The 57,671-nt window shown below is 42.4% G+C and carries 53 protein-coding genes, 1 pseudogene and 1 riboswitch (1 of these 55 cut by a window edge); of the genes and pseudogenes, 13 read left to right on the forward strand and 41 right to left on the reverse strand.

Features of this window, described 5'->3' with window-relative positions:
* Positions 1-20 precede the first annotated feature (20 nt).
* The 12 genes from EIZ58_RS16175 to EIZ58_RS16230 form a co-directional block, all read right to left on the reverse strand.
* A complete protein-coding gene (locus EIZ58_RS16175; RefSeq protein WP_134701867.1) occupies positions 21-1,283 on the reverse strand; it encodes an MFS transporter in 1,263 nt (420 codons plus the stop codon).
* A gap of 145 nt (positions 1,284-1,428) precedes the next feature.
* A complete protein-coding gene (locus EIZ58_RS16180; protein WP_134701868.1) occupies positions 1,429-3,060 on the reverse strand; it encodes a peptide ABC transporter substrate-binding protein in 1,632 nt (543 codons plus the stop codon).
* 122 nt (positions 3,061-3,182) lie between these two features.
* Complete coding sequence (locus EIZ58_RS16185) at positions 3,183-3,518, reverse strand: EamA family transporter (RefSeq protein ID WP_134701869.1); 336 nt, start codon at positions 3,516-3,518, stop codon at positions 3,183-3,185.
* 26 nt (positions 3,519-3,544) lie between these two features.
* A complete protein-coding gene (locus EIZ58_RS16190; RefSeq protein ID WP_134701870.1) occupies positions 3,545-4,855 on the reverse strand; it encodes a voltage-gated chloride channel family protein in 1,311 nt (436 codons plus the stop codon).
* 132 nt (positions 4,856-4,987) lie between these two features.
* Entirely contained in the window at positions 4,988-5,374 is a 387-nt protein-coding gene (locus EIZ58_RS16195) for a DUF1987 domain-containing protein (RefSeq protein WP_134701871.1), read from the reverse strand.
* A gap of 25 nt (positions 5,375-5,399) precedes the next feature.
* Positions 5,400-5,948: a SiaB family protein kinase gene (locus EIZ58_RS16200; RefSeq protein ID WP_134701872.1), complete on the reverse strand. Its 549-nt coding sequence runs from the start codon at positions 5,946-5,948 to the stop codon at positions 5,400-5,402.
* Positions 5,949-5,964: 16 nt separating this feature from the next.
* Positions 5,965-7,755 carry a SpoIIE family protein phosphatase gene (locus EIZ58_RS16205; RefSeq protein ID WP_134701873.1) on the reverse strand — a complete coding sequence of 597 codons (1,791 nt, stop codon included), beginning with the start codon at positions 7,753-7,755 and terminating at the stop codon, positions 5,965-5,967.
* Positions 7,748-8,692, reverse strand: a complete 945-nt coding sequence (locus EIZ58_RS16210) for a sensor histidine kinase (RefSeq protein WP_134701874.1) — start codon at positions 8,690-8,692, stop codon at positions 7,748-7,750. Before EIZ58_RS16210 ends, EIZ58_RS16205 begins: the two co-directional genes overlap by 8 nt.
* Position 8,693: 1 nt before the next feature.
* Positions 8,694-9,389, reverse strand: a complete 696-nt coding sequence (locus tag EIZ58_RS16215) for a response regulator transcription factor (protein WP_134701875.1) — start codon at positions 9,387-9,389, stop codon at positions 8,694-8,696.
* Positions 9,390-9,508: 119 nt separating this feature from the next.
* Positions 9,509-10,363, reverse strand: a complete 855-nt coding sequence (locus EIZ58_RS16220) for a lysophospholipid acyltransferase family protein (protein ID WP_240689129.1) — start codon at positions 10,361-10,363, stop codon at positions 9,509-9,511.
* A 56-nt stretch (positions 10,364-10,419) separates the two neighbouring features.
* Positions 10,420-11,172, reverse strand: coding sequence for a GNAT family N-acetyltransferase (locus EIZ58_RS16225; RefSeq protein WP_134701877.1), 753 nt, complete (start codon positions 11,170-11,172; stop codon positions 10,420-10,422).
* Between the two features lie 111 nt (positions 11,173-11,283).
* On the reverse strand, positions 11,284-13,188 hold the full coding sequence (locus EIZ58_RS16230) for a GHKL domain-containing protein (RefSeq protein ID WP_134701878.1): 1,905 nt from the start codon (positions 13,186-13,188) through the stop codon (positions 11,284-11,286).
* Positions 13,189-13,400: 212 nt separating this feature from the next.
* On the opposite strand from EIZ58_RS16230, the gene EIZ58_RS16235 reads away from it, so the two are divergent.
* Complete coding sequence (locus tag EIZ58_RS16235) at positions 13,401-14,321, forward strand: NlpC/P60 family protein (protein ID WP_240689110.1); 921 nt, start codon at positions 13,401-13,403, stop codon at positions 14,319-14,321.
* 48 nt (positions 14,322-14,369) lie between these two features.
* Here the strand turns inward: EIZ58_RS16235 and EIZ58_RS16240 are convergent, their stop codons facing one another.
* Positions 14,370-14,792, reverse strand: coding sequence for a hypothetical protein (locus EIZ58_RS16240; RefSeq protein ID WP_134701880.1), 423 nt, complete (start codon positions 14,790-14,792; stop codon positions 14,370-14,372).
* Positions 14,793-14,914: 122 nt separating this feature from the next.
* Positions 14,915-17,092 carry a malate synthase G gene (locus EIZ58_RS16245; protein WP_134701881.1) on the reverse strand — a complete coding sequence of 726 codons (2,178 nt, stop codon included), beginning with the start codon at positions 17,090-17,092 and terminating at the stop codon, positions 14,915-14,917.
* A gap of 147 nt (positions 17,093-17,239) precedes the next feature.
* Between EIZ58_RS16245 and EIZ58_RS16250 the strand changes: the two genes are divergently transcribed.
* The 4 genes from EIZ58_RS16250 to EIZ58_RS16265 all read left to right on the forward strand — a co-directional run bounded on the left by EIZ58_RS16250 (position 17,240) and on the right by EIZ58_RS16265 (position 19,417).
* Positions 17,240-18,130: a LysR family transcriptional regulator gene (locus EIZ58_RS16250; RefSeq protein ID WP_134702016.1), complete on the forward strand. Its 891-nt coding sequence runs from the start codon at positions 17,240-17,242 to the stop codon at positions 18,128-18,130.
* 100 nt (positions 18,131-18,230) lie between these two features.
* Positions 18,231-18,782, forward strand: coding sequence for a choline uptake/conversion transcriptional regulator CudC (cudC, locus tag EIZ58_RS16255; RefSeq protein ID WP_134701882.1), 552 nt, complete (start codon positions 18,231-18,233; stop codon positions 18,780-18,782).
* A gap of 108 nt (positions 18,783-18,890) precedes the next feature.
* Positions 18,891-19,103: an ACT domain-containing protein gene (locus EIZ58_RS16260; protein WP_134701883.1), complete on the forward strand. Its 213-nt coding sequence runs from the start codon at positions 18,891-18,893 to the stop codon at positions 19,101-19,103.
* Between the two features lie 11 nt (positions 19,104-19,114).
* Entirely contained in the window at positions 19,115-19,417 is a 303-nt protein-coding gene (locus EIZ58_RS16265; protein WP_134701884.1) for a hypothetical protein, read from the forward strand.
* A gap of 37 nt (positions 19,418-19,454) precedes the next feature.
* Here EIZ58_RS16265 and EIZ58_RS16270 read toward each other — a convergent pair whose 3' ends face one another.
* The 4 genes from EIZ58_RS16270 to EIZ58_RS16285 form a co-directional block, all read right to left on the reverse strand.
* Positions 19,455-20,105: a PspA/IM30 family protein gene (locus EIZ58_RS16270; protein ID WP_134701885.1), complete on the reverse strand. Its 651-nt coding sequence runs from the start codon at positions 20,103-20,105 to the stop codon at positions 19,455-19,457.
* A gap of 19 nt (positions 20,106-20,124) precedes the next feature.
* Positions 20,125-20,376, reverse strand: coding sequence for a hypothetical protein (locus EIZ58_RS16275; RefSeq protein ID WP_134701886.1), 252 nt, complete (start codon positions 20,374-20,376; stop codon positions 20,125-20,127).
* A 151-nt stretch (positions 20,377-20,527) separates the two neighbouring features.
* Positions 20,528-21,493 (reverse strand): S-layer homology domain-containing protein, encoded by a 966-nt coding sequence (locus EIZ58_RS16280; RefSeq protein WP_134701887.1) that lies wholly within the window; start codon positions 21,491-21,493, stop codon positions 20,528-20,530.
* Between the two features lie 133 nt (positions 21,494-21,626).
* A complete protein-coding gene (locus EIZ58_RS16285) occupies positions 21,627-21,737 on the reverse strand; it encodes a sporulation protein YjcZ (RefSeq protein ID WP_134701888.1) in 111 nt (36 codons plus the stop codon).
* 160 nt (positions 21,738-21,897) lie between these two features.
* Between EIZ58_RS16285 and EIZ58_RS16290 the strand changes: the two genes are divergently transcribed.
* The gene (locus EIZ58_RS16290) at positions 21,898-23,157 is read left to right on the forward strand and encodes a SulP family inorganic anion transporter (protein ID WP_134701889.1); all 1,260 of its coding nucleotides are present in this window, start codon (positions 21,898-21,900) and stop codon (positions 23,155-23,157) included.
* On the opposite strand, the gene EIZ58_RS16295 is transcribed toward EIZ58_RS16290, so the two are convergent.
* Positions 23,147-24,688, reverse strand: a complete 1,542-nt coding sequence (locus EIZ58_RS16295; protein WP_134701890.1) for a glycine betaine uptake BCCT transporter — start codon at positions 24,686-24,688, stop codon at positions 23,147-23,149. The genes EIZ58_RS16290 and EIZ58_RS16295 overlap by 11 nt on opposite strands.
* 147 nt (positions 24,689-24,835) lie before the next feature.
* Here EIZ58_RS16295 and EIZ58_RS16300 point away from each other — a divergent pair, with 147 nt between their 5' ends.
* Positions 24,836-25,360, forward strand: coding sequence for a DUF2179 domain-containing protein (locus EIZ58_RS16300; protein ID WP_134701891.1), 525 nt, complete (start codon positions 24,836-24,838; stop codon positions 25,358-25,360).
* Between the two features lie 53 nt (positions 25,361-25,413).
* Here EIZ58_RS16300 and EIZ58_RS16305 read toward each other — a convergent pair whose 3' ends face one another.
* The 10 genes from EIZ58_RS16305 to EIZ58_RS16350 all read right to left on the reverse strand — a co-directional run bounded on the left by EIZ58_RS16305 (position 25,414) and on the right by EIZ58_RS16350 (position 34,834).
* Complete coding sequence (locus EIZ58_RS16305; RefSeq protein WP_134701892.1) at positions 25,414-26,325, reverse strand: DMT family transporter; 912 nt, start codon at positions 26,323-26,325, stop codon at positions 25,414-25,416.
* Between the two features lie 97 nt (positions 26,326-26,422).
* Positions 26,423-27,442 carry an ABC transporter substrate-binding protein gene (locus tag EIZ58_RS16310; RefSeq protein ID WP_134701893.1) on the reverse strand — a complete coding sequence of 340 codons (1,020 nt, stop codon included), beginning with the start codon at positions 27,440-27,442 and terminating at the stop codon, positions 26,423-26,425.
* Positions 27,442-28,194, reverse strand: a complete 753-nt coding sequence (locus EIZ58_RS16315; protein ID WP_134701894.1) for an ABC transporter permease — start codon at positions 28,192-28,194, stop codon at positions 27,442-27,444. The genes EIZ58_RS16310 and EIZ58_RS16315 overlap by 1 nt, the downstream gene beginning before the upstream one ends.
* Positions 28,191-28,961 carry an ABC transporter ATP-binding protein gene (locus EIZ58_RS16320; RefSeq protein WP_134701895.1) on the reverse strand — a complete coding sequence of 257 codons (771 nt, stop codon included), beginning with the start codon at positions 28,959-28,961 and terminating at the stop codon, positions 28,191-28,193. The genes EIZ58_RS16315 and EIZ58_RS16320 overlap by 4 nt, the downstream gene beginning before the upstream one ends.
* Positions 28,954-29,625: a thiaminase II gene (tenA, locus tag EIZ58_RS16325; protein WP_134701896.1), complete on the reverse strand. Its 672-nt coding sequence runs from the start codon at positions 29,623-29,625 to the stop codon at positions 28,954-28,956. The genes EIZ58_RS16320 and tenA overlap by 8 nt, the downstream gene beginning before the upstream one ends.
* A gap of 15 nt (positions 29,626-29,640) precedes the next feature.
* A complete protein-coding gene (locus EIZ58_RS16330; RefSeq protein WP_205672218.1) occupies positions 29,641-30,945 on the reverse strand; it encodes an acetylornithine deacetylase in 1,305 nt (434 codons plus the stop codon).
* A 54-nt stretch (positions 30,946-30,999) separates the two neighbouring features.
* Positions 31,000-31,102, reverse strand: a riboswitch (TPP riboswitch).
* Between the two features lie 66 nt (positions 31,103-31,168).
* Positions 31,169-32,359 carry a DUF418 domain-containing protein gene (locus tag EIZ58_RS16335; protein WP_134701897.1) on the reverse strand — a complete coding sequence of 397 codons (1,191 nt, stop codon included), beginning with the start codon at positions 32,357-32,359 and terminating at the stop codon, positions 31,169-31,171.
* A gap of 17 nt (positions 32,360-32,376) precedes the next feature.
* Positions 32,377-32,892, reverse strand: a complete 516-nt coding sequence (locus tag EIZ58_RS16340) for an ECF transporter S component (RefSeq protein WP_167577755.1) — start codon at positions 32,890-32,892, stop codon at positions 32,377-32,379.
* A gap of 2 nt (positions 32,893-32,894) precedes the next feature.
* Entirely contained in the window at positions 32,895-33,296 is a 402-nt protein-coding gene (locus EIZ58_RS16345; protein WP_167577756.1) for a DUF4430 domain-containing protein, read from the reverse strand.
* A 134-nt stretch (positions 33,297-33,430) separates the two neighbouring features.
* Entirely contained in the window at positions 33,431-34,834 is a 1,404-nt protein-coding gene (locus EIZ58_RS16350; RefSeq protein ID WP_134701899.1) for a Mur ligase family protein, read from the reverse strand.
* A gap of 174 nt (positions 34,835-35,008) precedes the next feature.
* Between EIZ58_RS16350 and EIZ58_RS16355 the strand changes: the two genes are divergently transcribed.
* Entirely contained in the window at positions 35,009-35,779 is a 771-nt protein-coding gene (locus EIZ58_RS16355; protein ID WP_134701900.1) for a cell wall hydrolase, read from the forward strand.
* Positions 35,780-35,841: 62 nt separating this feature from the next.
* On the opposite strand, the gene EIZ58_RS16360 is transcribed toward EIZ58_RS16355, so the two are convergent.
* The 3 genes from EIZ58_RS16360 to aspA all read right to left on the reverse strand — a co-directional run bounded on the left by EIZ58_RS16360 (position 35,842) and on the right by aspA (position 39,197).
* Positions 35,842-37,002, reverse strand: coding sequence for a toxic anion resistance protein (locus EIZ58_RS16360; protein ID WP_134701901.1), 1,161 nt, complete (start codon positions 37,000-37,002; stop codon positions 35,842-35,844).
* Complete coding sequence (locus EIZ58_RS16365) at positions 36,999-37,619, reverse strand: 5-bromo-4-chloroindolyl phosphate hydrolysis family protein (RefSeq protein ID WP_370297702.1); 621 nt, start codon at positions 37,617-37,619, stop codon at positions 36,999-37,001. The genes EIZ58_RS16360 and EIZ58_RS16365 overlap by 4 nt, the downstream gene beginning before the upstream one ends.
* 156 nt (positions 37,620-37,775) lie before the next feature.
* Entirely contained in the window at positions 37,776-39,197 is a 1,422-nt protein-coding gene (aspA, locus tag EIZ58_RS16370; RefSeq protein ID WP_134701903.1) for an aspartate ammonia-lyase, read from the reverse strand.
* Between the two features lie 177 nt (positions 39,198-39,374).
* Between aspA and EIZ58_RS16375 the strand changes: the two genes are divergently transcribed.
* The 4 genes from EIZ58_RS16375 (at position 39,375) to EIZ58_RS16390 (ending at position 44,614) form a co-directional block, all read left to right on the forward strand.
* Complete coding sequence (locus tag EIZ58_RS16375) at positions 39,375-40,088, forward strand: SIMPL domain-containing protein (protein ID WP_134701904.1); 714 nt, start codon at positions 39,375-39,377, stop codon at positions 40,086-40,088.
* 369 nt (positions 40,089-40,457) lie between these two features.
* Positions 40,458-41,348 carry a DMT family transporter gene (locus tag EIZ58_RS16380; RefSeq protein WP_134701905.1) on the forward strand — a complete coding sequence of 297 codons (891 nt, stop codon included), beginning with the start codon at positions 40,458-40,460 and terminating at the stop codon, positions 41,346-41,348.
* Between the two features lie 819 nt (positions 41,349-42,167).
* Positions 42,168-43,307 carry a glycosyltransferase family 4 protein gene (locus EIZ58_RS16385; RefSeq protein WP_134701906.1) on the forward strand — a complete coding sequence of 380 codons (1,140 nt, stop codon included), beginning with the start codon at positions 42,168-42,170 and terminating at the stop codon, positions 43,305-43,307.
* A complete protein-coding gene (locus EIZ58_RS16390) occupies positions 43,304-44,614 on the forward strand; it encodes a UDP-glucose dehydrogenase family protein (protein WP_134701907.1) in 1,311 nt (436 codons plus the stop codon). Before EIZ58_RS16385 ends, EIZ58_RS16390 begins: the two co-directional genes overlap by 4 nt.
* A gap of 101 nt (positions 44,615-44,715) precedes the next feature.
* Here EIZ58_RS16390 and EIZ58_RS35165 read toward each other — a convergent pair whose 3' ends face one another.
* From EIZ58_RS35165 to EIZ58_RS16420, 7 genes and pseudogenes are all read right to left on the reverse strand, one after another.
* Positions 44,716-45,276, reverse strand: coding sequence for a polyphosphate kinase (locus tag EIZ58_RS35165; protein WP_370297712.1), 561 nt, complete (start codon positions 45,274-45,276; stop codon positions 44,716-44,718).
* A 36-nt stretch (positions 45,277-45,312) separates the two neighbouring features.
* Positions 45,313-46,794: pseudogene (gene ppk1 / locus EIZ58_RS16395) on the reverse strand (polyphosphate kinase 1); the annotation flags it as partial.
* A gap of 136 nt (positions 46,795-46,930) precedes the next feature.
* Entirely contained in the window at positions 46,931-47,449 is a 519-nt protein-coding gene (locus tag EIZ58_RS16400; RefSeq protein ID WP_134701908.1) for a phosphatase PAP2 family protein, read from the reverse strand.
* A 111-nt stretch (positions 47,450-47,560) separates the two neighbouring features.
* The gene (locus EIZ58_RS16405; protein ID WP_134701909.1) at positions 47,561-48,523 is read right to left on the reverse strand and encodes a metal-dependent hydrolase; all 963 of its coding nucleotides are present in this window, start codon (positions 48,521-48,523) and stop codon (positions 47,561-47,563) included.
* A 304-nt stretch (positions 48,524-48,827) separates the two neighbouring features.
* Positions 48,828-49,058, reverse strand: a complete 231-nt coding sequence (locus EIZ58_RS16410) for a hypothetical protein (RefSeq protein ID WP_134701910.1) — start codon at positions 49,056-49,058, stop codon at positions 48,828-48,830.
* 13 nt (positions 49,059-49,071) lie between these two features.
* Positions 49,072-49,320, reverse strand: coding sequence for a DUF5132 domain-containing protein (locus EIZ58_RS16415; protein ID WP_134701911.1), 249 nt, complete (start codon positions 49,318-49,320; stop codon positions 49,072-49,074).
* Positions 49,321-49,336: 16 nt separating this feature from the next.
* Complete coding sequence (locus EIZ58_RS16420; protein WP_134701912.1) at positions 49,337-53,845, reverse strand: cation-translocating P-type ATPase; 4,509 nt, start codon at positions 53,843-53,845, stop codon at positions 49,337-49,339.
* Positions 53,846-53,986: 141 nt separating this feature from the next.
* Between EIZ58_RS16420 and EIZ58_RS16425 the strand changes: the two genes are divergently transcribed.
* Positions 53,987-54,343: a hypothetical protein gene (locus EIZ58_RS16425; protein WP_134701913.1), complete on the forward strand. Its 357-nt coding sequence runs from the start codon at positions 53,987-53,989 to the stop codon at positions 54,341-54,343.
* Between the two features lie 540 nt (positions 54,344-54,883).
* Here the strand turns inward: EIZ58_RS16425 and EIZ58_RS16430 are convergent.
* Together EIZ58_RS16430 and EIZ58_RS16435 are read right to left on the reverse strand one after the other, a co-directional pair.
* Positions 54,884-56,377: a hypothetical protein gene (locus tag EIZ58_RS16430; RefSeq protein WP_134701914.1), complete on the reverse strand. Its 1,494-nt coding sequence runs from the start codon at positions 56,375-56,377 to the stop codon at positions 54,884-54,886.
* An 807-nt stretch (positions 56,378-57,184) separates the two neighbouring features.
* A protein-coding gene (locus EIZ58_RS16435; protein WP_134701915.1) for a replication initiation protein crosses the window boundary here: on the reverse strand, positions 57,185-57,671 show its final stretch. 701 nt of this gene lie beyond the right edge of the window; 487 of the gene's 1,188 nt are visible here — the last part of the coding sequence; the start codon falls outside the window, past its right edge; the stop codon is at positions 57,185-57,187.

A 57,671-nucleotide genomic window follows, 5' to 3' on the forward strand; every position in this document is an offset into this window, starting at 1 on the left:
ATGTATAAAAAATCACAGGGCTATGCACTAATGGCTTCCTTGGAGGAAGCTGGCCTTTTCTTCGCACTCAACACAAATAGCGTGGCGATGATACATAGGATTCCGGCAGAAATAAACGTCATCGTGTAGCTATGGTAGGTCTCATAAAAGTAGCCACCAAGGAAAGCTGCCACTCCAGAACCTACTTGGTGAGCAGCAAATACCCAGCCATAAATAATCGCTCCCCGCTCCTTTCCAAAAAAATCAGAAGCTAATCGAACAGTAGGCGGAACCGTCGCAATCCAATCCAAGCCATAGAATACGGCAAAGGCAATCAGCATGGCATAGGACTTCTGTTCGAATGCATAGGGGAGAACAAGCAATGATAACCCACGCAAACCATAATACCAAAATAATAACCAGCGATTGTCATAGCGATCAGACAGCCAACCCGAGGCCATCGTACCAATAATGTTAAATACCCCCATAAAGGCAAATAAACTTGCCGCATGAACCTCTGGGATACCATGGTGTGTGGAAGCAGGAATAAAATGGGTACCCATTAAACCAGCTGTAGACAACCCGCAGATGAAAAAGCTAAGGGCTAAAAGCCAAAAAGGACCCGATCTAATCCCAATCCATAGCACTTCAAAGGCTGACGAGATTGGATTTTTCTGGTCCTCCTTAGCATCTAACTGCTTGGCATCTTTCTCTATCGCTCCATATGGCGCAAGCCCCTTCTCTTTGGGACTATCCTTCATCCAAATCACAATAATGGGGATCATGATGATGGCTAAAATAATAAAGACGGACATGGAAATTCGCCATGTATATGTCTCAGTAAGATAGGATAAAAAGGGAAGAAAAATCATTTGTCCTGCTGCCGTGCTCGCCATAAGCAACCCGAGCACAAAACCCTTCCTCTTCTCAAACCAATTGTTTGCAATGGTGGCTGACAGAACGGTTAGAAAAACTCCGCAACCCATTCCAATAACAATGCCCCATATAATATGAAGCTGCCAGATTTGGGTCATAAACAAGCTGGCGATCATCCCTAACACTAGAAGCCCCATAGCGTACACCATCATCCTGCGTATCCCTATCCGCTCCATACCTGCTGCAATAAAAGGCCCAGAGAAACCATACAAGGTCAGGTTAATCGCAAAGGCAAGGGAAATCGCCGAACGACTCCATTCAAACTCATGCTCCATCGGAACCATAATTATACCTGTAATGGATCGAATCCCTGCTGCTATAAGAATCGCAAAAAACGTTAGCCATACAACTACCCAACCATAATGCAAGAAGAGCTCACCCCCGACTTTTTTCTGCAATATACTGTATCCATCATACTATGCTTAGAATTCATTTGAAAGAGGTCAATTCTTCTTCCTTTTGATGCAGAAAAAAACCGTCCCTTCACGCAAAGGGGACGGCTTCCTATTAGGTTTACTCCACGTAAGACCACTTAAGGTCAATGCTTCCCAAACCATCCATATAAACATCCTTAACATTATCAGCCTTCATGTAATTATAAGTGTAGAAATAAATGGGCATAAACGGCATTTCATCCATTAGGATTTTCTCCGCTTTCTTGAAATTCTCCATTCGTGCCGCATTATCCTTCATGGAATAGGTATCATTGATAAGCTTAGTATATTCCTCATTCGTCCAGTAAGTACGGTTGTTTCCTTCAACAGACACGAATAGTTCTAAGAAGTTTACCGGATCATTGATATCTCCCAGCCACGCTCCCCGAGACATGATATATTGCCCGCTCTTCTCTTCTTCTAATTGAACCTTTCTTTCCTTATTCACTAGGGTAACATCAACACCTAGGTTCTTTTTCCATTGGTCTTGAATAGCCTGAGCAAGCTTAGCATTTAGTTCTTGCGTGTTATACAAAAGCTCTACTGGCGGTAGCTTATCCACTCCAAGCTCTTTCATTCCTTCTTCTAGGAGCTTCTTGGCCTCTTCAACGTTGTTGTCAGCAAATAATCCCTTTTCATTTTCAGGAATCATGGTTGGTGGAACGAAGGCCATGGCAGGCATTTGTCCGCCTTGTGCTACATTTTCCAATAAGTCTTGACGATCAATAGCATAAGAAAATGCCTTACGTATTTTAGCATTGGTAAACGGCTCAACCGTTGTGTTAAAACGATAGAGATAAGTCCCAGCAATTGGCTTACTTGTGACTTTCCCTTGATCCAATAACGGTACAAGCGCATCCGGTGGTATCTCTGACAGAGGAGAGCCTGCCCAATCCAACTCACCGCTCTCAAACATGCTAACTTCTGTATTCTGATCTTCAATAATCATCAGCTTAATCATGTCGCCTTTGACTGAGGAAGCGTCCCAATAATCCGCATTTTTCTTGAGATTCAACTCTGTTCCGTGCTGCCACTCCTCAAGTTTGTATGGTCCATTGCCTACAAATGTATTCGCTTCTGTATGCCAGTTAGGATTTGCTTCTACTACTTTTTTGTTGATTGGGTAATAAACGGAGAACGCGGTAAGTTCCATAAAATATGGAGTAGGATTGATTAGCTTGACTTCAAGCGTTTTCTCGTCTAACGCCTTAACCCCTACTTCATCAAGGGAAACTTCTCCCTTTTTCGCTTTTTCTGCATTTTCAATTAAATATAACATATTAGCATAGGGTGCCTCATTTTTAGGGTCTAGAACCCATTTCCACGCAAATTCATAATCATGTGCCGTAACAGGGTCCCCATTCGTCCACTTATGATCACGGATTGTAAACGTAAAAGTCTTCAAGTCATCGGAAATTTCAACCTTTTCCGCCCCTGCTTCATGCGGTTTACCGTCCATTCCTATTCTTGTTAGACCTTCCATTGTAGTTCGCATAACCGAGATCGATTGAACATCTGTTGCGATTCCAGGATGTAGGGAAGGCGGCTCTGCTTGAAGGTTCATTCGGAGAACGCTTTCTTTCTTCTCTGTCTTCTGATCAGAGTTCGTATTTGAATCGGTACTTGTTGGTTGGGTGCTGGAACTACAGCCCGTAATAGCTAAACTAGCAATCACTGCAGTACTTATCACGCTGTTAAACTTTTTCTTCATAAAGAAGATTACCCCCAGTATATTTTTATACATTCTATTAATCTATTATATCATTCCATGGTATGTTTTGTAAAAATAATAATATTAATGCATAATTACCTTACAATGGATCCTCGAATAGCCTATGTTAACCGAAGAACTACTATACCAATCAATGATAAAACCGCCCCGGTCCACTCCAAGCGAGACAGATTTTCTTTAAGTACCATTCGTGTGTATAGAAGAATAATGAGTACGTTTAAGGCCACAATGGCGGAAACTAATCCGGTTACACCCTCTTGAAAAGCAAGAACAAGCGTGATCATCCCTCCGACATTTGTTGTTCCAACCATCATTCCCCAAAGAAAGGTTTTCCCATTTGGCCAAAGTCCCTCATCACTTTTTTGTTTATCCAGGAGCCAAAATAAGCAAATAGAAGCGTACCCGTGGCAAACATATAAAATAACGTTGGAAACAATGCTGCACCTTTTCGTTGGGAAGGTAACTACTTTTGAGCTTTTCTCCTCTTGCTTAAGGCATCAATTGTTTCACCTTTAGGGAAATTGAGCATTCTGCTTTTAGGCTCATATATCCTTTGCGACGGCCATACCCCATTGGGCCCTGAGAAAATATAGCTAACGACGCAAGCGACAAAAAAGTAGACTAATGCCTTACCTTCAAACATTTCAAGACCAAGAAGAAAACAGGAAATAGGTGTATTGGCCGCTCCACAAAAAACAGAAATGAATCCTATCGCAGCAAGGAATGAGGTAGGCATATCGATAATACTTGAAAGAGTATTGCCCAGAGTTGCACCTACAAAAAACAGGGGGATAGCTTCCCCTCCAACAAAGCCAAATCCCATTGTGATGGCCGTGAATACCAGTTTAGCCAGGAAGGCAAACGGTGCCACTTCTCCCGTAAAAGCCTGTTCCACTATTTTTAAGCCCCTACCGGTATAGTCTCTTGTGTCTAAAAGGTGGGCTAGGGCTATTATCAGGATACCCCCGACAAAGCCTCTTAGCATAGGGGTGACTAGGTACTGCGTGGAGTACTTTTGTACCCCGTGTCTTAACTTACAATAAAAGACACTTACGAAACTAAAAGCGATTGACACTAGAATTACCTTTAGCATGGACAGCAGCGCGATCTCGGGAACCTCGGTTATCTTAAAGTGATCATGTGGAGCCCCCCATGCCGTTGTAACATAATGACCGACAAAGCTGGCTGTTATACAGGGAAGCAGACCTTCATAGCGCATTTTTCCTGCAGCTGCAACTTCCATTCCAAATATTGTTCCCGACAATGGTGTCCCAAAAGCCGATCCAAAACCGCCAGCAACACCAGCCATTAGCAGAATCCGCTGATCGATCTGATCGATGTTAAATAACCGATTAAACGCCTCCGCTATACTCCCTCCCATTTGAATAGCTGCACCCTCACGGCCTGTCGATCCTCCAAAAAGATGCGTCAAAAAAGTCCCAAGAAAAACAATGGGTCCCATGAATAGAGGAACCTTTCCCTTAGCATTAATGTTCTCGAAGACGATATTATTTCCTTTTTCAACATCTTTCCCGTATGATTTATACATATAGCCAATGAAAACACCGCCAATGGGAAGCAAATAAAGAAGGAACGGATGAGCTTCACGCTGGTCCGTTAAATATTTTATAGTCTTTAAAAGTACAGCTGAAGTTGTACCTACAATCAATCCAATTAGGCAACCGAGAACCACCCATTTAGCCAACTTCCCTATGAAGGCTCTGTAGCTAAGCTCCACTTTCTCCGAGGATTCTGCCGTCGTTTGCCTTTGCATCGCTGTACCTCCGGATATCATTTGGATTCGAGTTCCATTTCAACCTTTTTTTAGATTAACCGGATCAAAACATTTTACTCTCTAAAGCAAAAAAACGAACGCCGATGCGTTCGTTTTTATACCTAATAAGCCCTATTCTTCTCGTGGCACAATGTTAAAAGGCAAACTTAAATCCTCCTGAAATTCCTCTGCACATTCTAATTCGCTATCATTATCAGCTGTATAATACCAATTTAGTGTAACTTTTTTTCCACTAGTATAGGCTTCTTCTAGCTTCTCTAGCAACATCATAATACATTTCGAACTACTGGTATTAATATATGGAAGTGTAAAATCGATAAGAACAGTCGCCTCTTCATTTAGTTGCTCTAAATACTGGTCAATCCATTTAAAAAGCGGTTCGTAGAAGCCAAATGCATCCTCTGGATAAGATTGGCCCTTGATCGATAAAGTGTTATTCGCACTATCAAAGACGATCTCAGGTGTACTTCTAGTTGCATCAACTTTTAATATTTCCATCAAACTTCACCTACCTCCAAATATGTTATACCACCGCTTTTATTGTCAAAAAAGAATATTCCTGGTCTACTTCAGTAATAAAATATTCTAACGGACGACTAGCCTTTCGAGCCATCTCAATCAGGCCAAGGCCAGCTCCCTTGCTTCCTGGAGGGGTTTCTGCTCTTAATCTTTCTTTATACAACTTCTTTAATTCTGTTTTATCAAGGGATGAAACAGTTTCCAATTTTTTGATCAGGTCAGTAATATCCTCGGTAGCAATAAGGTTCCCTGAACAAATATAATTTCCATCCTCTAGCTTTCCAATCGTTACGATGCAGGAATTAGAAACTTTTCTATATCCTTCTGTATTTTCTTTACTCTCACAGTAATTTTTAATGTTTTGAGTTTGCTCAATAAAAATAGAGAAGATATGATGAATTTCGTTCATTGGACTTTGTTCCATTTCAAGATATTTCCGAACTGCTTCTCCCAGTTCTTCAATAATAGTTTGTGAAAACCTTCCAGAAAAACTGATCAGTAAGCCGTTTTCCCTAAGGCTGTTCTGTATGTCCAATAAAGTTGTACCAACCATAAGTTTAAACCTCCTTTTATATCTTAAATGCCAACAGAGTGATATCATCACGTTGGGATTCATCTCCCATATAACTCTGTAATTCCTTTAAAAATACTTCTTTTTGCTTGGCAAGGGGCAGTTCAGTGCTGAACTGAATGAGCTGCTCTAGTTGCTTTCGACCAAACGAAAAGTCTTTTTCTCCCCCGTTTTGGTCGGCATAACCATCTGTTAACAGGTAAAAGACTTGATTCGATTGAAGAGAGATCTCAACTTGATCAAATTCATAATCCAAACTTGTCCGACGATAGCCAACGCTTTTCTTGTTTCCTTTGTAAATTTGAAGCTGTCCATCTGCAGAGGCATACAACGAGGATTTTGCCCCTGCGTAGCTAATGGTTTCCTTGCCTTTCACCAAACAGATACCAATGTCCAATCCATCATCCGTTATGCCACAAGTGGAATCCTGACCTAATGTACGCTTAAGAAGCTCATTTAGACGTTTGATTATTCTCGCCGGTTCTCTAATTCCCTCCATTTCTACTACCTGATTCAACAGAGATATCGAGACCATAGTCATTAACGCACCTGGAACTCCATGTCCCGTGCAGTCTCCGACTGCAACGAAGGTTTGCTCGTCGAATGTTTTGAGCCAGTAGAAGTCCCCTCCCACAATGTCCCGCGGCATCCATATCAAACAAGATTCAATGAAGGTCTTCGATAATAAGGAGGAGGAAGGTAAGATGGCTTCCTGAATGCGCTTGGCATAGTTCATACTTGAGATCATCTTGTGATTAGCCTGTGACAGCTGCGCTGTCCGTTCTTCAACTAGACTTTCAAGCTGTACGTTCCACTGTTCGATTTCTCTTTTCGCTTCCTTTTCCTTCTCAGCAAAGCGTAAGAAAGAAATAAATGAAAAGGCCAGGTTGCCAATGGCCTTAAATAATCTATAAGAATGAGATGAGAATTCCTTTAAACTATGCTTGTCTATGTCGATAGAGATTGTTCCAAGAATTTCATTGTCCAAAATATACTCGATGAGCATGGAAGACTTCATTGGCTTGCTTGCTCGAAAAAAGGGTTCATATATATCATGGGGCATCGTGCTTAAATGGAGGTTATCATAGCTATGAATGATCCCAATATGCACAGGTCCATCGACCTCATGATCCTCTATTTGGTGTATATCAATGAGATACTCTTTTTTTAGAGGCAGTGATTGTAAGACTTCAGCATCATGCCCAACCGCATCCACAAAACGCCATTCGTCTCCTTCGACAATCGAAATGCTTCCATAGTCTGCCTCTGTAATTTGTGCTAGTGCGACCTTCAGCAATTCTTTTAAAAAGCCCATATCATTGCTCGTGGAAGCAGAAACCAATTTTGATGCAAGACCTGTTAATTCCTCAAACTTGCCAATGGTTCTCTGTTCTTCCTCTTTTTGTTTTTCTTTTTTCTCTAAAACTATATGGCCTGCTATCAAAGACAAGACTCCTTGAAGACGCTCTAGATCGGTTGGATCCATGCAGGTGTGAGTTCTCCATAAGCATAATCCAACGAGAGAGCGGTTTATTATCAAAGGAATAAGGACTGTTCCATTTATTATCGTTACTTGCTTTTGATTCACAGCATCCTTAAATTTTACCGGATCGTCCTCATACTCAACCGATTGGACATAGAGCTGTAGTTCATCGCCTTGAGCAAGATAAACAGCCGCACAAGTTAGTTTGTCAACTAGGTATTGGAATGGATTTCCTATCACATCCTGTGTCACATTCAGCAGTAGATCATCAATTAGCTGATTAACGACGCTTTCAAATCTAAGCATATTGATTCCTTCCTTGTATTGGTAGAGTAAAGAAGAACGTACTTCCTTCTCCTATGGTACTTTTAACGCCCATTTCACCCCTGTGCTTATGGACAATTTCTCTTGAAATAGAGAGTCCTAGACCCGTTCCTTCTTGATTGGTTTTCCCTTTCGTTTTAAAGAAACGGTCAAATATAAACGGAAGATTCTCATCCGAAATGCCTAGTCCGTCATCCGATACTCGAATCACAAGATCTTGGTTCTCGGAGGATACTGTAAGTTGAATATTTCCACCGACAGAAGTAAACTTCACTGCATTTTGGATTAAATTTGTTAATACTTGCTCAATCCGCATGGGGTCTATACACACATATTCCTCAAGAAGATCATCTGCAAGAGAGCACGTAAATGTAAATATCCGATCTCTGCTATGTACGTCTAATTGATACTTACTAAACAGCAATTCAAACAAATCTAGGATTTTAATATCCTGAAACTTGAGTTTGGTCTGACTGTACTCTATCTTTGACAGGTCGTATAGATCTTCAATCAAACGATTTACTAGCTGTACTTTATGGTAGATCAGCCGAATGTAGCTTTCATCAGTTTCTATCACTTCATCTATCATCGCTTTTAAATAGCCCTGGATCGACGTCATGGGAGTCCCAATTTCATGTGAAATATCAGAGATCAGTTTTCTTCGCGAGTCTTCGATCTTTTGAATATCATTATGGGCATGCTGAAGTTGAATCTCCCGATCAATAAGAGCTTTACTTTGGATGTCGCTAATCTTAAATACTTTACTTGATACTTTTAATAAGCGTTCGTAATGATCAATTAATTCCGCAAAGTGATCCATTAGCTCCACATGACCAAGCTTTGCTTCCTTTAACTTTTCTTTGGCTTCCTGAAGATAGGAGGATTCCTCCTTGAATAACAGATGTTTCTGGTCTTTCACGTTACTCTCCTCCCTCTGTTTTGAGAGGGGGTTCAAACTTATACCCTACACCTCTGATTGTCCTCACAAAGATAGGGTGATTCGGATCTTTTTCAATCTTCTTTCGCAGGTTACTAATATGCACCATCAAGGACCTGTAATCCCCCATACTGTCTTGATTCCAAATCTTTTTATAGATATCTTCAGGGGTAAATACCTTATTCGGGTTTTGGGCTAATAGGAGTAATATTTCTCTTTCTTTCTTTGCAAGTACGATCTCTTTGTCATCTAGTCGTACATCCAGATTTTCTAAATTGATTTCTAGACCGTTAAACGCTAGCAGCTCATTGTTCTTCTTATAACGAAGTCTTGCTTTGACCCTTACCATTAACTCCAACGGATCAAAGGGTTTCGGAAGATAGTCATCAGCTCCAAGCTCAATGCCATCGATAATCTCATCTACTTGTCCCTTGCAACTAATAAAAATAAAAGGTGTCTGAGAAACGTTGCGAATAGCCTTGCAAACATCATAGCCTGACATTTTGCCAGGAAGCTGAATGTCGGAAATAACTAGATTTGGTTTTTCGGATTCGAATAAATGAATGGCATCCTCTGCAGTTTCTGTTTGTACCACCTCATACCCATTCTTAACGAGGTAGATCCTAATCAATCCTGCTATATCCACATCATCTTCTACGAGAAGGATCTTACTTGGCATTCCTATTCACCACCACATCAGGAAATGATAGTCTTCATATAGTATAAAACAATTTTCGACTTTGAAGTAAATAAGATCTCCTAATTTAAGAAAAAAGTGCCCTAAAATCAAGGGCACGTTCAATCTTCATTCTCATTTTCCCACCGCTCGTTCACATTAAACCAATAAAACCATTGATCTGGCTTTGTTTTAACCATTTCCTCTAACCATTCATTCAGTTCATTTATTGCCTGTGAACGTTGAGAAGGAGACCACTTTTGATATAAATAAACTGGAGCATAAAACTGAATATCGTGCTTAAAACGTTTCTTACGGTAACCTAGCATAGGAATAATGGGTACCTTACCTTCCAGGGAGAGCATGGCGGAACCGGCGGGCGTTCGAGTAGATCGACCAAAAAATCTTGCTGGAGGAAAGTTGGGTCTCCAAAAATCACCAAGCAAGAAAACCACACCGTTATTTGCTAAATGTCTTTTCAGTTGTCTAACAATTTCTACGGCTGGCACTTCATCATAATCTAATGCTCGACAACCCATATTCTCAAATATCGAGTATAAAGGTCGAAGCTCTGAGCTCCCCATTGTAGCTACAGTTAGACAAGGATATCTTTGTGTTAAATACCAGTAGTAATAAAAGAAATTTCCTACATGAGGGGTAAAAATGATCACTCCTTTGCCTTGATCTAGTTCTTGTTTAATATAATTTTCACCCTTAACATCGAATTTATTGTTTTCTACTTTGTCTAGACTAGAAGATTCAATAAGAATCTCATAGAGTACAACTGTCATTTGGTAAAAATAGGAACGAGTCAAGCGATGGAGTTTTTTTGATGGCTTTTCCGTTAGCAGTTCCTTCATATTGGAGTACACCAACTTTCGCAAATCAGATGAAGCCCAATAGAGGATTTGACTGATGCAATAGCAAAAAAATAGTGCAAGGGGTTTGGGGATATAATGTAACCAGCGGTAAACCATTGGTCCCTTACCAGAGGTTACCTTTTGTATCCATTCGTACAATGGGTATACCTCCTTTATTCATGGGATCGGAGGAGCTTAGTAAACCTCCGCGTAGCCTTTTTCACATCTAGAATGATAAAAAAGTCAGTGGTTTGAAATAAGGGGTCAAAAGCAGGTTCCCCATCCATTTTTGCCCCAAGGGAGTAGTAACCCTTTATTAATGGGGGCAATTGCCGTATTAGTTCCTGTTCAGTGCAAGTAACAGAAAGGATCTCTAGACCTTTAATGCGATGAGTAGGCAAAGGCTGAATTCCAAACTCCTCTTTTAGTAGTCCATGGGTCTTTAGCATACTGTAGATGATGTTCGTCTGTTCGAGACCATTTGTTGTAAGACTTGCACACCCTACAATATAAGAAAAGTTGTTCTCCTGTAGATATTGTCCGATTCCCTTCCACAAAAGCTTTAAAACTTTCCCATCTCGATAGTCAGGAGCAATGCAGCTTCTTCCTAATTCGAGCATTTCATGTGCTTTTGAACGTAAGGGGGTTAAATCGAATTCTGTCTCCGAATAAAATCCCCCATGTTGCATCGCCTTATTACCAGGTAACAATCTATATGTTCCTACAACTCTTCCAGTAATAAGCTCCTTGACAATCAAATGATCACAATATAAATCATATGAATCTTTTTCAAGTTTATCCTTATTGAATAACCTATGATTACCCGCTTCTTCAACGAATACTTGATAGCGCAACCGAAATGCTTGTTCTAGTTCTGCGGGTGTATCCACTAGCTTAACTAGTAAATGGGCCTGCGTTTCAGCCATCTTCTCACACCCTTGTTAAGGAAGTTTGCGGTTCTATTACTATAGTATGTAAAAAGATAGAATGTGTTAGTAAAACAAAAAAACCTCCCTTTAAGAGGTTATAAAGGGAGGTTACTTGGGTGTATTCGGCAATAATATTTTAAAAGTAACGGAGTCCTCTTCGATACTGATATTTAAGTGACCTCGATACTTTTTTACTAGATCCTTAACAATGGCCAATCCCTGACCGTGACGACTCACTCGTTGAGAAGACTCAAGCTCTTTTGTAGTATATCCAGCTTCAAACCATCTTTCAAATTCTTTCGCACCAACAGAGCCAGGAATGATCGTATTTTCGACCTGATATTCATAATACTCAGCACTTTTACTTAGAGTAACGGTAATATTTCGCTTTTGTTCCGGTAATTTGCATGTGGCTTCCATTGCGTTATCCATCAGATTACCATAGATGCGAATAAGATCGGTTTCGGGATAATCCATGGTAAAATTCGGTTCCACTTTCATGACAAAATTAATTTTCTTATCAGCAGCTGCCGTTGATTTTGAGAAAAAAAGAACACTAAGCGTAGGGTGAGCAATCTGAATGGAATGATCCAGTCTTCTTACCTCTTGGGATAATTGTCTGAAGTATTCCTCTGCTCGTTCATACGATTTTAACTGGAGATGTCCCCATACAATCTGAAAATGGTTATTCATGTCATGTCGAAACGAGCGCAAAGAAGACACAAGGTTCTGGAATTCTTCCTGATAAGTCCGTTGAGTGATATGTAAATTCTGAGCTGCACTTGCATTCATCTCTTGTATTAACCTGTCCATCTTCACGGTCATATCATTAATTGATTCTGAAACCTGATCCAACTCTGCATTTCTTCCCGTTACTGGAATCCTTTCACTTAGGTTTCCGTCAGATACTTTTCTCAGATGCTCACGTATAGTAGACAAGGGTTTTAAGCTTTGTCTTGTCATGACATAAGACAAAATAAGCATGAGCAGAAGCATGGCTAAGTAGGCGCTAGAGATAATCACAAGAGCCATTTGAAAAAAAGTCTGCTCATCCTGTTCATTACGAGTCAGAAGCATGGCTCGTTGATTAGGCAATGGAATGTAGTGCTTCTCATACAGTACCCCTTTTTCAGAGAAGCGAACCGATTTAGCTTGAGAGCCTTGCTGTACCATTTCAACATACGAGCGATCTTCCGGTCTTGGTAAAAGATCGTGACCGAACAGGACCGTATCATCTCGCTCTGGTATAATTTCATTGGGTTTCAAAATACCGTCTAACCACGGATTAACATTGATGATTGCTATACTTTCAATTTGTTTATTCTCTTCAACAATATCAGAAATAAACTGTTGAGGGCTAAACATGCTTTTCACTTGTTGAATTTGTTCATCCTTTATATAAGGCGCAATAAGAAAAGGAATTTCCCCGTCCGTTGACCGGTAGTAAGCGTACTTATAGTAAGCATCCTCCCATGAGGATTTGGCAACTGGCCCCACCCAATAATTCGTGTTTTTATACCCTTCCCCTACATCCACCGTTCCAGAACGAATTAATTGACGAAGCGCAATCGTCCAAGTATTGTCTTCCCCCCAATCTTTAGAAGACACCCCAATCTCACCAGGATCAGAGGATTGAACAATCACAATATGGTTATCAATTTCTACACAGAGAGAGATCTGAGTCAAATGGTATTTCTCTCTTAAACTAATAAGTTCTTCAGCTGTAATTTGGTCTAGCCTTTTTCCATTCAAGTCTTCAGCTAAGTTTACAGCAGCATAATAGAGCAGTTTATCAATATCTTGTTCAACGGATTTGGCTGCTTGTTCAGATAGATTAAGGGACTGAATAATAATTTCAGTAGCAGATTGGACTTCCAACGATATATGTTCTTTAAAATGTTCTTTTGATAACCAATATAGAACTATAGTCAATAACAATCCCACCACCCCAATTATGAAAGCAAATTGGAGGGTTAACTGGGATAGAATGGATTTATTACGACGCCAGGACATAAACGAAACCTCTTTCACTCTAGAAATGCACCCTACTATTATAACCTAAAGCTAATGATAAGGCGTCAAAGTTTGCTATAAAAACATAAAAAGATCTAGTAAATTATGGCATCACATGATAAATATTGAACCCCTAACGTAACTTTGGTAGACTAATAAATAAATAGAATATGAGTAAAAAACTAGTAAATTTACAACACGGGGTGACATCTATGAAAAAAGCAAAAGTATTAGGTCTTCTGCTATGCGGGTGTTTGGTGTTCTCTTCCTTTACGTCAACTTATGCAGCCACATCGGATGAAATTGCAAATTCTGCCCAAAAGTACATAGGTCATTCACTACAAAATTATACCGCAGGAGATTTTATTCATTACACATTAAAAGGGGCTGGAATCTCCTCATCCACTAGCTTAGCAACCCTATACAAGCAAGGTACTCCTGTGTCTAGCTCTAATGCAAAAAGGGGAGACATTGCCTTCTTTGGTTCTAGCAGCTCCAACCTATTTGCATCAGGTGTCCACCTCGGAAATAACCAGATTGCTGTCGCCTATAAACCCTATGGAAGCGTTAAGGTACTATCCACAACAGACACCGTTGTAAAAAATAATCTGTTAGGAAATCGAAGTTTTGCAACCACTACAGAAAGCACCCCCCCTAGTCCAACGACTAGCCCGACTACCCCACCGGCCATTGATCATAAGGAAGCCTTAATTCAAGCCGGTTTAAAATATCTGGGCACACCTTATGAATACGGCTCAAGCCGTGCTAACACAGATACCTTTGACTGTTCAGATTTTGTACGCCAAGTCTATCTTGATGGTGTTGGCCTAGATTTAGGAAAAGGCGGATCTAGCTCTCAATATAATTACCTTATTAATACAGGAGCCCAAATCAAAACCGATTGGCGCCAATTGGAAAAAGGAGATATCATGATTTTCATGCCTTACCGCGGAACGGCTGAATCCAATTATACGACAAACCGCACCGCTATTGGTCACTCAGGTATATATATGGGGGATGGCAAAGTTCTTCATACCTATTCTAAAGATTCGGGCGGAGTTCGAGTGGACTCCATCGCCAATAGACACTGGGAATATCGTTTTATTGCAGGTGGTAGCCCTTTAACTAAATAAAAGAACAAGAGGCAGCCGGGCGAATTTTTCGTTTGGCTGCCTTTTTAGTTATTTACACAACTGGAAGGACTTTAGAATTTCAGGAAGATCCCGATTGATCATTCGTGATAAATACTTAAATTCTCGTAATCTTCGATTGTAATCGGTTTGGTCAGGCAATAAAAATTCATCAGGTGGTTCCCCCGGTGTTAAGGCCGCATAAACCACTTTCTTGCTAGAAGCTATAAACTGTAAGGGAGAGTCTTTATACCTTGCATCCCAATTCCGTTTACTCATGTTAAAAACGATTAAATCAAATATAGGAGTTGAAACAACACCATTGATGCTCTTTCGATAGCGGAGCTTAAATCGAATACAAGCGCGAGCATCTTTTAGACCACAAGCAGTCTCCTCTACAAAAACATGCTTCCTCCACCACTTTGGAATAGTGAGTCTAAACCTGTATGTTGAGTTGTGATACCATATGGGCACTGCACTCTCCTCCTTCTCTCCTTACAAGGATATTCGGAAGAGATGAATTCTGTTTACATAACATATGTTATGAATAGAACAAAAAACAAAGAAAAAAGAGCCACCCTGCGGTGGCCCTATGGTTATGCATTTTCTTGTAATACCTTCGCTTTGAACTCAATACGGCGTCGATGCAAGATTGGCTCGGTATAACCGCTTGGCTGATCGTATCCTTTAAATACGAGTTCGCATGCTGCTTGGAATGCAACGGAATGATCGAAATCCGGAGCCATTGGGCGGTAAGCCGCATCCCCAGCATTTTGTTCATCAACGACTTTAGCCATACGCTTTAACGTTTCTAGTATCTGTTCTTCGCTTGCAATCCCATGGTGCATCCAGTTCGCCATATGCTGGCTGGAGATTCGAAGAGTCGCGCGGTCCTCCATTAAACCTACATTGTTAATGTCCGGAACCTTAGAGCATCCGATGCCTTGCTCAACCCAGCGAACTACATAGCCTAAAATCCCTTGTGCATTATTGTCAAGCTCTTGCTGAATTTCTGTTGGCGTCCACTGTGGATTCTGCTCCACTGGAATTTGTAAAATGTCATCACGGTAATCACGAATCGTTTCTTTAAGCTGGTTCTGAATTTGGCGAACATCGGTTTGATGATAATGTAGAGCATGCAAGGTTGCCGCGGTAGGAGAAGGTACCCAAGCGGTATTCCCACCTGCTTGCAAATGTCCAATTTTTTGCTTGAGCATTTCGCTCATTAAGTCAGGCATTGCCCACATTCCTTTGCCGATTTGAGCGCGTCCCTGCAGACCACAGGCAAGACCGACAGCAACATTGGACTTTTCATAGCTTTGGAGCCATACGGAAGACTTCATATCATTCTTACGAATCATCGGACCTGCTTCCATAGACGTGTGCATTTCATCCCCAGTACGATCTAGAAAACCGGTATTAATAAAGACTACCCGATCTTTAACCTGACGAATGCATGCTTTCAAATTTAAGGATGTACGACGCTCCTCGTCCATTACGCCAATTTTAAGGGTATGACGGTTTAGACCTAGCATATCCTCCACGCGATTAAAGAGCTCATTAGCGAATGCTACTTCAAACGAGCCGTGCATCTTAGGCTTTACAATATACACCGAGCCCTTGGCTGAGTTTTTCTTGCCGCTCGTACGCAACAGGTCGTGCATTGCAATTAAGCTGGTAAACACAGTATCTAGGATTCCTTCAGGCACTTCATTGCCTTCTTGATCAAGAATTGCGTTAATCGTCATGAGGTGTCCTACATTACGAACAAAAAGAAGGGAACGCCCTTTTAAAGTAATCTCTCCTCCGGTTATGGAAGTGTAGATACGATCTGGATTCATCGTTCTTGTCATCGTCTTGCTTCCTTTAGGGAACGTAGCCGATAGATCACCCTTCATAAGGCCAAGCCAATTTCTATAAACCTGAACTTTATCCTCAGCATCCACTGCCGCAACAGAGTCTTCACAATCCATTATCGTAGAGAGTGCGGCTTCCATTAAAAGATCTTTCACACCTGCAGCATCGGTAGACCCAATCGGATGGTTACGGTCAATCTGAATTTCAAAGTGTAATCCATTATTTTTTAATAGAACAGCTGTTGGCGCCTCTGCCTGACCTTCGTAACCTACAAGCTGGGTGTTATCTTCAAGTGTAACGATTTGACCATTGCTCAAAGTAACAGCTAATTGACCATTTACAATAGCATAGCATGTAGCATCTTTATGGGTTGCTCCTGCTAATGTGGCAGATTGATCCAGGAAATTCTTCGCAAACTCGATAACTTTTTGTCCACGAACTGGATTATAACTACCAGTCAGTTCAGCACCGTCGTTCTGATCTATAGCATCCGTTCCATATAGTGCATCATAAAGGCTTCCCCAGCGTGCATTCGCTGCATTAATTGCGTAGCGAGCATTATTTACCGGTACAACTAATTGAGGTCCAGCCTGTAAGGAAATCTCATCGTCTACATTAAATGTTTCCACTTCAAAATCCTCAACTTCAGGCTCCAGGTAACCAATTTCTTGGAGGAAGGCTTTATACTTATCAAAGTTGAGAGGATTTTGCTTATGCCATTCATGAATTGCTGCTTGAATTTGGTCGCGTTTTGTCAGTAGAGCCTTGTTCCTAGGTGCTAGATCTTGAATTAAAGTCTGGAGATTCAACCAGAACTTCTCCTGTTCTACCCCCGTCCCAGGGAGAACCTCGGTATTAATAAACTCATATAACTCCGCAGCAACTTGAAGACTTCCAACTTTGATATACTCTGACATGATGGACTTCCTCCCTATTTAATGATGATCTGTCTGTTTTATTAATCTGATTGTATTATATAATAGACTTTGTTATAACTAAAATATATATTTCGAATGATTGGTATGCATTATTGTTATATTGTCCAGGAAAGTGGTGAAATGGAATTGGACATTCGTCATTTAGAATATTTCTCTGAGGTAGCCAAACATTTAAGCTTTACTAAGGCAGCTAGCGCCTTGCATATTTCCCAGCCTTCTTTAAGTAAAGCTATTAAGAGTATTGAAGATGAATTAGGTGTCCCCCTATTTTACCGTTCATCCAAGCAGCTTGAATTAACCGATGCAGGCAAAGCCGTTTTGGTTAATGCAAAAACGGTATTGGAAGCCTTTTATGGTCTTACTTCAGAACTCAGCGATATCATGGATTTAAAAAAGGGTGAGATCAGCATTGGCGTCCCTCCCATTGTTGGGGCAGCTTTTTTTTCGAAGCTAATCAGCCAGTTCAAAGAGCAATATCCTTCCATTCAAATTAAGTTAACGGAAGTTGGCACGAACAAGATTAAGCAAGAGGTTGAGGAAGGAATCCTAGATATCGGATTGATCTGCAATATTCCAGGTCATAGTGAACAATTCGAATTAATCAAGGTTTTAAATGATCCGCTCCTGCTCATAGTCCATAAGGAACACCCGCTGGCTCAAAAAGCAAAGGTCCATTTCTCGGAAATTGAAAACCAACCCTTTATCTTATATAGAAAAGATTTTTCGCTGCACGACCGTATACTGGAGGAATGCCATAAATTTGGCTTTTATCCGAATGTAGTCTGTGAAAGCTCGCAAAAAGACTTTATGATTGAACTAGTAGAAGCAAAATTAGGAGTAGCCTTACTGCCAAGCAGAATCTGCCAGAATCTCCATCATCAGGAGCTTGTCGCAATCCCACTAGACGGTTCAAAGATCAACCTCGAGTTAGGCATGATTTGGAAAAAGAACAAATACCTTTCCTTTGGAGTACGAGAATTTATCGCAGTATCCAAGGAGCATTTGTTCGTAAAGTAGCAAGGCTATACGCATAACGATTTGACAATCACTTGCCGTTTGCTATATTTATTTTATTAATAATAATACAAATCGATTTAACAAAAAGGTCGTGATATCCATGAGCTCCTCCCCATCTTATGAGGAAAGCTTAAGAGCAGCGGAAAATATGGTCATTGATGCCATCTCTGAAACGATGGATTTATACGGCGTTACTCCATCCATTGGCAGATTATATGGCATTTTATATTTTAAACAGGATCCGATGACACTAGATGACATGAGCGCGGAGCTAGGGATGAGCAAGCCTAGCATGAGCACCGGTATTCGCGCCCTTCAACAAATCCATTATGTTCATAAGGTATGGCAGAAGGGGGTAAGAAAAGACCTCTACTTAGCTGAAAAAGACTTTTTTAAAACCTTCACTTCTTTTTTCAGCAATATGTGGAACCGAGAAATTGCGGTAAACCAGGAAGCGGCAGAAAGAGCTACAGAAATTCTAACAGAGCTTATACAGGACCCGCAGGTACCGGTTTGGATCCATGAACAGGCGAAAGCGGATCTTGAGCAGCTCCGTCACTCCAGGCAATACTATGAATGGCTTCGGAAGGTGGTTCATCTTTTCGAGAGCAAGGAAATTAACAAGCTTATAGAAGAGCAAGGCCAAGATTAAATGATAGAAGCCAAGATGGCTTCTTTTTCTTTTTCTCCTTTATATCCCAAAAAACGACAGTGTCCTTCGAATTGATTAGTAAATTCAATTGGAAAGGATGAGGAACAGATGCAATTTTTCAAGCGTTTCTTCCAGCAAAGTCCAAATTCTTCAAACCAATGGTGTATGACGTATATGGATTCTAATTCCTTCCGTCGAGCGAGAGTAGCGGATATTCTAAAAAATGCAGGCATTGAAGTTATTCCTTCCACAGACCACATCCTGGTAAAAAAGGACCAGCACGTTCAAGCACTTGATGTCCTTAAGAGCCACGGATATTAAGGAGACAATTCATGATCATTACAGGAAGAGCGGAGTCATTTGAATCAGGAATGAAAGAGTTTAAAGATAATCTTCATGTACTAGCAAAACTACTTGGAGAAAAAGCTGACTGGAATGAAACCACTGTCATCACTCACCTTCTTCAGCGCGTTTTTGAAGAACGCAAGCAATACCAAAATGGGAAAGAAACTAGACAGTGTGAAATCATCGTTAAGCCAAATGTAGTTGAATATCATATGGCTGGTTTTTCTTTCGGATGGAGCATCATTGGCAATGGACAATATGAGTTCTACTTTGAGAGGACTACTTCATAAGCCAAATAGGCCCCCTTTTATCAGGGGGCTATTATAATCATACACTTTGTTTTTGCTTCAGTTGCTCAAGCTCTGCTTCAACGCGCTCGTTCGTTTTAACTTCCTCGGAATAAAAAGACTGTCGAACCTTTTCACTCACTTGTGCATCGATTTCCAGACCTAGTATTTTCTCCTCCATTCGCGCAAAGCCTCTTGCTGCCGACTCTAGGTTGACGGGAGACAGGGTATTCTCAATTCTTTTACTCGTCTTAGCAAGGTTCGCTCTGGCTACAAGACCTGCCTTTTTATTTTTCATCGAATAATATTTATCTTTCAGCTCCTGGAGCTTCTCTCTTATTTTTTGGGTATGTGCGACAAGGGTATCATGTTCTTGAACGTATTGTTCCAGCTTCTCTTCGGCTAATTGCTTGTCATATAGAGCCTGTCTGGCAATATGATCCTGCCCTTCCTCGACAGCTAACTGCGCTTGTCTTTGGCGTTTCACTATTCTTTCCTTTGTTTCATCTAGCAGCATTTTGGTCTTCTTCTCTAGCGACAGCTGGCTAGCGAGCGTAAGTTCCGCTTGTGCAATTTCCTTTTCCATATCACGAATGTACTGGTTTAACATCGCAATAGGATCTTCAAAATGGTCGAGCACCTCATGTACTGTTGCCTTTGTAATATCTTTTACTCGATTAATAATACTCATCCTTATTTCCTCCTTTATATTATCTCTTCGTAATATTTTTTTCCCACTCGTCTAGAGGATCCACTTGGGGGACTCCTGAGGGTGTGGTCACCGCTGGTTCATAGCTGCCTTCGCTTGACCCCTTAATCATATTCCATCCTTTATAAATAAAGAAGGAAGCAATGGCAAAGGGAATTAAAAAACCTAGATTCAGCAGCCCAAGCAGCATGATGCCACCTACACCCATTAAGACATATCCAAACTTACTTGTTCCTCGTTCGCGCTTTTTCATATTCTCACATCCTTGTTTCTTTATGATTCTATGATACCTTTTACCCGCTTCAACCATAACTGGCGGCGGATTGATTTATAGTCCGTCTCAAGTCGGAGAAGATGATCAGTCTACTACATGAAAAAACCCCCGCTGTCGGGGGGTTATAACGTTATTGATCGGCTTTTAGCAGCAGAACGGCTAATTCTGCCCGAGAGACCTTCCCTTGTGGTCGAAATGTTTGATCTGGATAGCCATTAATAATGCCACGTTCGAGAGCTGCGTTTACATATCCAATCGCTCCTGCTGGAATTTGGCTGCTATCCTTGAATGGAGGAAGCTTCGTCATTTGGCTATAGGCCTCTCCCTTCCATTCCCGAGATTTAACAAGTAAACTAGCAAGCCATACTCGGCTAGCGAAGTGCTCTGGGTAAAATGATTCTTCCGAGGTTTCAAACAGTCCATGGTGTAGAGCAGCGATTATGTATCCTTTAGCCCAGCTATATTTTTGCTCAATGATGCTTGCATCCTTAAAGTATAATGGTTCCTCTTTTAAAGCTTGAGCCACATCTTCAAGGCCCATGTACTTCACAACAGCAACGATCGCCTCTACTCTGCGTACGGAATGGTTGGGCTTAAAGGTTTCATCCTGATAACCATGCATGATGCCTCTTGAACGCAATATCTCAATCGATTCAGAAGCCCATCTTGCTTGCTCTACATCCTTAAAGGCCATTACTTGACTTGTATCCTCCCCCTTAGCATTGACGTACCGAACTTCCTGCTTAGAATTTAAAATGACTTCAACTCGATCAGTAAATCGAACATCTCGAAGTTCTACTTTCTTTTCATTTCTGTAGATTGCGGTTTGAGAATTAAGATTGAACTCCCACTTCCTAAGCCCATCAAAAACGATAATTCTCTGTTGCTCGTTATCTATAAGGACAGGCTGCCCTTCCACATTTCCCTCTTTATTATGAGATGCAACTATAGAGTTAGATGGAGCTTCTTGCGTTACATGGTCAAGGCTTTGATCCGATTCCTTTTTACGTGAATACTCAGCAAAGGAATCTATGGAGATCGATAAAATAAATGCAAATAACATCCCTACTGCGATATAGCCCATTTTTCTCTTCATGTTTATGTTTATACCCCCGTTATCCTATCTTAACTTTAACTATTCGGAGGCAACCATCAGATTATGGGGGGAGAAACGAAAAAACACTCCTAGCTTAGCTACGAGAGTGTTTTTTCGTCTGCTTACCCGGAAATTACCAGAGGAATCCAGGACGTGCAATGATAACAAGCAAGATGTAAAGAACAAGAATGAACGCTAGGCCAGTTCCTAGAACCCCAGCTCCACCAGCGAAAGGTACACCCATGTTGATTGCCCCCTTTCTAAGCGATTACTTTATATTATTATGGCTGGTAGAATTTGATTGGACGAACGCCCATAAAAACAAAAGTATTAGATAGCCTAACCTAGCATAAGTTTATGAAAGATGATTGTCCTAATTTTTATTAAACAAAAAGGGGTTAGTCATGAATTTTAACTATTCTCGAGCCGATTTCTACGGGGATCTAAAGGCAGGAATCATTGTTTCTGTTCTATTGATTCCCCAAGCCATGGCCTATGCCATGCTTGCCGGCTTGCCACCTGTTATGGGTTTGTATGCTGCTACTTTTCCTTTAATCGTTTATGCTTTCTTTGCCTCTTCTAAGCATCTGTCGGTCGGACCCGTAGCTATTGTATCCCTATTAGTTGCTTCGTCTGTGTCTACGATCGAGCATCCTGGAACAAACCAATATGTTGCAATCGTTATTCTGCTGTCCTTGTTGATCGGAATCTTGCAGGTCACACTGGGAATCTTTCGGTTTGGTCAAATCATTGAAGTTTTGCCCCATTCGGTGATAAGCGGGTTCATTACAGGTGCCGCTATTCTAATAGGTTGGAGCCAGTTCGAGAATCTACTCCAAATTAAAGTGGAGAGGAACCAGTCCCTGCTCTTACAATTCAAACAAGTCCTCTTAAACCTTGGTGATATCCATCTACAAACTTTATTATTAAGTATGGTCAGTATCGTTCTGCTCATTGTATGCAAAAGATATACCAAACTCCCTGGTCCACTCGTGATCCTTACATTGACGACAAGCGTCGTATGGTTATTTCGCCTAGATTTATCAGGAATTCATATTATCGGGGATGTACCAAAAAGTCTACCACACCTTTCCATCCCTGATCTACAACCCAACCTAATCCCGACTTTACTTCCAATGGCCTTGACCATTGCTATCATAGGATACATGGAATCCATTGCGGTCGCAAAGACCCTAGCTGCCAAATCCCGCTACTCCATCAGTGCAAACCGCGAATTGGTTGCCCTGGGACTGGCAAATATGTCGACCGCTTTTATTCACTCCTTCTCCATTGCGGGAGCGATTTCCCGCTCTGCTGTCAACTACGAGAGCGGAGCCAAAACAAAAATGGCAACCCTTGTGACAGCCCTGGTTGTCATTTTCGCTTTAGTGGTGTTTACACCTTTTTTCTATTACTTGCCCGTAGCCGTTCTTTCTTCTATTATTGTTGTGGCTGTTTTAACTCTTATTGATTTCAAATACGGTTTTAGGCTGCTAAAAACCAAAAAAAGCGATGGTTCAGTCTTCTTTCTTACCTTTTTTGGAACCCTGTCACTAGGCTTAGAAGAAGGGCTCATCCTTGGAATCTGCTTCTCCCTTCTTCTCTTTATTTCTCGAGTCATTTATCTGAATAGCAGTTGGAGCTCAAAAAGATTTAGGAATTAGCCTTTGAGAATTTTTCCAGCAGAGCATCTAATTTTTTCTGCTTATCCCTCTCAAGCTTCCGTTTCTGCTTATCTTCCTCCTCTAGTGCTTTTTTTACAGAAAAGCACATGAACACCATGATCACAGCAAAAGGAAGAGCAGCAATGATTGAAGCCGTTTGCAGCCCTTGCAACCCACCGCTTAACAAGAGGACAGCGGCAATGGAGGATTGAAGGAGCCCCCACGTGAGCTTCACCTTGGTTGGGGGATCCTGGTCTCCATTTGTAGAAAGCATTCCTAATACAAAGGTTGCAGAATCAGCAGACGTAACAAAAAAAGTGATGATCAACATGGTTGCAAGACCCGCTAGCAGGGTACCAAGCGGAAGCTGCTGCAACGTAATAAAAAGGGCAGAGGTGATGTCCTCCTGAACGGCTTCCCCTATCGGGACATCTTGAAACATCTCAAAATTTAATGCCGTTCCCCCAAATACAGAAAACCAAACAAAACTGAATAGACTAGGTACCAGTAATACTCCGAGAACAAACTCTTTGATCGTCCTGCCTTTTGAAACTCGTGCAATAAACATTCCCACAAAGGGTGCCCAGGCAATCCACCATGCCCAATAAAACAAAGTCCAGCTACCTACCCACGGGTTTTGGGTGAACGGGGTTAGCCTCAAGCTCATGGCGATCAAATTTTGGACATACCCTCCAACCGTTGATGTAAACGCATCGAAAATAAAAGTCGAAGGACCTGCTATCAATGTAATGAGCAATAGGATAACAGCCAAGAGCAAATTGATGTTGCTAAGGGTCTTAATTCCCTTTTCCAGTCCAGTTGTCGCAGATAGCATATAGAGAATCGTCACGACACCGATAATCATCAATTGCACAATCAAATGATTAGGGACCCCTAGTAAATGAGAGAAGCCCCCGTTAATTTGCAATGTTCCTAGCCCTAAAGAAGTCGCCACTCCAAACACGGTAGCTATGATCGCCAGCGTATCGATGGCTTTTCCAATCGGCCCGTTCACTCTTTCACCAATCAAGGGATAAAAGGTGGAGCTAATTAGCCCACTATATCCCTTCCTATAATTAAAATAGGCTAAAGAGAGGGCGATAATCGTGTACACTCCCCATGGATGCAGTCCCCAGTGAAAGAAGGAATAGCGCAAAGCTAACCGGGCAGCTTCAGGCGTTTGAGCCGCGGTTACATCAGGTGGAGGATTTAAATAATGGTACATCGGTTCCGCTACTCCCCAAAACACAAGTCCGATTCCCATTCCCGCACTAAATAGCATGGCTAACCATGTTACGTTGGAAAATTCCGGCTCATCATCATCAGTTCCTAAGCGGATATTTCCGTATTTACTAAAGGCTAAATAAATGGAAAAGACCAAAAAACCAAAGGTGGAAAACAAATAAAACCATCCAAACTGATTGATTGTCAGTTGCAGGAGCTGACTTGTTGTATCTGCCAGGTTTTCCGGGCTTATCACCCCCCACAAAACAAATAAAATAACAAAGACAATGGAAATGATAAAAACCAAAAGGTAATCCCCCTTACTCCCCAAAAATGTTGTATTGTTATATTTTGCCACAGCCGCATTTTTATTCTTCTTTCCTTTTATCCATAGATCAGGTATGTTACGATACGTAAGTATCACTGGCTAATCAAGCTACTTAGGAGGGGTTTCATGGACGGAATAAACATTATACTGATTATTATTGTCATTAACATTGTCTACGTATCACTGTTTACCTTGCGTATGATCTTTGTCATGAAGGGCCAAAAGATGCTAGCTTCTCTCATTAGTATGGTTGAAGTATTTACCTACCTGATTGGATTAAATATTGTACTAGCAAATATTGATAAGCCTATTAACCTTATTGCCTACTGTTTAGGCTGGGGAAGCGGCGTATACTTAGGAAGTAAAATTGAGGAATGGCTAGCTCTTGGCTATATTACCTTACAGATTGTAGTGGATCATTCAGAAATCAATCTCCCTATGGTGCTTCGAGAGAAAGGCTATGGGGTAACAAGCTGGCTTGCGGATGGGAGAGACGGCAAACGAGTGGTAATGCATGTTCTCGCCAAGCGAAGCAACGAAAAAAAGCTTCTAGCTACCATCGATCAGTTAGCTCCCAAGGCCTTCATAATTTCCTATGATCCACGTACCTTCAAGGGTGGGTTTTGGGTCAGACATCTGGAAAATCGCTAAAAGAAAAAGAACCTTATTTGTAACAGTCAAGTTACAAAATAAGGTTCTTTTCATTAAATGACTTCAGCTTGTTTCTCTACCTGTACAGCGTTTTGGGCTTTGGGCTGCATGCTCGTTAAGTATACGCCAATAAAAACGGAAACTCCTCCTGCTACTTGAACCAGGCTAATTTCCTCACCTAACAGGATACTAAATATAGCTGTAAACACGGTAATCAGGTTGAGGAATATGCCAGAACGGCTGGGACCAATATCTCTGACCGCCATGTTCCACAATAAAAAAGAGCCAACAGTTGGGAAAAAGCCCATATACACTATCCCCCAGATGGTTGAAGTACTTAGTCCGATCATGGGGTTCCAATTGGACCATGCAAAAGGAACCATGATCAGCAAGCCCAGTGCTACAGTAACAGCGGTAGCTGTTATAGGTGGAATATGGCTAATCTTTCTGCCTATGATGGAATAGAAAGTCCAAACCAGAATCGCTGCTACCATGATCAGATCACCTACATTGTATTTGATCTCGAACAAGTGCAGCAACTGACCTTGTGTAAGGATTAACAACACACCGATCAAGGATATACCGAAACCTAATAAATTTAATTTGCTTAGTCTTTCCTTCAAGAGTAAAACAGAAAAAACAACGATGACAGCCGGGTTTAGAGCGTTTACCAAGGAAGCATTTAAAGGGCTTGTAAATTGTAACGCCGAGTATAAAAGCATATTATAACCAATTACACCAAGTAACCCCATCGTTAACAAGACTCGCCACGATTTCCAAACCTCTCTCCACTTGGGTCTCTCGATAACCTGAGCCATTGGAACTAAAAAGCAAAACGCAATCAGCCATCGAATAAACGTGACTTGCAGCGGTGATATTTCAGTCACTACAAATTTGCCGAACACATAATTTCCTGCCCAGAACAAATTTGCCAGTACTAAAAACAAGATCGTCTTTCGTTTCATGCCCTCTCCTCTATGCCTAACTTTTATTATTCACTATAGCACAAAGCAAATTAAAGGGCATAGAACAGTTGTATAAGAAGGGAAGCCGTCTCCCCTACTACTCTATATTCGTAAATAGTTCCTCGACTTGTGGAGTACTTTTGATCAAACCGGCACTGGACATCCAGTCGCGCACTTCCGTCCAAGATTCTGCACTTTGGGATCCAAACGATTGACCGTCAGCTTCCATTTTCGGTAAAAGAATTTGGAGGCTCTGCTTTTCTACTTCTTCTACTAACGGAAAGTTGGACTGATCTTGGTTGTTCAAGAGAATATTCAAGGCTTCATCCGGGTTCTGCTTCATAAAATCAAACCCCTTCTTGGCTCCACGCCAAAAGGCCTGAATGGCTTCTTGATCCTTTTCCCAGGTTGCATCGCCTGTTACCAAGACAATTTCATTATAGGCTGGTACACCAAAATCTGTCGGGTTGAAATAACGAGTAGTATGTCCCTTGTGAGCCAAAACTGGTACCTCATGATTGATATAGGCTCCGATCACCGCATCTACATTGTTCGTTACGATGGAAGATCCTAGCTCAAACCCCACATCGATCATCTCCACTTTACTTGGGTCTCCTCCTGCATGCTTCACCATGGTGTGAAGTAAAGATTCATTCAAAGGAATTCCCGGATATCCTACTTTCTTGCCTTCTAGATCTTTAGGCGACTGAATCGAACTATCCTCTAGCATCACGATATGATTCAAAGGAGAACGAACAATGGATGCAATCGATTTGACAGGCACGTTTTCGTTCGCACGAGCGATAATGACGTCAGGTTGATAGTATAAGCCCAGTGTGACCTTCCCAGCAGCAGCAAGAGTTAAAGGATCTGTCGGATTAGCCGGGAATTGAATGTTCACCTTTACCCCTTCCTCCTCAAAAAATCCTTTCTCCTGTGCAGCATACAAGTAACTGTGTACCGCATTAGGATACCAATCCAGCATAATGCTTACTTCTTTCAATTCTTTCGCTTCCTGAATTTCTCCCGCTTGTGTGCTATTGTCGGATGAAGCTCCGCAAGCTGTCAGGGTAGCACCTAGCAGGAAGGTTGCACTCAGTTTTAACCACTTTTTCATTAGGATTTCCTCCACTTGAATCTATTTTTTTCAATCTTTGTCACCAACACAAATAACACAATTCCCACAATGGACAAAAGTACAATTGGGGCGAACACCGCTGGTCCATCAAACTGGGTCATCATCCTTCTGCTGAAATAGCCTAAACCTGCTTGCGCCCCCAACCATTCTCCAATTGCAGCTCCAATGACGCTTAAGGTTACTGCCACTTTAAGTCCAGAGAAAAAATACGGCAGTGCAGAAGGAACATTCAACTTTAAGAAAACATCCCTTTTACTCGCCCCCATCGTTAGGAGCAACTCTTTTATATCCTTATTGGCTGATCGTAACCCATCGAAGGTGCTAACTGTGATAGGAAAAAAGGTAATCAACACAGTCACTACGACCTTGCTCCAGATCGAATAGCCAAACCAAAGGATAAAAATAGGGGCAAGCGCAATAATGGGAATGGTTTGAGAGGCTATGAGCAGTGGGTAAATCGCTTTTTCAACCGGTTTACTTACATCCATCCAGATCGCGAGACTCACGCCTAACAAGATCGATAACCCTAGTCCAATCGCAATAATAAGAAAGGTGGCAGGCAAATGAACCAAAATGAGAACATCTCGTAATTCCCACACCTTAAAAAGGATTTCTGTTGGTGCAGGCCAAACAAAGCTTTTATTATACCACCGGGCCCCTGCTTCCCAGAGGACCAAGAGAATGAGAACTAGTGCACATGAGGCTGAATAGTTTCTGAAGTAATGTCTCATACCCTATTCACTCTTAATTGATCAATTAATTGCTCTTTCAATAGAAGAATCTTTTCTTGACTAAGATCGCGAATGGTTCTGGGTCGGCTCAGGGGTACCGTCCATTCTTGCATGGCTTGTACTGGTCGATCTGAAAAAACTAGGATTCGATCAGACAGAAACATCGCTTCATCTACATCGTGCGTAATGAAAAGAATGGTTTTTTTCCATTTTTTCCATTGCTCAAGCAGCCATTCCTGCATTGTTAGCCTAGTAATGGCATCCAATGCGCTAAAGGGCTCATCTAGGAGCAAAATACTCGAACCGCTCAAAATGGAACGAAGAAAAGAAACACGTTGTCTCATTCCCCCGGACAAGTCACTGGGATAGCGGCCCCCAACACCCGCCAATCCAAATTCCACAAGCAATTCAGATACTTGTCGATGAGCGTTCTCTTTGCTCACGCCTTTCAGCTCCAACGGCAGGGCGGCGTTATCAAGAACCGTCCGCCAGGGCATAAGCAAGTCTTGCTGAGGCATATACCCTACTTGCCCGAGCCGTTGATCTTGCTTTTTCCCGTTCAAATGAATACTGCCTACATTCGGCTGCTCAAGACCGGTAATCAGACGAAACAAGGTGGTTTTACCTGATCCGCTTGGCCCAATTACACTGACAAATTCTCCGTCATGTATTGCAAGGTTCAGTCCTTGCAAAACCGGTACGGCGGGTTTTCCCTTTTCCCGGTACTCAAAATGAACTTGGTCGAACCTTAACACCGGATTAAGCATTCGGCCACATGTCCTTACGGTAGGCCATATCCCAGAACATAAATTCAAATCGTGTAGTATTGAGGAATATTTCCTCCAGCTTTTCCAGTTCTCTTTCTGGTTTTCCTTCGGCTAGCTGATCCATAAGCTCGATGCACCACTGAGCAAGGGTTCCGAAGCCTTCAGAACTGTACATGCTAATCCATTCTCCGTAACGTTCATGGGTCGCTGCGCCAGGAATAAGGCTTAACTCTTTCCCAATCTCCCAGTAGCTCCACATACAAGGTAGAAGGGCGGCAACGAGCTCCGCTAAACCTCCGTTCTGGGCAGCATGAAGCATATAGTGAGTATAGGCCAGGGTAATCGGAGACGGCTCTGCGTTTTCCAGCTCATCATGGGAAATTCCAAATTGCGAAGCATAGCTCCGATGCAAGGCCATCTCCTCGTTAAGCGTGGAGTGAAACAAGGAAGCAAACTTCCCCATGGTTTCCAAGTCGGTAGACTTCACGGCACCAAGTGCAAACAGTTTGGCATAGTCAATAAGATAAAGGTAGTCTTGAATCATGTAGAAGCGAAACTTCTCGGGATCTAGGGTTCCATTTCCCATTTCTACAACAAACGGATGATTGTGGTTTTGCCGCCAGATAGGTTGAAGCTTATCGTATAGACGTTGCGAGAATTTCATCGTTTATTCCCCCTACTATTTTTTCGTATGACCCCAGTTGTAGATGAAGGTGAGTATGACCTTGGTATAATCAACTAGTTGCTGAATGGACAGCTGTTCATTGATCGCATGCGCGTTTCGAAGATCCCCTGGTCCGTAGATGGCGGCTGGAATTCCAGCATCTCCGAACCAGCCCCCATCCGTTACGGTCGGTGACACATCTACGATGGCTTGTTCTTGAAGTACGGATTCATGGCATTTCATTAGAGTGTGAACCGCTGGATGCTCAGGATCGATCTCGAGGGAAGGGAAAATCTCACCTCGGTCTTCAATCATCGAGGTGCCGCCCCACTCAAATGCTGGAGGGTTTTCTCTCAGCCAGATATCCCCATTCGCCACTTGAATGATATGTTCTTCAATTTCTTTAGACACCTTCTCATAGGTTTCGTTGGGATAGAAGTGAACAGTAATCCATAATCGACATTCATCAGCGATAAACGCCGCATGTCTACCTCCCTCAATGACGGCAGGGTTAATTGTATTCGTTCCCGGTTCATAGCCAGGGTAGCTCTTTATAACCGACCAATGCCGCTCAAGATCTTGCAGCCCTTGAATGATTTTGGTCATTTTTTCGATGGCACTCGCGCCAAATAGCTTTCCTCCTGCATGAATCATGTTTTTTCGCGTGGCATCGTGGTGCGTTTTCTTGCTTTTTACGGTAATCCAGCCCGTAATAACGCCGCCCTGTCCTTGTATATGAAGATCGCTTGTATCCACAACCACAGCAAAGTCCGCCGTATACCCTCTCTTGCAGCAGGCGAGGGTCCCCGCTTCTCCTACCTCCTCTCCTACCACGGATTGAAAGATAAGATCTCCCGGAAGCTCAATTCCTGCTTCATGAAGGAGCTGAATAGCAAAGAGAGCTCCTGCCAAACCGCCCTTCATATCGGCCACTCCACGTCCCAGGATGACTCCATCACGAACAACGGGTGTAAAAGGGTCGACTTCCCAGGCTTCGTCCACGTTGACCTCGGCGACATCAACGTGGCCATTGATAATGAGACTTTTATATCGATCAGGTTCCGTCCCTTTTAAAACACCCACCACGTTCGGATCACCTGGATACAGATCCCATTTATCAATGGTAAATCCCTTTTCTCTGAGAAAGTTAGCAATAAACTGCTGAGCCTCTTCAGTGTTGCGGGCCGGCGGTGCTGGTGTTTTGAATTGAATAAGCTTACTCAGTAAATCTATTAACTCTTCCTGTCGCTCATCTATCTGAGTGATAAGCTGCTTTAACTTCAACTGATGTTCCACATGACCCCATCCTTTTTTAAACATAAAAAACCGCTTCATTAATACGAAGCGGTTGGATGCACAACATTTTTTTGTCTTGCACGACACGGACCACTTCCCTTCGCTAGCATTACCTAGATCAGGTTAAAGGGTTAAGACCTATCGTCTCTCTCAGCTTCGAAAAGCACCCCTAGCAGTTTTTCACTATTTAATTTTATCTTCAACAAGATAGTAACACATTGAGCAATTTAATACTATCAAAAAGTTGCTAACTCGAGCGGACATATGTCCATTTTCTCCACAGCCACTCCATTGGTCCATGGGTATAGCGACTTAACCAGTAATGGCTTAAAATGACTTGGATAATAAATACCAATACGCTAAGAAGCACTCCTTCCCAAAGTGACAACTTCCCATATAGATTAAAAGTAAACATTAATAACAAGGTTATCAAGGTTTGACCTAAATAATTACTTAGAGCCATCCGGCCGACAAGGGCTAGCGGTCGCAGACGCTTTTCCCAGTCTTGTCGTATGCATAATAGAACGAGACTTGAAATATAGAAAAAACTCATGGTCATTCCACTTACATTAATCAATAATACACGAGTTGACGCTATGTTTGCTCCAATGGTTACGAGCTCAAGGTTAACTAGAAATAACAAAACGAGCAGCGGCAAGCTAAGGCAAGCACTACCGGCTAGGATCACGTGGAAAAGTCTTTTATGCCGAAAGATATCTGTGAAATAGTCTAATCGCCCCGCATAAAGGCCTAACAGAAACAGTGGAAAAACTCCTAACAAGGGTCCAATGAACGAGCGAAGCACCGGCATCACTTCGTGGGTATAGCGAAACTGAAACCATTCGTAGAAGGAACCACTCTGATAAGCTTTTAGCGCCAAGTCCAACTTTTCCATCCCAATAAGTTGTCTAGTTTGAACGTATTGTTGATATTCTGGAGGCGGGAAAAAAACTTCCAGCGCATACAAGCCATAAAGAGCAATGAAAAAAAGAAGGGCCCATACCAGAAGGGTCACCGTTTTTCTCTTGTAGAAGAGGAGTAGGAAAAACCCTCCTATCGCGTACGTATGGAGGATATCTCCTGTCCAAAATACGATTAAGTGGATGAGGCCTAAGGCGAGTAAGAAGACTAATCTTCGTGTAAATAGGAAATAGACGCTCCTTCCTTTTACTTCGGCTCTTTTCATAAACACATAGAAGCCCCAACCAAATAGGAAAGAAAAAATCGGATAAAATTTCCCCTGGACAAACAAGTCTAATCCCAGTCTTAGAACAGCATCTATCCCGCTATATTGAGGCGGAACCATATAAAGATCACGCAAAAGTCCCGTCGAAATTAGTGCTGGCATGTTTACAAGCAAAATGCCGAATAAAGCAAACCCTCTCACGATGTCCATGATAACAAGACGCTGGTCAGTTGTTATGGGCTGTTGAGACAATTGCTAATCCCCCTCTACTATGGTTTGCGTTGAAACGGACGCAGATTTATCACGCTGCTCTCTGCCAATCGAGTAAAAGCCGGATATAAAACAAGAAAAAACAAGATATTGCCAAGGGCATGGTTTAGATCAAAAGGCAATCCAGATAGATAATATAACCAGAAATTCCCAATAAATTGAGACATGGGGTAAGAAATCAGCAATCCATACAGCAATCCACAAAATCCAGCGTAAAGACTTAAGACAAGTACAGGAACCTTTCTACGGATTTTACCGAGCCATCCGCTAAGCCCGGCCACAATCGACCAGGATAGCATTTGCCAAATCGTCCAGAGCCCCATGCCTAATAGCAGATTGGTGATCCAGGTGCTTAGGCACGCTACGATCACCCCATAGAGTGGGCCGAGAACAAATGATGTAATGATGATAAGGACCGTTACAGGCTGAACATTCGGTATAAAAGTGAAGGTCATGCGCCCTACTACACTCAAAGCAATGAGTAAGGCGCAAAGGGTTATCTTTCTTGTTTCCATGCTTATTCCCACTTACGGAAGTCAAATTGCAGCAGGTCATCGGGTTGAAGCTTGTATTCATTGGCCCCCACGGTGGCCTCCATCCCATTAACAGAATAGAACCAGGCCGTTTTATCCTTTTCATTCCCCTCAATGCCATTAATTCCAGTTATGAATGCATCGTTATAAGCTGTTGTCACCTGATAATGGGCTTTCATCACGTCCAATACGGTTTGTCCCTCCGTGATTTCTACGTGTTTTTCTTCCATGACTTCCTGTTTATTCTCTTTTGATAGAACTATTGTAATAGCGTGCTCATGACTCTGATGCTCTGATGGGGTCTCTGTTGGCCGTTCGGCTTGATTTCCTGTACACGCGCTTAACAATAATCCCGTCACCAAGAACAGGATCCAGAATGTTTTCATTTTCGTTCTCTCCTTTCCTATCATTACAGGGCAGATTACATTATATATAAAAACTTCTATTGAAGTAAAATCGAGTAAAAAAAAACTTCTATTCCCATATCGAATAGAAGCTAATCCTATATAACCCAAGTCACTTATTCTGCGAATATTTTTCTCATCAAGGTTTGATAAGGTGGGATATCCATAAGTACGTAGTAATAGGGGAATTTGAGGAGAACGAGAGTTTTGCGATTTAAGTGAGGGAGTAGAGCATGATAAACTTCTTGAGCGGTGTGGCAAAATTCTACTCTTCTTGGATCCATGCCTTCCTTTATGGCACTTAGTCCGATTGGTTTGGCTTTTTGATCAACTAAAATGAGTTTTTTAACTCTCATGTTTGCGACGTACTTGCCCATTTCAGTGTATTGGGATTGCCCCTCTTTCCCTAGCTGAGGCATAAAACCCAAAACGGCAACCATATCCCTACCCTTAGCCTGCTCTTTTAAGACATCCAATGCAGCCTTCATAGAAGGAGGGGTACAATTCCAGGTATCGTCAATAATGGTGCATCCATTCACTCCCTTTTTGAATTCCATATGCATGCGCATCTGTTTATATTTCGAAAGCAATGCAATGGATTCGTCAATGCGCATACCTATAGCATGACAAGCAGCAATTGCAGCAAGTGCGTTATACACGTTGTGCTTTCCATAACCGGGAACAAACACCTTATATCGCTTGTCTTTGTAATACAAGCGGAAAGTAATGCCCCCTTCGGCTTTTTTTACTCGCTCGGCCCGATAATCGCAGTGAGGTCCCAAACCAATATAGATCACTTTTCCCTTAAAAGAACGAAGGCTTATTTTTTTTATATTCTCATCATCAGCATTTAAGATGAGGGTTCCACCGGGCTTTATGCCTTCTAGCATTTCGGCCTTCGCCTGAATGTACGCTTCAAGGGTCTTGCAATGTTGCAAATGATATACTCCAATGTTTAGAATAATGCCTACATTAGGCTGGAAGTATTTGCAGCTTCTTCTGATCACACCTGGTGCATTCGTGCCTAACTCAAAGACAGCGGCTTCTGTTCGATCGTCAATTCCGGTAAGGTAGCGGATATTCATGGAGGAGCCATTTTCTCCATCCTCTGTTGCTTGAACCTTGAACTTGGATGATAAGATCTGCCTAATCATTTCGGTGGTGGTTGTTTTGCCACATGTACCTGTCACGCCAATAACAGGAAGGGAAAACAAGCTACGATAAAACTTAATAAACCTGGAGTACGCCTTTTCAATATTTTTTACCGCCACAATAACCACATAATCCTCCGTACGCTTGAGGTAATAATGGGGATCATCGGTTACGAGAACAGAAGGTTGCAGCTCCCGTTTGGAACTCCAACTCGACCTTCCCTCTCGCTGAAAAAATAAAGTCGTTTTCCTAAAGGGTGTCTGGCGATAAGTAACATGTTCAATGGTTAGATCCTTGCCGCCCCTAGCTACGGTACCCTTAATTTTTTTAAGAATTACTTTTAATGGCAAAGGTTTCAAATCTATCATGACCTCCCTTTGGCTTTATAAATATCTTATGTTTTCGTTTGGTATTCGAACTGTTTAGTAGTCTAAGAGATTGGCCTATTCCTCTATTTTGGGACAAACTTTGATGATGACAAACGAATAAATTAAGGGCCGTAAGATTTAAGAGTTATATCCTTAGAAGAAAGGGGAATTTTCATGAGAAGCAGATGGTTATGTCTTATTTACCTTTGTTCCATTGTCATCAGCATGGGAATAAGCAACTCCCAAGCCTCGGCAAAAGGAACTACTATTTTAGTTGACGGAAAATCTGTACCGTCCATTCAAGTTAATCAAGAAGGTCGAATCTCAGTCTCACCGGTTTTTTTCCAACGCATTGGCGTATCTGTAGATTGGAGCTCAAAAGATCTCACGTTTCAATTAAAGGAGGGTGAAGTTGAGTTGACGATCTTACCTGGAGATATTTCTTCAGAAGGTTATATACCGTTGAGGTATGTAGCAGAACAATTGGGTATGGAAGTTACCTATGACGCTCCTACCTCCTCCGTACATATCCTGACGGGCCGGACCGTAAACGATCAAGCGACTAAAAACACGGAAATCTTTTGGTTATATCAATTAACTGAGGCAGAAGCAGGCGGGGAGAGTTATGAAGGGAAGGTCGCTGTTGCGGCAACGGTCTTGAACCGAGTAAAGAATTCCGATTATCCTAACACAATTAAAGACGTTATCTTCCAAGTCATCCCCATACAGGGTGTAGACTATTACCAGTTCTCTCCTGTTAAGGATGAGCGCATTTATTCCGTAGTGCCAAGCAACGATACCATTGCAGCGGTAAATGATGCTCTTAAAGGCTCTGATCCTTCAAAGGGTTCTATCGTTTTCTTTAATCCTAAGAAAACCTCTAACGAGTGGGTAAGAAAGCAGCCTGTCAAAAGCATCATAGGAAACCATGTGTTTGCAGGATGATATTCGACGTGGTTCATAAGCAAAAGGGTGTCCCAATTTTGGGGCACCCTTTCTATTGCATATTATTTACCGTCTTTAATTGCCAGGAGCTTCTGTCTAAGCTCACTGCCCATGGTAGCCAGCTCACCCTCAGCAGCCCGCCTCTTGAGGCGACCTTCTTCTTGGATCCTGAGTGTTTCCTCAAAAGTAGTAAGAATGGACTCTTGGGTTTTCTTTAAGGTCTCGATATCCACTAAGCCTCGCTCGTTTTCCTTCGCAGTTTCGATGGTGTTGGTTTTGAGCATTTCAGCATTTTTTAAGAGGAGTTCGTTTGTCGTTTTAGAAACTTGCTTCTGAGCTTCTACCGCATGGCGTTGGCGGATAAGGGTCAGCGCTATGGCCATCTGATTTTTCCACAACGGAATGGCTGTCATAATGGACGATTGAATTTTCTCGACTAAAGCTTGATTGGTGTGTTGAATGAGTCGGATTTGCGGTGCGCTCTGGATTGTGATTTCGCGGCTTAGCTTCAAATCGTGAAGCCTTTTGTCCAGACGATCCGCAAATTGCATCATGTCGTTCACTTCCTGGACTTTCATTTGATCATTGGAAGCTTCAGCTTGTTTTTTTAATTCCGGGATGGTTTTCTGGTACAGCTGGTCAAGCTTCAGTTCCCCCGCTGCGATATAAATGTTTAAGGCATGGAAATACTCTTTGTTGTGTTCGAATAGTTTTTCTAGCATGTCAATGTCCGATAAAAGCGCGTTCTTGCTTCGGTCCAGCTTCACGCTAATCCGTTCAATCTGTGCTCCGGTTTTTTGATATTTAGACAAAACTTCTTGTATAGAGCTCGACATCTTACCAAAAAACCGGGAAAGCAACGAGCGTTTTTCAGGTTTGAGTTCATCGGCGTTGACCTCTTTAAACTTTTTCATCAGTTCGTCGATGATTTCCCCAATCTCGCCCAGGTCCTTTTTCTGAACATGCTCTAGCATCGAATCCGAGAAAGATAAGAGCTTGGATTGAGCCGACGCACCATAGGTGATCATGGCTTGATGGTTAGCCGGATCAATCTGATCGGCTAGCTGGTAAGCTTTTATTCGGTTCTCTTCGGGTAGTACATCGATCAATCGAGTCGGCTGAGGATTCTGATGGGTCGTAACTTCCTGCTTCAGTGGCTGGAGGCTGGCAAACGGGTCAGCTAATAAATCATCCATTACATTCGATGGCTTTTTTTCGTTCATTTGACTTTCCCACTTTCATCCATTATTCGCTTCGCAACATCCAATTCAAACTGAAGGTGATCCATATCCTTAGAAAGCATCTGGTATAAGTCTTTTTCAATCAGTTGATTGAGCTCATCTAAGGTACGGCGGGTTTCTAGCAGCGCTTGCTCCATTTCCGGGTTCCGTCTCGGCTGGGAAGCCAGAAGCACGTATTTTTCCGAGAGCTCAAGGGCTGAATCGAGATGAGAAAAGTAAAAGGACTCGGCTAAATAAAACCGCTTCGGCTCTTTTTTAATCATGCTTTGAATCTTTCTTGTCACGCGTATCAACTGGATACGCTGAGTAAAAGAAGGGATATGTCGTATGGATAAGAGCGCTTTATTTAATCGAAATATTTTCCGCTTCGCTTCTTGTAGGTTCTTGGCAATGTAGTTGTATTCCTTCCTTGATAAGCGATGCTTCTTAAGGAAGCGATGCTTCCCATATATGGCGCTTAATCCATACGCAGCCAATCCTCCACCTAGGGAGATGGCCGTTGAGTTCCAGAAGGATTGTTCAAAGGCAAAAAAGCTTATTAGCCACGCAAGAGAGGCTACAGGTACGGCTAGGAATAAGCGAACAAAAAAAGACAGCATTGAGTTCACATCAATCGACTCCCTATCTGAAATTCCTATCTTCCTATACGGATCAATCATAGCATAGTTTCAATTCAATTTCTCATCGACAAAATTCGGGGAGTGACAGGCACTCATATAAAAGGGATAGACTCTATGAGCCTATCCCCCTGTGTCTTATCTATTTAGTAAATCAGAACCCGCTATGCCTGGATAGGTCATCTCGTAAGGATCAAGGATGAGATTAAGCTCTTCCTCAGTTAGGACGTTATGCATCAAACACAGCTCCCTTACAGAGAGACCGGTTTGGATCGCTTCACGTGCAATTCTTGCTGCTGTCTCGTAGCCTAAATGCGGATTCAAAGCTGTAATGATGCCCACGCTTTTCTCTACATATTCACGGCATCGTTCTACGTTAGCTTCAATACCCTCTAAACAATAGGTTCTAAATACTTTAAAGCCCTGATTCATAATGCTCAGCGACTGAATTAAGTTAAAGAACAAGACCGGCTCCATGACATTAAGCTCGAGCTGTCCAGCTTCTGCTGCTAGGCAAATCGTATGATCATTGCCCATGACTTGGAATGCAATCTGATTAATGACCTCAGCCATGACTGGGTTCACTTTTCCTGGCATGATAGAGGATCCCGGCTGTCTGGCTGGAAGCGAAATTTCCCCTAAGCCTGAACGCGGGCCTGATGCCATCAATCGCAGATCGTTGGCAATCTTAGACATATTAATCATACATACCTTTAGGGATGCCGAAACCTCAGCATATACATCTGTATTTTGCGTCGCATCCACCAAGTCCTCAGCCGTAACTAAAGGAAACCCACTTGTTTCAGCAAGCAGCTCAACCACTTGCTGAATATAGCGAGGATCGGCGTTTAGCCCTGTGCCTACTGCGGTTGCTCCCATATTGACTTCGAACAAGGATTCGCGGGTACGTTTAATTCTCTTGATATCTCGCCCCAAGGCTCTGCTATAAGCTTCAAACTCCTGACCAAGACGGATCGGCACTGCATCCTGCAAATGGGTACGACCCATTTTGATTACTGGATCAAATTCTTTGGCCTTTTGCAAAAACGTCGCATGGAGCTCTTCCATCGTCGAAATCAATTGCTGTAACAAGGACAAGAGGGCAATTCTCACCGCAGTCGGGAAAGCATCATTGGTAGACTGGGACATATTAACATGCGTATTGGGGCTGAGTTTAAAATAATCTCCCTTGGTTTCACCTAGCAATTCAAGGGCGCGGTTGGCGATGACTTCATTGGCATTCATGTTAATCGAAGTCCCAGCCCCACCCTGGATCGGATCGACGATAAATTGATCATGCCATTTGCCCTTAATGATTTCATCAGCGGCTTCCACTATAACTTGTCCCAAACGTGGGTTAAGCCTAGAAACTTCAATATTGGCAATAGCCGCAGATTTTTTCACCATGGCCAATGCTTTTATTAACTCTCCATGTATTCTATAGCCTGTAATGGGGAAGTTCTCCACTGCACGTAGCGTTTGAATTCCATAATAGGCGTCGTGCGGAACTTCCTTCTCCCCCAAAAAGTCTTTCTCTATTCTAACTAAATCCTTGATCATTGTGTTTTCCCCTTTGTAAGTGCTTTCCTTCGCTATCTATTCTACAATAGATTACCCGTTTGTGGAAATAATCTAATTGAAATTAATTGGTACTTCTATGCAATTACGTGCAACCTATATCTAACCCTATTCGTCGGAATTAATAACAAAAAAAACAAATTAAGAAGGAGCTTGATTATGAACTATCGATGGTTTCTACCCCTATCCATTGTCATTCTGACCCTAATGATCACACCGTTTCTTTCCGCCTCTGCGACCGAGAAAGCAGAAAAAAATACGATTAGCGTTACTGGAAAAGGAGAAATTCTCATTCAACCCGATGTGGCTTATGTTCGATTAGGTCTAGTAACCCAAGGAAGCACCGCTACAGAAGCCCAGAAGAGTAATGCGGACACTTTTACCCAAATCCAAAAAGCACTAATGGAACAAGGTCTAAAGCCCGAAGACATGAAAACCGTCCAATTCTCCACCTTCCCCAATTATCAATGGGAAAAGGACAAGCAAGTCCTGAAAGGTTACCAAACCCAGCATATTCTATTAGTCACCTATCGCGATATTAACCGTGTAGGGCAGCTATTAGATGCAGTCACTCAAGCTGGAGCCAATCAAATTGAAGGCGTTCAATACGGGGCAGAAAAGCAAGAAGAATATGAGATTCAAGTACTACACAAAGCCATGGACCATGCCCGAAGAAAGGCAGATGCTCTGGCAGCCCAAACAGGCAAAAAAGTCACAGGAGTGCTTCATATCTCGGAGCCCGGCACGGCTAGCCCACTCATCTTTCGAGGCCATGAGCTAGCAGAAGCTAAGGCTATGGATACTGCCTCAACCGTAATTTCTCCTGGAGAATTGAAGATTGAAGCCCAGGTACAAGTCGTATACGAATTTTAAACGTTAACTAGAAGAAGGCTGACCTTAGGGGATCAGCCTTCCTTTTATTTTTATCTAGCAGCTCTCATCGTACTGCTCTGAAATAGTTTGTATTTAGCCTTTTCCTTGCAAAAGTGACAGAAGGTTTCTGCATACGTCACTTTCTTAATATGTGGAAAAATGGAAAAATCCAGTCCTTTTTTAACATGATCTTTACACGTAAACATGTCCCCTCACCCCTTTAGGTATATTGTATACCAAAAGTCCATTCCGTACAATCAGATTTTTTTTTACAACTTATCCTTGAACAATTGTATATGGACTTCTCGCCTTTTCCGGTTGTAAGATGAGATTGCAATATATCACATCTTTTGGAAGAAGGGGCTGTCGATGCTTCGTTCTTATTTTTGGCTTTTTTTCTGTGTTTCCTTGTGGGGAAGTAACTTCGTTTTTGGATCTATTCTTGTACAGGAATTTCCACCACTTCTGCTGGCAGCATTCCGGCTCATTGTAACAACGGTATTTTTGTTGGGTTATGCTTATTTCACTCATCGATTCGTTAAAATTACCATGCAGGAAGTCAAGCTATTATTACTGTTAGGGCTTGTAGGAACTTTGTTTAACCAAGTTGCGTTTTTTAACGGGTTAAAATTAACTGACGCTACAACAGCAGCCCTCATCCTATCGTTAACTCCGATAACAACAGCCTTTCTTGCTTCTATCTTCTTGCGTGAGGCTCTCACAAGAAAGATGATTCTAGGCTCCCTGGTAGCCGTGATCGGTGTTTTCTTTGTCGTTGGAAAAGGAGGCGGAATTGAGCTTAATGCCGGTGTGTTTTTTATCTTTCTGGCGATGCTTACCTTCTCCTGCTCGATTATTATTGTCAGGAAATTATCGGATCGCCTTGACCCGTTTACCATTACGGTCTATGCCACAGCAACGGGTTCGATCATGCTCATCCCCGTAGCTTTTCTTTCCGAACCCATAACCGGTGCAAGTCATCCCTTATGGGCATGGCTTCTCCTCATTGCTTCAGCTATCGTGATGCAGGGCATATGCGCTCTCATTTGGAACGGTCAACTAAAAAAGGTCGGTGCAGGGAAAGCCTCCATCTTCCTGAACCTCCAACCTTTTGCCGCCATGGTTTCCGGTTTCTTTCTGCTTGGGACACAGGTTACAGTTTCTCAACTCATCGGCTCAACTTTAATTATCGGCGGTGTCATCATGGCCACGATTCAAGTTGGAAATCTAAAATCAGGAAGAATTTCAAAAGCAAGCTGATAAAAAGAGGTGCCTAAATTTTTTAGGCACCTCTTTTTTGTCGGATGAGGCCGGGGAGGCGGAATAAGCGGAGGGTGTTCCGGTTATTTGGCTGAACGGGTGCTAAAATGGCTAAATAACCGGAGTCCGTTCCGGTTATTGGACTTCAGAGCCCCCAAATGACCCATCTAAATGTTAACTAACCGGAATCACGTCCGACTAATTTGCCCATTTTGAGACACTTTACCGGAAATAACCGGAATCAGCTCCGATTTATTGTCTGAGGGCTTCATTTGCCCCATTAACCGGAGTCCACAATTTAGATCAAAGAGGGTTTCCCAAAAGCCTAGCTTTTAAGGGAACGCCCTTTTTTTGCATAAAAAAACAAGAATGCGTTCTCTTGTTAAAATTAAGTCACCAGAACACAATTATCCAGAAAGGAACGATTTTCTTATGTATGCCCTATGATGAAGAGCTTGATGAGTGGATTTGCGCCAACCAGAAGAGACTTACCTTCCAAAGAGGCCTATCCAAAAATACCACGGATCTAGTAATCTCCTCAAGTGGGATAGACACACCCAAAAGAGCCTCAAAAAAGAGGCTTAGAGGTGGGCTAATACCCTAAACAAAAATAAATTCAATCCAACAATATCCAATAAATGGAATGGAAAAGAAAGAGAGTGTCCCTAAAGGTCGGTAAAACCGACCCTATGGATTACCCTCTTTTTCTATTGTTAAATAATCCCTTATAAATCTTAACATCGAATTTACTTAGGGTTTATACTCTTCTTTCATAATTGTAATAAGAATGAAAATGAAGAACCAACATAGGGGGTTATCATGAAAATTTCTTTATTTACGGATACCTTTTTTCCACAGATGAATGGCGTCTCGATGACCCTGAATCGATTAATCCACCACCTACAGCACAGGAATATCTCACACCAAGTATTTGTCCCTGAATTCGCTGAACAGGATTTATTTGCAAATAACATTCACCGCTTTTTTAGCCTTCCCTTCTACCTTTATCCCGAATGCCGGATTGCACTGCCAAATCTTTTAGCTGTTCGCCAGCATCTTAATAGCTTTCAACCTGATCTGATCCATCTAGCCACCCCTTTTAACATGGGGCTATGCGGCCTTCATTATGGAAAAAAGTACGGAATTCCGCTCATTTCTTCTTATCACACTCATTTTGACCGTTATTTAGATTATTATCACTTGCGATTTGCTACGAACTGGATCTGGCGTTACCTACGCTGGTTTCATGAATCCACTGGGCTTACTCTTGTTCCATCCCAAGAAACCAAGGAACTACTAAGAAAACAGGGCTTTACTCGAATCGATCTGTGGAAACGCGGTGTGGATTCTGACTTATATCACCCAAAGAAAAGATCGAATGGATTGCGAGAACACTACCAGATTGGTAATCGGCTCCTTGTGCTTTTTGTTGGAAGAATGGCACCTGAAAAAGACCTGGACATTTTATTAGAGGTTATGTGTCATTTACCGCAAGAGATCAAGGACAGGATACACTGGATGTTTGTTGGAGACGGTCCACTCCTAGCGAAATGGCAAGAATTTAACCTTCCGTATGCTACATTTACAGGATATTTAGAGGGAGAGCAATTGGCGAAAGTCTATGCGTCTGCAGACTTGTTTTTCTTCCCTTCATCTACAGAGACCTTCGGCAACGTTGTTTTGGAAGCGGCGGCATCGGGGATCCCCGCCATCGGAGCAAATGCAGGCGGAGTTCAAGAAATCATTCAGGATGGAGCCACAGGGTTCTTGTGTCCTCCCCGAAATCCAGAAGCCTTCACCCAAGCCCTAGTTCAGTTCTTGGAGAAGCCAGCCCTTTTGCGTCAGATGGGTAAAGAAGCACGTCGTTATGCAACCACCCAATCCTGGGAGGCGATCTTCGACAGACTTCTGCTTCAATATGAGCACGTCATCCATAATAAGAGGAGGAAGGTAGGATGAAAATTGGCATTGTAGGTCTAGGTTATGTCGGACTTGTCACAGGAATTGGTCTAGCCTCCTTGGGACATCAGGTCATTGGAACAGACATCATGGAATCGAAAATCCAAAGTCTCCAAGCCGGAGTTTTGCCTATATGGGAAGAAGGGCTGGAAGATCTATTTAAGCAAGCTGCTTCCGATGGTATGATCTGCTTTACCGATCGGTTGGAAGAAGTCATTATTAGCTCCGATATCGTTTTTCTATGTGTTGGTACCCCTTCCACCCCCACGGGTGATGCGGATCTGTCACAACTATGGGCCGCACTTAAGGATATGTCCGCGTATATCCAGCCTGAACAGCTAGTCGTGATTAAAAGTACTGTTCCTGTAGGTACAAGTGATCATGCAGAAAACTATCTTCGCCATCAGGGAGGCAGTGACTTAGACGTGGTCTATAATCCTGAGTTCCTCCGCCAAGGGAATGCAGTTTATGACTTTTTTAACCCCGAACGGATCCTTGTAGGCTCTGTTTCGGGAAAAGCTAGAGACAAAATGGAAGACCTGTATCAGCGCTCAAATACCAAGCTTATCTTTTGTGATCGCCGTAGTGCCGAATTAACAAAGTATGCTTCCAATGCCTTCTTAGCGATGAAGATCTCGTTCATCAATATGATAGCCAGGCTAAGTGAGCGTGTTGGGGCCAATGTAGATGTCGTCGCTGAAGGTATGGGGGCTGATTCAAGAATCGGGCCTGCTTTCCTCCGCGCAGGAGTAGGCTATGGAGGCTCCTGTTTTCCTAAAGATATCCAAGCTCTTATTTCCCTAGGAAAGCAAAATATGCAGGATCTTCCTTTACTCGAGTCTACCGAGTGGATCAATAGACAGCAACCTATCTTACTGGTTGAAAAGTTAATACAGCATTTAGGGGATTTGAAGGGAAAACGCATTGCCCTGCTCGGATTAACCTTTAAATCCTCAACAAACGATATCCGTGAAGCCCCTTCCCTTGCAATCAGTCGTTTATGCTTAGATGAAGGGGCAATCGTGCACGCCTATGATCCGATTCTCCATCACTACCCTTTATCGGGAGTCATCCTCCATTCAAGCTTACAGGACACCTTGGCGGGATGTGATGCTGTTCTTCTACTAACCGAATGGAAGGGATGGCAAGAGGTAGATTGGCGCCAGACTAGAATTAATATGCGCTATCCTTTAATTGTGGATGGTAGGAACCTTTTCACTTTAGATGCGATGAAGTCAATAGCCTTTGAACAGGAATGGATTTATGTTTCTATTGGCCGTCCAGTTGTCGATGGAAGAAAAAAATAACCGCTATAATTAGCGGTTATAAAGAAGGGATAGCCAATAAAGGTGTTGTCATGTCTTATTTTAAAACAAAAACATTAAGCGAAGATGAATTCTAAGTAAATTTATTCTATGGCTTCCGCAGCCTGAAACGCCCTTTTGCATAATTGCTCCTGGCTATTGATTTCAGGCTCTTCAGCTTGTCTAAGGACATAATGATAATTCCCCTGCGGATCTTGTTCCCTTGCTTTGACGTTGTCGTTCAAGAGTAACAGTAACGCTTGTTTGATCTTTTCTTTATGACGGTCATCATAGACAGGGAAAGAAATTTCTACCCTTTTCATCATATTGCGGGTCATCCAATCCGCGGAGGAGAGGTAGATCCGTTCTGCTCCATTAGAGTTGAAGTAAAAGATTCTACTATGTTCAAGAAATCTGCCTACTATGCTCCTAACCCGTATATTATCACTAATACCCTTTATACTAGGGCGCAAACAGCAAATCCCACGAACGATCAAGTCTATTTTTACCCCTGCGCGTGAAGCCTCGTAGAGCTTCATGATCATGGTTTTTTCCGTCAAGGAATTCATCTGTGCAATGATTCGTCCATTGCCCCACTTTTCATGGTGTGCCATTTCTTGATCGATCAACTTGAGTAAATGCCCGCGAATATCGTATGGCGAAATAGCAAAATGGTAAAAAGATGGCTTTGCTGTATATCCGCTGAGATAATTAAAAAAGTGGGTAGCATCCATGCCAAATTCAGGATGTGATGTAAATAATCCAAAATCGGTGTAAATTTTTGCTGTTTAATCATTATAATTTCCCGTTCCTAAATGGACAAAACGCTCAATATGCTCTTGGTCTCGGCGAACAACTAAGGTAATCTTGCTATGCGTTTTTAAGTCTGTCATGCCATAAATCACATGGCATCCAGCCTTCTCCAGCTCCTTTGCCCAATGAACATTATGCTCCTCATCGAAGCGTGCTTTCAGTTCCACCAGGACGAGCACTTGCTTTCCATTTTCCCCAGCTTCCTTTAACGCTTCGATGATCGGTGAATCCTTGCTCACCCGATATAGAGTCTGCTTAATAGCAAGAACAGAATGATCTTTGGCCGCTTGCTTCACAAATTCGATGACCGGGTCAAAGGATTCATAGGGATGGTGAAGAAGGATATCTTTTCGGCTGAGGAGCTCGAAAATATTGTCCCCCAGCTTAAAATCAACGGAAGGCTGCGGTATAAAGGGAGGGTAAACTAGGTGCTCCTTGTCCTTGATCATTTTACTATAGAATGAAAATAAAAAGGACAGATCCAACGGTCCATGAACACGATAGGCATCTTTTTCGTGAATTTCCAATTCTTCCAGCAAGAATTGAATCACCTCATCATCTACCGTTTCTTCTTCTACTTCAAGACGTACCGTTCTCCCCCACTTACGTTTCTTCAACTCTTCTTCTATGACCTTAAGCAAATCCTCTGCCCCTTCTTCATGTAGCGCAAGGTCAGCGTTTCTAGTAATCCGAAAGGTCATCACAGAACAGACTTCATATCCGATAAACAGCTTATATAAAAAATGGCGAATAACTTCTTCCAAAAGTACAAATTTGGCTTCGTACGAGTTTTCCCCTGGCAGAGCAATATAGCGTTCTAACCCTCTGGGAACCTGAACTAAGGCCCGTTTTTGATCTTGTTGGCCCGACTCTCTTAACGTAACGGCAATGTTAATACTCTTATTCAACAAAATAGGAAACGGATGATAAGCATCGACCGCTAAAGGCGTTAGAACAGGGGAAATCAAGTTGTCAAACAATTGCTCTAGAACTCCGATTTGCTCCTCGTTGAGTTGATTTATTTTCAACAGATGGATATTTTCCTTTTGCAGTTGGATCATTAGGCTATGATAGGTATCATAGTGAAGCTTGACTAACGGATGATTAAGTTTAGATACGCTGGCCAGTTGCTCTTTGGGAGTCAAGCCTGCTTTATCTTCAGCAAAGTGAAAGCATGCCTCTACCTGATCCTTCAGTCCCGCTACACGTACCATAAAAAATTCATCTAGATTAGAGCTAAAAATTGCGAGAAACTTTACTCGTTCGAGCAAAGGGTTTCGCGGATCCATAGCTTCTTCCAATACTCGCTTATTAAAGGCTAGCCAGCTTAGTTCTCGATTATTAAAATAGGATGGGCTTGTTAAATCGATCTTTTATATTTGTTTATCCATTCTATACACTTCCTAGGATGTATTGAAATTCAATTATATTATTGTTTTGTAAATTCCATATTAAGATTTGGTAAACTTTCATTTTGAAACAGAAAAACCTCCGTATGGAGGTCTATTAAAAATAATGAACTAATATTGAACATAATATACCCAGGAGTGCACCAACCACCACATCTAAGGGGTAGTGCAAACCCAAATACATTCTAGAAATCCCAACCAGGATGGCGATGGCAAAAAAGAAAGGAGCTAACCACGGTATGATTAAAGCAATAGCGGTGCTCCAAGCAAAAATAGCCGCACTATGTCCAGAAGGAAATGAGAAGTCTCTTAGCGGACGATCAACTACATAGATGTCGGTTTCTTTCAAATAGGGTCTACGTCTGCTGCAACCCTTTTTACCTATCTGAACCAATACGTGGCTGGTTATCAGAGCGAGGGGACCCTCAACGAGCAGTACTCTATTTTCTCTTAAGAGCAGAAACAGAACAAGAAATAAGCAAACAGAAAAGGTAAGACCACCGAAGTGGGTGATCATAGGCATCCAGCGATTCAAGATTGGACACCGAATTTTATGGTTAAAGAGATGGAAAATTCGCCGATCCCCGCTTTCAACCCAAGATAATAGCTGATACACGCAAATTCCCCTTTCCCAACGTTATTTCTTTTATCTTATCAACCCTAAATGAACTACATTTAAACATGATATTAAGAAATAAAAGCATTTTTAACATAAGTTTAACCTACATCATACAAACGGAGGTTCTAGCATGCCTTTTCTCCACCCCAGCTCATGATGGGTGACATTTAAGTTATGATCAAGCTTAATATCCACGCCGAAAGTAAGTTTTGAATTATACCAAAAGCGCACATCACTCCACTTGACCTCATACCCATCCTCTACTTTTTGGCAAGTTACGTGAACCCTCTGGGCAAACTTCAGAAAAGCTCGAACTCCGTCGGTTTCCTCCGTCCGCTCAATGATGGGATTCTTGTCTTCTTTCAAGTAATACTGTTGGATGATGACCTTGCCATAAGTCATAACCCCTGTATAAAAACACTCGTCTGTCTCGACAACAAAGCGCCAGTGGAACCAATGGAGATTGGGGAACAGGTGATAAATTCCTCCCCTTCCGATCGTTTCCTTCAGCTTTTTGAGCAAGACTCCATGCTGATAAGCTCTCATTAAGATATAAATCAGACTTAACAAGTAAACCAAAGGGAAGATTCTAACAGGGTCTACATCAAGGAATAACCAACAGACAGCACCGGAGGCATGCAAGAAAAACAAGAATGGCTCAAACAGGTTCAGAATGTCTAAATGCATCCACTTTTTTGAGAAAGGAAAAAGACATTGCACACCGTAGGTGTTGAGTAGGTCTAAAAAAACATGAAAAAAAACAGCAGCAAAAATCCAAACGTAAAGAGTCATCCAAAAGTCTAGAACTCCGAACCCATAACCAAATAGGGTGGCCAACAGGGCCGGCCAGAGAAATAATCCTGGAAGCGAGTGAGTGACACCACGATGATGACGGATATAAAAGGAATATCCTTTCAGTCTAGAGACCGTATCAAAATCAGGAGCATGTGATCCTATCACAGTACCTGCTATGATGGCCTGAGCTAGTTCTGGATGCTGGCTTACCACTGGATCCATATGGGCTAGCCCGGCTAGAGTTAAACCAAACAAAAGGTGACTCGCTGTATCCAATTTTTCTCCCCCAATCTAGATGTAAATGATTTACAATTTTATTTTACCTATATTTTGTGAATATACTGTTTATCTACTGTAAAAGATCTTTATAGAATCTTAAAGGAAAATTCATCACTGCTCCACCTCCTTCACATACAAAACCTGTACCATAATATACAGGTAGGGCGGCATCGGGGGCCGCCAACGCCCTCAGCGAAGGAAGGGGCTGACGGTAGCTTTATCAAACAAACAGGGCTGGTGCATAGGGATTTGTGCTGGCCTTCATAAAAAAATAAGGAGCCCGCGGGCTCCTCTTCTAATTTTACCACTTCCACATTTTCGAAAACGAAATCCAAGATAAGAGGTTCAGCTTACTCTCTTTCCCTTTTGTCTTGACCATATTAAAGAATTCTCCCAGAAAGGCCTCCCACTTCTTTCCTACACTCCCTTTTTCAGAAGGATTGGCCAAGACCAATCCCACGCTTGCATTCAAAGCTTCCCTTAAGTGAGCAAAGGCCTGCTGGAGATGATGATCTACCTTTTGTCCTTCCATATAGTCCTCCTTTTTACGGTTCCGTCACTTCATGATCCAACTTGCGCTTCATTCGCTCAAATTGCGCTTCAGCAACGATATCCGTCATTTCTTCCTTCGCCAATGCCCAAGTCGACCGAGTCCCCTGAGCAGCTGAGGATAGGACTTGGCCGCCGACATGCGCCGCCGATCGCAGTGTGGTTTTGGCCACAGGCCATAAAACTTTTGCTGTCAAAACCAGGACAGTACCCACTAACACGCGTTCAAATCCTTTTTGCAGCATTTTGATTTCACCTCTCTTATGCAGCCATTTGTACATTTGGATGTTGCATCGATTTTTTTGTATCCATTAGATTAAGCAAAGGTTTAGACAAGAAGCTAACCGATGCTCCCGCGAGGAGAACTTGCCCCATCTGTATGAGCCCTAATGGCGCCGTATGGAAAATTTGCGCTAGCGATGGAACATAGATCACCGATAATAAAGCTAACCAGGATATACCTAGCGCTCCCATTAAAAACTTATCTTTAATCCAGTGAGAGAACCTTTGTCCGTTTTCTTGTCGCCAAGAGAAGGTCTGCATCAGCTGCCCTGCTACTAGGGAAGCAAAAGCCATGGTGCGCGCCACGGGTAGTGTTGCCCCCATTCGCAGAGAAGTCGCAAATAGACCTAGTGACGTTAACCCTAAAATCGTTCCGCGAAGAGCCACCTTTTTATAAAGCTTGGAGTCGACAATTTCTTGGCGCTCTGTAACTAGATCCTTATTCCCCGGATTCACCGCCAGGACGGAAGCAGGCAACGCATCTGTAAGTAAATTCATAAGTAAAATTTGAACAGGCACAAGCGGAATAGGCATACCCAATAGAACAGCTGTACTCGAAACGAGGATCTCAGCTAGGTTTCCAGTCAGCAAGCAACCAATAGCTTTTCGGATATTACTGATGATGGTTCTACCTTCCTTAACCCCGTCTACGATGGAACCGAAGTGATCTTCCTTTAGCACCATGTCCGCTGTTTGCTTTGTGACGTCCGTACCTGTTTTACCCATCGCAATTCCGACATCTGCCTGCTTGATCGCCGGTGCGTCATTTACCCCATCTCCGGTCATCGCGACTACATATCCTAGCTTTTGATAGGCCTTTACAATCTTGAGCTTATGCTCTGGGGACACACGAGCAAAAATCGAGGCTTCAACAACGATGTTTTCGAGCTCATTTGGGTTTAACTGATTTAGCTCGCCACCCGTCATCACCCGATCCCCTTCCTGATACATGCCGAGCTGCTTAGCAATCGCCACCGCCGTAATGGGATGATCACCTGTAATCATCACAGGCTTCACTCCTAAGCGGTAGGCATCAGCGATCGCCTTTTTCACCTCGGATTTCGGTGGGTCGATCATCCCCACCATCCCGACATAGATTAGTCGTTCTTCTTGCGGTTCTTGTAACGATTCGTCTGGTTGAAGGCTTCGATAAGCAAAACCTAATACGCGAAGGGCTTGCGCAGCATATCGATTGTTTTGCTTTAGAATTTTTTCACGAATTTCATCTGTCAGTGCCAATACCTGTCCATCTTCTTGATAATGGGAACATCGTTTTAGCATCGCTTCCACTGAACCCTTGGAAAAGAGATAACAAGGATTTTCCTTTATTCCATCATGACAGACGACACTCATGGAACCATGATAGGAATCAAAAGGGATCTCATGATGTCTGGTCCATTGCGACAACAGTAGATCCTGTATACCTGCCTTATAGCCCAGCGTGAGCAAAGCTCCTTCTGTTGGGTCCCCCTTGAGGCTCCATGCTTCTCTATCAAGCTGGCTGTTATTGCACAGCATGGCAATGTGGAGGAGTTTTTTGGCTTCCTCGTCCTGATGGATAGCTCGATTGCGCAGATTCTTTAACTCACCTCTTGGCTCATAGCCTTCCCCTGTCAAGGTCCATTCGTGCTGCGTAGTTTGCAGCTTGGTTACTGTCATTTCATTTTTTGTTAAGGTGCCTGTTTTATCTGAACAAATCACATTCACTCGGCCAAGTGTTTCTAGGGAAGACAGCTTTCTTACCACAGCATTTCGTTTAGACATACGGACAATTCCTGCGCTTAGAGCAATGGTTATCGTAACTGGCAATCCCTCGGGTATAGCGGAAGCCACTAGTGCTACCGAGGTTGGAACCATCTGCAATAGGCTATTTCCGCGCAACAAGCCCACAGCGAAGACTATTCCGCCAGCGATAATAGCCCCTCGCACAAAAGTTTTGCTAATCGACGTCACGGTTTCTTGTAAAGGAGTCGTTTCCTTTTCATTGTCTTTTAGTAAGCTTGTAAGATGTCCGATTTCCGTATACATCCCCGTCTCAACCACAACGGCCGTGGCTTTCCCTCGGGTCACATTAGTCCCCATAAAAAGCATATTACTCCGTTCAGCTAAAGCCTTTTCTTTTGGCAGCTTTTCTGCCTTCTTTTGGGTTGCAATAGACTCTCCCGTTAACGGGGCTTCATTTACTTCAAGACTCCAATCCGACAAAATCCGCAGATCTGCAGGGACCTGATCTCCTGCTTCCAGTTGGACGATATCCCCTGGAACGAGATCAAGGGCAGAGATCTCCTGAATTTCTCCTTCGCGTAGGACCCTGCATCTTGGAGGCTGATAGCGGTTTAGTGCTTCCACCATCTTTTCCGCTTTGCTTTCCTGCGTCGTACTAATAAATGCATTAACCAGGAGAACAGCCATCATTGCTGCTCCATCAAACACATCCCCAGCTAATATAGAGACAACTGCTGTACCTAAAAGGATCACAGTAGTAAACTCGGTAAATTGTTTGGCGAAAGAAAGATACCACGGAGTCTTCTCGGCTGGAACTAAACGATTCGCACCGATTCGATTTCGCAGGCTTTGAACGGTTTGGTTGTTTATGCCTTTGTTTATATCGGTATTTAAAAACTGCAATAGCTCGGTTTGTGGCATACAATGCCATTCATTCGGCTTGGTTTCTCTTTTGATGGTTTCATTCGGCACTTCTTGTCGAAGTCTCGAGGACTTAGATAGTAATAGAAGCTTTAGGGCATCAGCTAACAGGTTCACTATAGGCGCAGTTAACCGTCCGGAAAGGGCGAGCCCTGTCCCTAGAATATTCCACAACATGGTCCAGACTCGATGCTGGGTGATCATATTACGAATACCTTTTGTGCTCTGTATTAGGGATGGGAGCTGGGCAAGATGCTGTCTTGATAGGCTTGGCTCATCTCGGTAGTTCGTATAGTTGAGCTCCTCTTCATTGATCACCAGCAAGTAGGAGACACCTTGTCTTTTCAAGAGTTGTAGATGGCTTTCAGTAATGATGGCTTTTTTAATCCCCATAGAGTCCCTAAGATAGCCAATCTGCAGCTGTGGATTGGCTTCCTGTAGTAGCTTAATTACAGAAAAATTGCTGCTCGGCAGTGGCTCTGATTCATCAACGAGTAGTCCGATGCATTCTTCCTGCAGCCCTACATAGTAAACGTTTTTCCCTTTTCTTTGCCATCGTTTGGCTTCAAGTTCGTATTGCTCGCAACAAACACGATGGCGGGTCATTAAGCTTTTGGCCCCTAGATACACAGCGTGGCCATTGAGCTTACCTCTGATTCCATCTTCCTCCTGCTTGACCTCAAATGCGGTCCTTTTAGTCTTCCCTGTAGCCAGAAAAGCTTTTTCAATTTCGTGTTTGCAAGGATGGTTCATCTTGTCCGCTAAGCTCCTTGCAACGCACCAGACTTCTTCCTCTTTGGTACTGATGCAGCGGAGCTTAGGCACTGATCTTTCGTATACATAAGATGTATCTGCTAGCACGAGATACTCCAGCTCGGATATTCGGCAAAGAGAGCTGTTCTTAGGAAGCATTTGACCCTTTTTCTGGGCGAGATGTTCGGCTTGTTTCCAGGCATATTCCTCCGATGCAAGGCTTGGCCTAGGATTAGCTGCTAGAAGGATCCCTAAACTCAGCCATGGGTTTCTAGTAGTTAACCAGCTGATTCCCGCTAGCCCGAATCCCCATGTGGTTGCACGAGCGGCATAGGTCTTTGTTTCCTTCGTCAGATAAAGGGATGGATCTAGATTATCTTCATGATTTTTCTTTTTTTGCCAATGCAGATATTGGATCAAGGATGCGGCACCCAGAGCCAATAAATTCTCGCGAAGCAGAGCTAAAGCGACAGCCGCTGTTCCTAAAACAAGATCGGAATTCACTATTTTTTCTTTCGTTAAACGTTCAAATCCTTGTTTAAGCATGGGATATCCTGATAATACCGCTAAACCAGCCGAAGCGTGAAATAACCCTGGACTTCTAGCCATGGCTGTTTTTCCGATAGTCATTTGTTTGAAGCCCAGGGCACCTAACCCTATTACCGAAGCGAGGAGTAATGCGGGGGGCTGCTCTCGGGAAACGGAAGATTCGGACACTACAGCTTGAAAAGAACTAGGGATGGATTGAGCATCTGCAGCAGAAGAGATCTCTTCGACTCCCGCGGCCACAAGCGGTTCCACCTCTTCGTCTCTAGGCTGTGCTAGGTCAGGATGTGATTTAGTAAAGATTTGTTCTTCTATTCTTCGTAACCAACCGCATAGTTTCTCAACTGAAAGCTGAGCTGGCTCATATGTAACTAATAAACGACCTGAATAGGAGCATGCTTTAGCTTCATGAATGCCCTTAACCTGCAATATGCTTTCTACTTGACGACAAAGCGAGGAATTTCCTTTTATTCCATACAATTCACACCTTAATCTTCCAGGAATTGAACGTATCACTCGCTGCTTAAAAAACAGCTCCTTCAAGCTTTATCACCACCGCTTTAATAATGAGTTGTTGAATAGTGTTAACAAGAGTCTCGCTAGCTATGTATTCCTTTGAAGTATATTTAAGGGCAGCTTGGGAAAGGTATAACATAACCAATAAGCATATTGGAGGAAACGGACATGTTAAATAAACTCTTACCCAAAACACCGCTAGGTCTTGCAATCACAGCTGTTACTGTCGTGCTTTCGGTCTCCCCCGAAGCTCGAAAATTCACCAGAAAAATGGCGGTAAAAGGAATTGGAGCTGTTATGGGAGCGGCAGAAGGAATAAAGGACTTAACTGCTGGGGCTAGAGAACAGATGTCGGGGCTTATATCAGAAGCTAGGTCTCAGCAAAATGAAGACATCCCTCCACTTACCTTTGATATGGAACTGGAACCTGAAACGATTTTTGAATCAGAATCTGCTCTTCCATTCAATGTAATGAGTGATCAAGAGCTTCAAGAACGAATACAAAATTCTACAACGCATCACTAAGTAAGTCCCCTGGTCTAACTTTAGGCTAGGGGAAAGAATTTACACTTTATTTTCATAAACATCTTTTTTAAATATATCTTTTTTAACCAGTGCTATAACTATATTTATGCCTGACTTTATTCAATTTCTTACCAAATGAAAACAAGAAAGTACTCCTTATTATCCTAATAAAAACAAGTAAGTGTTTCTTAAAATAGTATAAAACCAAGTGAATTTTGATGTGCAAAAGGGAATGTATATTCAACCCTTTTTGCTCACATTATAGGAACCTTATCCCTGCTATTCAAACAATCCTCACCTATCTTCTTGTTTTAATATACTAGCTGGCTAACAGTCTGCAAAAATGACTCATCTCTTATCCCCATTATTCTACCTGTTCTTCCCATTCACGCATTGTTTCTTGTTTCTATATATAATAGAGCCAAAAAAAGTATGGTGCTGCATGATTATGTAATCTAACCCCAAAAGAGGAACTTTCCTTGTGCATCCCAATCACAACACGAATAGCCCTCTTTTTTGTTTTTCAAAAAAAAGAGAGCATTAGGATTGCAATAAGAAGTTTTCAAGTTTAAAGGAAATAGGTAATCTAGGAACCGGGTTAGCGTACGGAAGCTTCTCCAGCTGCTCCAGAGCAAATTCTAAGATTTCCTCTTTGCGATAGTAGTTAAGCTGAAGCTGAGCATGAACCCACTTTTCCAAATTCCCAAATGATGTAGGTTCGCGTTGCTCTTGCTGAGCTTTTTTCCGAATAAGGGCATACTCCATCCAATGATTTAATGAATCTTCAACGGTATAAGCTTCTAACGGGTGAACAGCAGAGTCGAAAGATTCTTTGAGGGCCTGATATCCCCGTTGACAAGCCTCTCTTATTGTCCTAAGTGGAAGATGACTAATACTGTTAATAAACTCTTGTAAACGGCTCGTTCGTTCGTGTTTAGGCGTATGTAAAGTGATAAGAGGTTGGATCCCCGTTTTCTCTGTGATTTGGAGTATACTTGCTTCGGTCTTACTTATTCTCTTCTCCCTGATGAATCCGGCTAGATCCATAGGCAATGACTTGTAGGTTTGGAAGTAGAGAACAAGCTGATCCAGTAGATAGAGAATGACGGAACGAGAAAGTTTTCTTAGAGATCTGACTAACAAATAAGCGTACTGTCCTTTGTTGTAGTCTAGAATCTCCCCTGCTCTACGATCCAATAATTCCTTCTGTACCCAACTAAACAGCCTAGGATAGACTTTTCGAGCTGCCAGCGGCTCATGGTACTTCTTTCCCTTTGCAGCTTTTAAGAAAAAATGCGAATTCAAAGAGTACATCGCGACATAGGAACCTTTACCTTTACGTTCTAATTTTCCAAGGCCAAAAAGTGGTTTTCCATCCATTATGGGGTAAAGGGTGAGATCGGTAAGAACCTTGTCGACTTGATGGCGTTGATTTTTATGAGTCAAGGCAAAAAGACCGGGAAAATCCTCCCTGTCCTTTGTAAGAGAATGGTATAGCGTGTACCCTTTCTCTCTTTGCTGGGCAACGGCAGCGTAGAATAGTTTTTTGTGCGATAGGGGAAGCGAAGTAAAGGCAGCGCAAAAAACCACGGGATGAAGGATGACATAGCGAAGAATCCTTCCTTTTTCCGCGTCCCAGAAGTAGTTGATCTGATAATTATAAAGTCCCTCTGATTCTTCCACCTGAATTAATCCATGCAGCTTGAATTTTTCAAGCGACTCATAGAATTGGGAAGATGAGATGGGGTTTTCGTATAACTCAACTAGCTTTTGATAGATCATGTGAGGTGTGATATTCCAAATTCGTCCCTGAGTATTGCACACGACAAAAAGAACCGTCGCCACTGTTAAATCAGCATGGGTGAGATGATTTAGCTGGCGGGGACGACTCTCCTTATTCATCCTGTAGGTCTCTTCTTTACGGTTAAAATTTGATTCAATATCAAATAAAGCCTTTAGGAAGTTAAATGTGATAGCAACAGGCTGAGTATCGGTATAGTGGGTTTTGGCTTTTTGATTATTTAATATGATCATCCTTGGATTCACCCCCAATCTATTGAAACTTGTTGAGTTTGTTTGTATAATTTCTATAAAAGGCAATAGGAAAGACACCTTTTTTATGCTTATTTTTAAAAAGGATGGAAAGGTGTTTTGAATTTGAATGTACTAGGGTGAGATCGGTTTGGTTGGTAGCCGGTGATCTCATCTCAAGCTCGAGGAAGGAGTGGTGGTACACTCTTTCTTCTTGTAAGCTCCCACTGTGGTAAGTGGGGGCTTTTTTCTTTTCTAGTCTACATCATACGTTTCTCTTCTATGGATTTCCATAGTGTACCTTAGCGTACAGTTCATTCGGAATTAGCCTTAATTAGTGTACTTCCACGTACGCTTTCTAAATAAATTTTCCCTAACCTGAGTAAGCTCATTAGTGTACTTCCACGTACAAAAACTTGCTAGAAGAATAAGGAGATTCTAGTGTACTTTCACGTACGTTTTTTACAAAATGTTTATTAGTAAACTAGAAAAAGTGGTGTACTTTGACGTACCTTTTCATCTGAAAATGATGTCGTATTTTGATGAATCCTCTGGTCCGCTGTTATAAATGAAAACAAATCACTAGTGTACTTCCACGTACGCCCAAAGAGCACAACTTGATGATGGGTTAGTGTACCTTCACGTACGAATGAGATCAACTTCACTCTCCTATACAGATTAAGCATTAGTGTACTTTAACGTACGGTTCAATTTTTACCTATTAGTGTACCTTGACGTACAGTTAGTGTACTTTCACGTACAAAAAAAATTTTTGAGTCACAAAAAAAACACAACCCGCTTGGGTTGTGTTTAAGAAGATTTAGTAGTAATTTGTTTCAGGTTGCCACTCATAAGGTCATTAAACCATTTGGAGGGATAGAGACGGATCGAGTCTGCTTTTCTCCCTTCGCCCGCAAGCTTATAATCCGAGATGATTTCAAGCGACTTCAAGTCTTCACAAGCCTTCTTAATCGTGGCCTTATTCTTTCTTTCTATATCCGTGAGATGCAAGTGATGATACAAAGTTTCTAATGGGATCTCGAAAAAGCTATCCCCGTGGTAGAATTTGCTTTGCTCCTCGGGGGTCATCCCTTTTAATGCACTTAGCGTTATATATAGACCCTTGGATGAATCAAGCTTAAGCTCATCTAGAATAGCGAGACTGACGAGTGAATAGTATCCCTCATTGAGCGATTGCAGGATGTAAGGCGAGAATTGAAACTGATATTCACGTGAGCGGATCTTGCCATCCTCTTGCTCATTTTCAATTAGATTTCTGGCTGTGACTAAATAGAAG

It is taken from the genome of Ammoniphilus sp. YIM 78166 (assembly GCF_004522215.1).
GTDB lineage: Bacteria > Bacillota > Bacilli > Aneurinibacillales > RAOX-1 > YIM-78166.

What these genes read in the sequence shown, in the direction of transcription:
- EIZ58_RS16190 (WP_134701870.1), bottom strand. Translation starts at nt 4,855, where the DNA reads ATGCAAAGGCAAACGACGGCAGAATCCTCGGAGAAAGTGGAGCTTAGC.
- EIZ58_RS16380 (WP_134701905.1), top strand. Translation starts at nt 40,458, where the DNA reads ATGCTTCGTTCTTATTTTTGGCTTTTTTTCTGTGTTTCCTTGTGGGGA.
- EIZ58_RS16330 (WP_205672218.1), bottom strand. Translation starts at nt 30,945, where the DNA reads ATGTTTAAAAAAGGATGGGGTCATGTGGAACATCAGTTGAAGTTAAAG.
- EIZ58_RS16180 (WP_134701868.1), bottom strand. Translation starts at nt 3,060, where the DNA reads ATGAAGAAAAAGTTTAACAGCGTGATAAGTACTGCAGTGATTGCTAGT.
- EIZ58_RS16315 (WP_134701894.1), bottom strand. Translation starts at nt 28,194, where the DNA reads ATGAGACATTACTTCAGAAACTATTCAGCCTCATGTGCACTAGTTCTC.
- EIZ58_RS16290 (WP_134701889.1), top strand. Translation starts at nt 21,898, where the DNA reads ATGAATTTTAACTATTCTCGAGCCGATTTCTACGGGGATCTAAAGGCA.
- EIZ58_RS16200 (WP_134701872.1), bottom strand. Translation starts at nt 5,948, where the DNA reads ATGGTTGGTACAACTTTATTGGACATACAGAACAGCCTTAGGGAAAAC.
- EIZ58_RS16270 (WP_134701885.1), bottom strand. Translation starts at nt 20,105, where the DNA reads ATGAGTATTATTAATCGAGTAAAAGATATTACAAAGGCAACAGTACAT.
- cudC (WP_134701882.1), top strand. Translation starts at nt 18,231, where the DNA reads ATGAGCTCCTCCCCATCTTATGAGGAAAGCTTAAGAGCAGCGGAAAAT.
- EIZ58_RS16205 (WP_134701873.1), bottom strand. Translation starts at nt 7,755, where the DNA reads ATGCTTAGATTTGAAAGCGTCGTTAATCAGCTAATTGATGATCTACTG.
- EIZ58_RS16235 (WP_240689110.1), top strand. Translation starts at nt 13,401, where the DNA reads ATGAAAAAAGCAAAAGTATTAGGTCTTCTGCTATGCGGGTGTTTGGTG.
- EIZ58_RS16375 (WP_134701904.1), top strand. Translation starts at nt 39,375, where the DNA reads ATGAACTATCGATGGTTTCTACCCCTATCCATTGTCATTCTGACCCTA.
- EIZ58_RS16245 (WP_134701881.1), bottom strand. Translation starts at nt 17,092, where the DNA reads ATGTCAGAGTATATCAAAGTTGGAAGTCTTCAAGTTGCTGCGGAGTTA.
- EIZ58_RS16285 (WP_134701888.1), bottom strand. Translation starts at nt 21,737, where the DNA reads ATGGGTGTACCTTTCGCTGGTGGAGCTGGGGTTCTAGGAACTGGCCTA.
- EIZ58_RS16355 (WP_134701900.1), top strand. Translation starts at nt 35,009, where the DNA reads ATGAGAAGCAGATGGTTATGTCTTATTTACCTTTGTTCCATTGTCATC.
- EIZ58_RS16275 (WP_134701886.1), bottom strand. Translation starts at nt 20,376, where the DNA reads ATGAAAAAGCGCGAACGAGGAACAAGTAAGTTTGGATATGTCTTAATG.
- tenA (WP_134701896.1), bottom strand. Translation starts at nt 29,625, where the DNA reads ATGAAATTCTCGCAACGTCTATACGATAAGCTTCAACCTATCTGGCGG.
- EIZ58_RS16195 (WP_134701871.1), bottom strand. Translation starts at nt 5,374, where the DNA reads ATGGAAATATTAAAAGTTGATGCAACTAGAAGTACACCTGAGATCGTC.
- EIZ58_RS16280 (WP_134701887.1), bottom strand. Translation starts at nt 21,493, where the DNA reads ATGAAGAGAAAAATGGGCTATATCGCAGTAGGGATGTTATTTGCATTT.
- EIZ58_RS16265 (WP_134701884.1), top strand. Translation starts at nt 19,115, where the DNA reads ATGATCATTACAGGAAGAGCGGAGTCATTTGAATCAGGAATGAAAGAG.
- EIZ58_RS16385 (WP_134701906.1), top strand. Translation starts at nt 42,168, where the DNA reads ATGAAAATTTCTTTATTTACGGATACCTTTTTTCCACAGATGAATGGC.
- EIZ58_RS16365 (WP_370297702.1), bottom strand. Translation starts at nt 37,619, where the DNA reads ATGCTGTCTTTTTTTGTTCGCTTATTCCTAGCCGTACCTGTAGCCTCT.
- EIZ58_RS16425 (WP_134701913.1), top strand. Translation starts at nt 53,987, where the DNA reads ATGTTAAATAAACTCTTACCCAAAACACCGCTAGGTCTTGCAATCACA.
- EIZ58_RS16225 (WP_134701877.1), bottom strand. Translation starts at nt 11,172, where the DNA reads ATGGCTGAAACGCAGGCCCATTTACTAGTTAAGCTAGTGGATACACCC.
- EIZ58_RS16260 (WP_134701883.1), top strand. Translation starts at nt 18,891, where the DNA reads ATGCAATTTTTCAAGCGTTTCTTCCAGCAAAGTCCAAATTCTTCAAAC.
- aspA (WP_134701903.1), bottom strand. Translation starts at nt 39,197, where the DNA reads ATGATCAAGGATTTAGTTAGAATAGAGAAAGACTTTTTGGGGGAGAAG.
- EIZ58_RS16305 (WP_134701892.1), bottom strand. Translation starts at nt 26,325, where the DNA reads ATGAAACGAAAGACGATCTTGTTTTTAGTACTGGCAAATTTGTTCTGG.
- EIZ58_RS16410 (WP_134701910.1), bottom strand. Translation starts at nt 49,058, where the DNA reads ATGGAAGGACAAAAGGTAGATCATCATCTCCAGCAGGCCTTTGCTCAC.
- EIZ58_RS16230 (WP_134701878.1), bottom strand. Translation starts at nt 13,188, where the DNA reads ATGTCCTGGCGTCGTAATAAATCCATTCTATCCCAGTTAACCCTCCAA.
- EIZ58_RS16220 (WP_240689129.1), bottom strand. Translation starts at nt 10,363, where the DNA reads ATGGTTTACCGCTGGTTACATTATATCCCCAAACCCCTTGCACTATTT.
- EIZ58_RS16300 (WP_134701891.1), top strand. Translation starts at nt 24,836, where the DNA reads ATGGACGGAATAAACATTATACTGATTATTATTGTCATTAACATTGTC.
- EIZ58_RS16215 (WP_134701875.1), bottom strand. Translation starts at nt 9,389, where the DNA reads ATGCCAAGTAAGATCCTTCTCGTAGAAGATGATGTGGATATAGCAGGA.
- EIZ58_RS16360 (WP_134701901.1), bottom strand. Translation starts at nt 37,002, where the DNA reads ATGAACGAAAAAAAGCCATCGAATGTAATGGATGATTTATTAGCTGAC.
- EIZ58_RS16340 (WP_167577755.1), bottom strand. Translation starts at nt 32,892, where the DNA reads ATGGAAACAAGAAAGATAACCCTTTGCGCCTTACTCATTGCTTTGAGT.
- EIZ58_RS16310 (WP_134701893.1), bottom strand. Translation starts at nt 27,442, where the DNA reads ATGAAAAAGTGGTTAAAACTGAGTGCAACCTTCCTGCTAGGTGCTACC.
- EIZ58_RS16415 (WP_134701911.1), bottom strand. Translation starts at nt 49,320, where the DNA reads ATGCTGCAAAAAGGATTTGAACGCGTGTTAGTGGGTACTGTCCTGGTT.
- EIZ58_RS16350 (WP_134701899.1), bottom strand. Translation starts at nt 34,834, where the DNA reads ATGATAGATTTGAAACCTTTGCCATTAAAAGTAATTCTTAAAAAAATT.
- EIZ58_RS16390 (WP_134701907.1), top strand. Translation starts at nt 43,304, where the DNA reads ATGAAAATTGGCATTGTAGGTCTAGGTTATGTCGGACTTGTCACAGGA.
- EIZ58_RS16320 (WP_134701895.1), bottom strand. Translation starts at nt 28,961, where the DNA reads ATGCTTAATCCGGTGTTAAGGTTCGACCAAGTTCATTTTGAGTACCGG.
- EIZ58_RS16430 (WP_134701914.1), bottom strand. Translation starts at nt 56,377, where the DNA reads ATGATCATATTAAATAATCAAAAAGCCAAAACCCACTATACCGATACT.
- EIZ58_RS16345 (WP_167577756.1), bottom strand. Translation starts at nt 33,296, where the DNA reads ATGAAAACATTCTGGATCCTGTTCTTGGTGACGGGATTATTGTTAAGC.